Genomic DNA, 57671 nt, shown 5'->3' with positions numbered 1-57671 from the left:
TCGAGGACTTGCTCCGCCGCAGCAGCTTCCGCGAGTTGGACCGTCTCTGGGCAGACCCCCTGTGCGAGTGGGTACTGCTCGTGGACGGGCTGGATGAGCTTGACGGGTATTCGCAACAGGAGGTCCTCCAGGCCCTCTCGGCCCTGCGTGACACCAATAACGTCAGGGCTGTCGCCGTGAGCTGCCGGGCTTCGCATGACAGGCCCGGGTTGCTGCCCGAGGCCGTGCGAGTAGAGCTGCCGCCCTGGAGCGGTGACGAAGCAGAGGCGTTCTTACTCAGGTGGGAGCAAACCTCGCAGGGCGGCAAACTCCATGAGGACGTGCGAGCCCTCCTGGCCTCGGACGTGTCGCTGCGGGCCAACGCCCTGTGCACCACCCTCCTCCTTCTGCGTGCGCCCAAGGACGAGGCGCCGCCGGAAGGTCGCGCCTGGCTCTTCCAGCCGCTTGTGGATGACCTGTTCCGCAAATGGGCAGAGGCCCGAACAACCCGCGACGGCAACGCCAGCGGCAAGGACACCAGCGGCTGGGTGGAACTACAGCACGCCTTCGAGCAGGTGGCGCTGGAGGGGCTCGAGCAGGGAGGTTTCCCCCTATCGCGCCGGGTGCTGGAGAGCGCCCTGGCGCGAGCCCAGGGCGACGACATGGGAGTGGAGAGGGCGCTCGAGTCTGCGTACCAGATCGGCCTCGTCCGGCTCACGGAGGGCGGCAAATGGAACATGCCCCTGCGGGCCATTGCGGAGTACCTGGCCGCCGGCGCCCTCCGGCATGTGAGCGACGAGGACTTCACCCGCGCCTGTGGTCAGCCCTGGGCAGGGGAGGTGGCGCGACTGGCCTTGGATCGCCGTCGGCACCGCCCCTCAGCACAGAATCGATCGCTGCGCCCCCTGCTGCAGAGGCTGTTGAAACCTCACGAGGGAGACAGCGACGAGCACCTACTAAGGCGGACCCTGGTGGTGCTCCACTCCGCGAGAGACCTGGGGCTCACTGCTGCGGACGTCCCGGACCTGCCCGGACACCTGCGGCGCTTGTTGCGCGACGAGACCTCGGCCTGGAGACGTCGCCGCCTCGGTGCGGCCGTGAGAGAGCTCGCACGCAAGGGGGGCCCTCTCTGGGGAGCCGTGTGGCAGGAGCTGGAGCCATTGCTCCTCTCGCAGGAAAAGCGGGCCGTGTGGCTGGCGCGGCACGAGTGTGACGATGTGAATGAGTGGATGGCGCGGCTCCTGGAGCAGGACGTGGAGGTGCGCGTGGTAGCCATCAAGAAGCTGGCTCGGTGGAGGCTCCTGCCCGACGTCCAGGAAGCCTTGCTGTCGCAGCTCCTGGACACGAGTCGCGGGCTGACGCCCAACACTCACGGAGAGCCGGCCCTGGCTGCCGCGGAGGTGCTGCGCACCGCGCCACGTACCGAGGCGCTGCTCGCCAAGCTTCGAGCGCACCTGGAGGGAAACGACGCGCATTTGGCAGAGGCCGCCGCCGTGGCCCTACTTCCGGGTGAGGCGGAGACGGACAAGCTGCTGAGCGCGCTGAAGAGTCTCTATCGTCACTTGTGCAGGTTGCCACTGGTGCTCCCGCTGGCGCGAGCGGCCGCTGAATCCCACCGTAACAATCCCGAGGGTAGAGGCTGGCTTGAGCAGCACTGGCCTCAGGTGCTGACTGGCGATCTCGAGGACTGGTCGAAAGAATTCACCTCGTCGGAGCAGCCGTGTGACGCACCGACTCCTCCTCCATCGCAGTACGTGCAGAGGGACGTGCTCTGGAGCATTATCCCCGCGCTCCGGGATAGGGCCCTCCTGGAGCAAGTGCAGGCGAGACCCTTCGTCCAGCAGAACATTGCCGAGGTGTACTCCGCCATCGCCGAGATGGCTCCCGAAGCCGTCGTGGACTTGCTGAGACGGGATGCACACTACTTCCCGTGGGAGGAGCAGGAGTCCCTCGGACGAGCCACGCTGCAATCGCCCGAGCTCGGCAGGGCGCTGGTAGAGCGCTGGGACAAGAAATCCGATGCCCTGCCCGCCAACTTCCCCGGGGTGGCTCTCGAGCCACTTGCCGCGCGAGGCGACGCGGAAGCAGTGAGGGTCTACTCGCAGTGGCTCTGCGAGGCTGTGAACATGCACAGGCCTTTCCCTCATAGGGACTCGAACAGGCCCTTCCCTCATAGGGACTCGACAGCAGCACTGCGGCAGCCCGCCGTCCATGAGGCGGCTCGCGCCGTGGCCCTCTCTGCATGGCGCGAGGCCATCCACGGCAAGCTGGGGATTGCTCCGCTGGGGGCGATACTGCTGTGCCTGTGGCCGTCCTGGAGGGAGGAGCAGGAAGTGACGGCGGGGTTGGTGGAGTGGGCCACGGGGGAGGACCTGGAGAAGGTTGATGCTGCGCTGCTCTCCTGGATGGAGGGAGAGCTCCCTCCCGAGGTAATTCGTTCCCTGTACGAGCGCCTCAGGCACACGGAGTCATGGCCCACGCAGGCGCCTTTCTTCTGGCGCTTCAAACTGCCCCGCTGGTTGGCGGCGGCTGCTCGCGCAGGAATGCTCAAAGAGCTCGAGTCCGTGCTCCGCTTCCTGGCGGAGGAGTTGGAGCCAAAATGGGAGAACCTCTGGGTGCGCTACCAGGCCTGTGCCTACCTGCTTCGACTACACCCAGAAGAGGCGCAGGACTTGGCGAAGTGTGCCGCCTCGACGTGGCCCTGGTGCTGGGGTGACAACGAGGAGCTGTCTTTCGAGGATGTACAGCGCCTGGTCTCCGCGGCGCCAGCCGTCTGGGCCGAGGCCTGCCTCGCGGCCCTCGCGCAGTGGCCGCATCAGGTGGCTTGGCCCTTCCTGGTCATGGCAGGCCACCTTTGCCAGTGGCTTCCCCTGCGCTCCACATGGCGCGAGAAGCTGATTGCGTCGACACGTGAGCTGGCGGCCATGTGCTGGCACTGGGCGTCTGTGGGCTTTCTGGGGCCTTACGTGCGCATTGATGATGAGGCGAAGCGCCTGCTCTTCTTGCTGGGAGAGCCGGTGCAACTCGCACCACCTGAGCCCCAGTAACCCCGGGGCCTCTCTCTTCGAGTGGGACGAGCAAATCCGCAGGGAGGCAACGCCGGTGCGCCCGCGGGCGACGACAGCCGCCACCACGCCGTTGCTATGCCGACTCGCGTTGTATGACGAGGCGATCCTCGTCGGCGACTTGCTCGGGCGGAGCCCCCGCAGCAAGGCTTCGACGTGCCACGGGGGGGCGGGAGGTGACACCGGGGAGCGCGGGCTTGGCCTCCTTGAGGTCCTCCGCCGGCCGGAGGACGAGTCGGTTGCCGTCCAGGGTGAGGTGGTTGGGACAGCCGCTCCAGACGCCCTCCACGAGCTTCTGGTTCCTGCGGAGAAGTTGCCGCGCCTTCGCTTCGTCCAGGACCTGGGAGCCGAGCTGTGCGAGGAGCCCCTCGGGCCCGAAGACGGGCACGCCCACGGACTTGGTGCCCTTCTGGTGGAGCTCCCAGCTTCTGTGCGCCTGCCACACGTACAGGTCGAGTGCCATGGGGTTGTTCTTCAACGCGCGAACGGTGGCCAGGTCCACCGGCATCACCTTCGCGCGTAGCGACTCGGCGAAGTCAGAGGAGAGGGTGATGAAGTTCTGCCAGAGGGTGTACTGGTTGACCTGCGTGTCGTTCTTCTTGAACCAGAGGTCCACCTTCTTGATGAGGTTGTAGCGGCGGATTTCAATCCGCTCCCCTCGCTTCTTCTCGTCCTTGTTGCCGGGGCGCTCGTCGTAGACGAAGAGAGTGGCGTGGGTGAGGCGCAGGAGGCTGTCCCTCAGGGCGAGGTGCTTGGAGCCGCCAGTGGAAAGGCCGAAGGCGAGGAGGATGTCCCGCACTGACCTGAACTGAATGACGCCGTCCTCGGGCTGGCCGCATAGCAAGTACGCGGTGGCGAGCCAGATGGGCAGGAGGCGGTCCTGGCCGAAGGGGACTCCGTACGCGGCCAGGGAGTTGATGACGTAGCGCATGCCGCCGTTGCGACGCTCGTACTCGGTGCCATCGACTCGCTTGTAGGGCAGGCCGAAGCGAATGAAGTCCTCGGGACTGAACGCGAGGATCTGCTTGTCGTCGCGGCGGGCCTCGATGGCGTCGGCGAAGCGCAGAACCTTGTTTCGCGTAATGGAAGAGACGGGTGGCCTGGCCGCTGGAGTGGAGGGGAGGGGCCCAAGAGGGAGGGACGCCTCCTCGGGGAGGACTCCCAGCGAGAGCTGCACGCGAGGTGGCTCCGCCGGCACTACCGGCTCCGCACGAGGCTCCGGACTCGCTGGAGCTTCCGCAGTAATGGTCGCGGGTGTTGTGGGCGCGTCCGGCTCGTTGGGCATAGGCAGATCATGCAGATTCCAAGCGAACCTGCAAGCCCATGGCGCGTACTTTAAACACTAGCATGTTACAACATGCTCTCAAGGAAAGCGAGTGGAACACCATGCGAGCATTGCATGTTATAGCATGAGTATGACGCATGGCTCGCCATGCGCCACGTGCGGGAGGTAGGAACGCTTCGCGCCACCTGGGGGGTGGTTAAGGTGGTGAAATCGTTGAAGAAGCCGTGTGCACCACCCTGTACCACCAGCGCTGAGGGAGATCGAGAAAGCAGCCGAGCCTCGTGCTGTGGCGAGCACATCACTGAGCGCTGCTTCTCTCCCCGAAGCCTCTTCCCGCACAGGGTGCTACAGCTCGGTTGCAAGGGGCTGCACGCGCTACGTCCATGTGGCCTGTCCACTGGCAGGGCCTCCCGGCCCTGGCGATTGCGGAGTACGCGGGGCTGCCCTCCAGCAACGCCGCCACCTGACGGCGGACGGCCCGGAGTGCATGCAGGGTGGAGCGAGCCCTGAGCCCTCAAGGCGGGTGGAGAATGGTGCAGGAGGACAGAGGCTCGTAGTCCTGCGTGCCGGCCTCGTACCCAATGCCCATGCGGTAGCCGAGAGCCATCACCCCGTGGCGCGCGAGCAGCCGGGCCACGGCTGGCGCCTCCCGCATGAGGCGCTGGCAGCGCTCGTCCGAGTCGGGGGTGGCACAGAAGAGGCCGGAGCGGTGCAGCGCGAGGGGCACCACGAAGGAGAAGTCCGCGCCGAGGTGGGGCAGGTGCGCGTCCACCAACTCTCGCACCTTGCGCCAGAGGGCCTCGGTGCTCAGTACCCGCCCGTGGGCGAGGAAGTGGCGCACCCGGGAGCCGTGCGCGGCCTCCTCGGCGGAGGCGGGCGGAAAGCTCTCGTCAAAGCACCTGTCGCACAGGAGGTTCTCCACCACGGTGCCGCACTGGAGGCAAGAGGGCATGTCCGCCTCGGGTGAGCCGAATGGGCGCTCGGCATTCTGCAGCCCAAGGCTTCCATCCTCCCGCAGGAGGAGGCCCATTTCCGGAGCCGCTGCGCGCGTTCGCGGTGCGCTACCTGGCATATGTCCTGGAGAGGGGTGACATGCTGAAGGCGGTGGTGGAGAGGCTGGTGGTGTCGGAGCCGACGTTGCAGGCATGGCGGCGGGGGCAGACGCCCGACAGCAAGAAGACGCAGAGGAGTGACCCGAAGGCGGAGGCGCTGCTGCCGGTGGTGGTACACCCGTCGAAGGTGCACGCGCCGTCGCCCGTGGCGACTACCTTCGCGGTAGTGTCTCCGCAGGGCTGGCGCGTGGAGGGGCTGGGAGTGCAGGACGCGGCGCAGTTGCTGAGGAAGCTGGCGTGCTGACGCTCACGCGCGCGGTGCGCGTGTTCGCCTGCGCGGCACCTGTGGACATGCGCAAGGGCTTCGACGGACTGAGCGCCCTGGTGGAGCCTACCGCTTCTGGCATGAGGGTGAATGCTCTCCCTGCGCGAAGCGCTCCACACGGGAGCCGGAGTTCAGATGCGGAGGCCTTCTGGTCGCATCCGCGCGAACTTGTCCGACAGTCGGACAGGTCGGCGAAGACCGCGCCCGGGATGTCCTCGCATCAAGGCTCTTCGAACCCGTGCTCGTGCCAGAACCGCATCTTCATCTGATTTCCTGAAGCCCCGGAGGGGTCCCGGCTCGGCCTTCGCTTGAGGGCCTCGGACTCGCATCCCACCGCGGATTCAGTTCGACTTCCGACCTTTGGGCGCGAGGATTCCGAGCGCTCGAAGCGTCGGCCCGTCCCAGAGCTCCGCCGGGTGCTGGGAGCGGAACCACTCCCATTTCGCGAGTGAATCACCCATCCAGCGCCCCTTGATCTCGACGTAGATTCCGCGGCCCGGCAGGAACAGGTCGGGCCGGTAGGTCGTCACTCCATGGGCTGGCGTTGAGAACAACGGAAACGGCAATGCGAACGGCCCGGGTTGCCATTGGAAGTCCATCTTGTTGGCGTTCAACCAGCGGACGGTCTTCTCCTCGTACGAGCCCATGCACACGATGGCCTCACCCGTCCGCCAGTGCTCGAGCGTGTAGACGCGGTTCGCGGAGCGAACAACCTTCAATGCGAGATCGGCACGTTGCATGTTGTGCGCAACCCCAAACCTTTGAAGCGAGGTCGCGCGGCTCTTTTCCGTACGTCTCTTCCAGTGGCCATGGCCACGGAGGACGGACGCGGGAAGTGCCCACCATTCACCAAACTCAATATCGATGAACCGCGCGTGGGTCAGTTGGTTGATGAACGTTGTTTCATCGATGCTCACGAGGCCTCGATGCGCCTTGTTCAGCCGGTGCTGCAACTCCGAAATCGGGGTCCGGCGCTTTGCCGCCTGGGACGTGCGGGCTCTCTGCGGATGGAGGTGCCCGGCGAGCAAGGTCGTGGGTGCGGTTTCCCAAGGGCCATATTGCTGGTCGATGAAGACCGCTGGGGCGGATATCCGCGAGTAGGTCTCTGGTACCAGTCGTACCTGGTCGCCGTACTTCCGGGACACGCGATGAAGAACCTCCGCGAGCGGAATGATCTTGGTCCTGTTGTCGGATTTGCGGCCATTGATTCGGGCCTGTTCGGCTTTCTTGCAGCCACAGCCCTTGTTGTGGAGACGCAGCGTGGTGAGGGTTCGCAACACGCGGGTGCCACAATGAAGGCATTCACACCCATAGACACGAACCGAAATGCCCCGTGCATTGCGGGTAGAGTGCGGACCGTCAATCACTCGGAGCGCGCCCTCGACACGCCCGAGAATTGATTTCGCGGCCTCAGTCGCCGCGAGCCGCTTCCGCACTTTCGGGTGGCGCGAGGGGTTGCGGAGGAATGAGTTCGGACGCAGCCGATAACGCCCCGCTTCGCGGTCGATCAAATATGCGGGCTCATCGAGGCCACGATAGGAACTTTCGAGGAGCGTGACGTAGCCTCCACTCAAGGCCTCGATCTTCTCCTTGATGACGGCTGCTGGAATCCGCCTCGCTTGACCCTTTCGCGCATTGCCGTACGCAGGGTGGCGGCGACGTGTGAAGAGAATCTGGGAAGGAACGCCGCGAAACCGGCCATGGTCGGCGTCGATGAAGTCACACTCCGTGGTCCCATCCACGAACGTCGCCTCATCGAGAGTCACGACGTCCCCATGAATCTCTTGAAGCCGTCTCATCGCCTCCGCGAGCGACATCCGCTTGGGGCGCAACAGGCACGAGCACGAGCGGCATTGCCTCAGCGGAGTGTCGCGTCTCACCAACTCCCCCGTGACGACCAGGCCGGTCTTGCCGCAGTCACAGCGATACTCCCACAGCACCTTTTCGTTCCGGTTCGGTGCACGTGCGAGGATCATCAGCTTGCCAAAGCGTTTCCCGGCGAGGTCGTATTTCCTCAAGGCCCTGTGTTGCATGGAAGATGGACGATAGCGTGGCCAAAGCGGCAAGCACGTATGCCTGCTTCCGTCGTCGCTGAACCAGAGCCGGTCGTGGCCGCGCTAACCCCCGGACATGGTTTCTGACCACGCCGAATGATGCTCAGGTGGAGGTACTGCGGCACGCGGACTTCCGACCCGTGGGTAGGCATTCGGTGCATCCAGGGCGCAACGAACCACGAGATGGATGCGCTGCCCTTCTGGCTCTTTGTTCTCCCGCGGCCTGCCCCTGGGGCCAGGCTGCCAGCGCACTCTACGGCCTGGACGCGGTGTCGGCGGCGCTGCAGCCCGAGGACATCGTGGCCATGGGCGAGTCCATGCGCGTGCTCGGCCTGGACATAGGCCCGCTTGGCCCGGGTGTAGCGGTGGAGCTTCATGGAAGGCCCTCATGGTGCAGCGGCGCCGACACTCGGCGGAGCTCTCGATGGTACTTCACACAGACCTGCTCGCGCGCCGCTCCTCACCCGCCAGCACACGTCGCCATTGGGGGAGTCCCGGCCGCACACGAGACACTGCCCCCTGGGCGTCTCGCGCTGCAAGGCCAGCAGCGAGGAGAAGTCCACTGCACGGGTTGCCACCTTCGGCTTCCAGGCGGGAGGCCTGACCTGCGGCCCGGGGCCAGCTCGAGGAGTGCGGTCAGCCCCGGGCCGTAAGCACCAACAGCCCCTCATTCCGGGCCTGCGCGGTCCGTAGGGCGCTGGGAATAAAGGCGAACACCTCCTCTGGGCTGATGCTCTGATTGTTACCACGATTCAGCCAGCGCCGCGTCCGGACGAGCATCGCCGGCGAGGGCCCTTCGAGCACTGCCTCCAGTGCTGAGAGGAGCTGGCCAACATCACTGGGAGCCGCGAAGAGGGCGCCGAAGTGTCCTGGCATCCGTGCCGCTCTTTTCGCTCCCAACCCGAAGTACAAGGCAGCAGCGGCTGGGATGCGGTCGCTGATGACAAGGCTCGTATTCTCTGCGGTGGGCTCGATGCCCCAGAGGTTCGCCTTCTCGCCCGTCTGGATGAATTCTTGCCCAAAGGTGCTTAGTGCTTCCGGGCGGAAGAGTTCCTCGAACTCTTCGGTCCCTTCGGGGTACGTCAAAAAGCCAGGACGGGCAGGATCGGGAATAGCCTCGGGAGAAAGAGAACCTGGAGCCTCGCGCCAGCGTGCGAGCACTCTGTGCGCGGTTGGAGGCACTGCCGAGGCGGTGACGGCCTGGGCAAACTGTGCGGCGACGCTGGAGGCATGTTTCGGGGGGATGCGCAGAGCCAGCCAGAAGAAGGTCACGCCCATGGTGCGACCATAGCCGTCTCTCAGGAGGGCACGTGGACGTTTCTCAGCTCGCTGGGGGGCGCAGCTCCGCGAGAAAGAAGAACCCCGGTCTGAGGAGACCTCGGAGCCGGGGCTGTCGTCAGCGGTGCGCTTAGGCGGTGGAGCCCCGGAGAGCGTGGCGGTAGTGCAGCTGCTCCAAGGCGTCAGCCTGTGCTTCGGTGGGCCCGCGTGAGCGGGGAAGACAACGCGGCCTCGGGTGCTTCGGTGTAGCCCCGGCAAGCGGGGAGGAGGCGGCCTGTCGGGTTACGACCGGCCTGAGAGGTTGTTCAGGGCTCCCCGCGAGCCGCGCGAGCAGCGGCCCATTCGGCTGTGCCGCGAAGGGACATGATGGAGGTCTCAAGATGGGGCGCACCGCGCAGGAGGTCGCGCAGCTCGTGCTCGTGCCAGAGCAGGTCCATCATTTTCAGCACCGCATCCACGGCCGCCCAGGCAACAGCATCCGTCACGGCTGTGCGCAGGGCCTCGGTGGAGGCTCCGGTTGCGAGGTGTCGGGCCATTTCTGCGAATGGGGGCACAGCAAGGCTGAGGCTGGTCAGCCGCCGCACCAGCTTCTCAGAGCCCTGGGAGCGGGCGCGAAGCGCAGCCCCGAGCATGACGGCCTCAAGAATGTCGGCCCGGCCGTTGGCTTCATTGGCAGCCTCGACCGACCCGTAGCCCACGGGGTCGAAGTGGGGCAGGGGTTGGCGACGCACAGACGAGGAGGCGAAGCTCCCGGCCTTGTGGGCGGCTGGAACGGTTGGGGCGGTGAGCGTTCTCGACATGATGGACCTCGGCCTAGTAGCAGGCGCAGCCTGCGGGCTTCTTGCAGGTGTAGCTGGAGCTGATGCAGCTGTCGCCGCAGGGCTGACTGCCGCTTCCGCAGTGCTTGCAGCAGGAGCTGGAGGGCGTGCTGGTGGTGGAGGACGCGCGCACGGTGAGGGGCAGAGTGAAGCTGGAGCTCAGCCCCTGAGAGTCAACTACGGTGCAGTCCACGGAGTAGTCGGCGCCGGTGGAGGGAGCCGTCCAGGTGACGGCACCGCCGGAGGGGGTGCCGAAGGCTCCGCCGGTGGCCCTCCACTCCAGCTGTAGCGTGTCGTTCGGGTTCCTGTCGCGGACGGTGGCGCGCAGGGCCACGGTGCCGCCGGCGCTGACTTCTGCTGGGTGGGCGGTGAAGGAGGTGAGGTAGGGCGCCTCGCTCTGTGTGGCGCTCGTGGCGGAGAGGTCATCGAGGGTGATGAAGACGAGCGTCTTCTTCCCGTCGGCGAGCGTGACGCTGGTGGCCTGTCCTGCGTAGAGCTGCGTCCCAGCAGAGTCGAGGGCCCGCGCGGTGAAGGTTCTGTCGGTGCCGCCGGCGAGCGCGTACATGCTGTCGGTCCAGAGGCTCGTCGTGCCGGAGAGCGTCGTCTTCTCCGGGTCCTCTCCGGCCGCGGACACCTCTACCTCCACCTTCGCGATGTTGGCGGAGGGTGCCCCGGGGCGAAGCCGGACAGTCACCTCTGCGGTGCCTGAGGAGCAGCTCGTCAGCAGCAGGGCCAGCGCGACAACCAGGCTCGAACGCGATTTCTCCATCTTCATCGTGGCTTCTTCCCCTGGGGTAGCGGTGTTGGGCCCGGGTTTACAGGTGGGTGCAGTAGGCTCAAGCCTGGCCTGCTTCGCCGGAAACCGTTGAGAGCAGCAGAGACGTGTCTCTGCCGCTCTCTGGTCGCCAGCACATGCTCCGGCCATCAACGCGTAAGCGCCTTGTAGTCCACCCTGTTTCCCATCACTGCCCAGTCACTGATTACGCCACAGAGGATGGACGTCAGGTTCAGGCCGGCATTCCTGAACTCAAATTTGACTGCCTCCCTGAGCCTCTCCGCCGTCCAGTCGTCAGGGATGGTTCCCAGGACGGTGGTGTTCGGGAGGAAGACTTCCAGGTCCGGCGTCGTGACGGTGAAGCCCGCATTCCCCAGGATGCTGTAGGCGATCCTGTAGTCCTCGCTGCCTTGGGGCTTCAAATCGAACGAGATGACTGCTCCCTTGGGCATGGTGTTGCGCCTTTCGTATTGGCGATGCACTCCGCACCGCCTATGAGCTGATTCGACAGCGCCCCTTCAGCACCGTCAGCGCTCGATCTAGTGAGGCACGTCACCTGCGTCAACCGCGAACTCTGTACGCCCGTTCAGTCCTTTCGCTCCTTTGCGACTGATCGCGGTAACCGGGCCAGCGGCCTTCGCGACGGGAGGCGCGTCCAGGGGCGCCGCGTGGCGGGGCTGTTTTCCTGGGCTGGGCAGGAGAGGGCGGCTTACTCGGGCCACTGCTGGGAGCACTCAGGGCGACCCGATCCCCGCCGCTATTGCTGAATCGAAACGGCGTGGTTTACCATGCGCGAGTGGTGTGCCATGCTGTGTTGGTGGTGTCAACGCAGGTTTAGGGGGCGTGGGTGCCACTCCTGCTTCGTGCGCCACTGAAAGTGGCGATCACTCTGCCGTGCACCCATCGTTGTTGCCTTGAGGAGCGCCGAATGACGGTGAAGCGAAATCCCATGGCCTTTACCGGAGAAGAAGGTGCCAGCCTCGCCAACCAGGTGGGCTTCTTCCTCGTATTTCTACCTGCGGGGGTGATGGTTCGTATCGTGGGCGATCCGGGGGAGCATTGGCTGCTTGCCGGAGTCCTCGTCGCCCTCAGTGGACTGCTGGGCGGGTGGCTCTTTGGTCTCGGACGAGCTCCAGTCCGCGCGGGCTTGATGGGCGGCCCTATCGCCAGCGTAGGTGGTGCGCTGCTCGCCTACTTTTGGCTCGCTCGACGGGAGCAATACTTCATTGGCGAGTTCGTCCTGATGTGGGCGTTCGGTAGCGCGCCGGGAGTTCTCGTCTACAAAGAAGCGTGCGAGGTGGACTCGCAATTCGAGCCTCCTCAGGACTGAGGTCGGAGGTCCCGCCCAGGTTCAATTAATCTCGGTGGGAGAAAGCCCCCCCGGAGTTGTTGGCCCGCACCGCGTTCGAGCCCGAGGTCAAGAACCGAATCGCCTCCCTTGTGCGCTGGATTCAGGACTCCGGCGTCACGCGGGACGTTACAACGCACGCGCTGCGCTTCGTGGAGACGCTGGATGGGTGGGGGGCCGCTACCAACTCGCAGAGCGCGCGGGGCCTCGGGCCCAGCGCTGAGCTCGGCGCTCGCTTCGCATAGGTGGTTTCAGGAGGTGGCGCGTGGGTGAAGCTGAGAGGGAGTCAGGAGGACATGCCCCGGGAGAAGCCGTTTCTTCCGAGGAGCTGCTGCGCGAGTTGGAAGCACGGGGACAGTTGCCGGGCTTCTTCGAGAATTGGAGCCTGGAGGACTGCCGCTGGCTGCTGCTTCATGCATTGCTCATCGGGTGGAGTTCGCGCTTGATTCTGCTCCTCGAGGGTCGCGTCCTCTCCAGTGGGGCGGCTCTTCTCGTCGCATGTCTCGCATATGGAGGCATCCTTCTGTCGGTGGCGCGCTGCCTCTGGTCCGACTGGCACGCCAGGAAAGTGCGTTTCGCCCTCGGCGTCGAGAAGCGTAGGAAGGCACTCCGCGCAGCGCGGGGGGACGCCTCCCGGCGCATGGAAGATTGAATGTGCGAAGCGTCCGTGATAACTCTTGAGACTTTGTAAGTTACCGAAATTACAGGTGTCGGATAATGGGGATTATGTAAACTGGACTCGTGAGGTCGGCCCTCTCAGGTGATGCTGGGAGTCGTGCTTCTGGGCTTGGCACACGACGCTGAGCAGCAACAGCGGTAAGCCCTGGTTCCCGGCCCCGTCTCCGCAGCTCCGCCGCTCGCGGGGCCTCCCCACCCCTCCCACGCGCCTCAACGCGCGCGGGCCCCTCCCCGAGTGGGCTGTAACAGCAAGCCCCGAGCGGCCGTTGGCCGCAGTAGGCTGACCGCTGCGGAGGTGGCGTCGATGGAGCAGCCCCTACAGCTCACCGAGCAGCGCGCGGAAGTCCTCGCCACCCTTGGGGAGAGCCGCCTGAGCTGGCGCGAGCTCTCGAATCGGCTTCCGGGCCGTCCCATGCTGTGGCGCACTGTCCTCTGGCTCGTGGACAGGCGCCTCGTCCTCCGCGACACCACGGTGTTTGGCGAGTTCCTCGAGCGCACCTCCGCAGGGGCCGAGCTGCTAGCCGCCCACCGCTCGCAACCGCAGCGGCACGCGCGAGGTACGCGCCAGGGCCCAGGCCGCCGGCCTCGGGCTGCAGGCCGCCGGTAGGCACCGGCTCGAGCCGGTGTGTCGGCGCTCCTCGAGCACCGCCTGCAGCAACTCCCCGTCCGACTGGCCACACCCGTCAACGGCCCTTCTCTGCTCCTACTGCACCAGGCCGCCCCCTCAACAGGGCCCCATATTGAAATCTCTATGGGTCCAAGCGAAGAGTGCCGAATGTCGGCGAATCAGGACATTGGCGGCCGAGCGGTGTACCAGGGCTTCGCGTATCAGGAGGCCGTAACCGTATGGGTCGCGCTCGAGCTGATGTTCGCTCGGAACGCGGGCATCGAGCGTGTCGAGTTCGAGCCGGAATCCCAGGAAGATCTCGCGGTCTTGCTTCCGGCTCTCGGTGAGAGACGTCACCTCAGCATCCAGGTGAAGTACCGAAGCAAGCACTGGGGCAAGGCGGAGTTCGTCGAGATCGTAGGCATCCCGCAGCGGCCTCCAGGCACGCGAGGTCCCGAGCGGCGGATGTCTCCCGTGGCGCGGTTGGCCGCGAATCCCGGCGAGCACTACCTGCTCATCACCAACACCACGCTCGATACCTCCCTTCAATCGCTGCACGTCAGTGGCATCCTGGACCTGGCGCCCACACCCCGGTTGCCAGACTCCCTCAAGGGGCGCATTCCCCCGGGTATACGCCTTGAAGAGTTGGCACCTCGTATCACGGTGCTCCAGCCGAAGGAGAAGGAGCACTTCCAACTGCTCTCGGAGGAACTGCTGAAGCGGCACCTGCACGTTCCCGGGCTCACCGTGCGGCAGTGCCGTGAGGCCCTGGCCGAAGCGGTGCGCGCCAGGATGCTCCAAGGTGCGGCCTCCCGGTTCTGGACGAAGCAGGACATCGTCGCGACAGCCAGCCAGTACAAGGGTGCACTCTCGCCCACCGAGGAACTGGATGACTTCGTGGCACCACGGAACTTCCAGGCCATGAAGGCGCAGCTCGACAGCAGACACCTGCTCGTGCTGCTCGGTCCACCAGGGGTGGGCAAGACGCTGGTCGCGCGCAGGCTGGCGTATGAGTACCAGACCGCCGAAGAGCCCTTCGCGTTCGTGCGCATTCAGGATCCCACCGAGCTTCAAGACAGGCTTGAGGCCACGAGGGAGCCGACCGTCTTCTTCGTTGAGGACCCCTTTGGGCCCGTCCGTCCGGGTGACAAGGCGGAACGTTGGCTCCATGCCCTCCCCGGCCTGCTGGACGAGGCTCGGTCCGACAAGAAGATCATCGTCATGTCCCGGATGGCGGTTCTTCGCGCCTCCAGCGAGCAGAAGCAGTTCCAGCAACTACGGGCCGAGGCGATGCATCTGGACAGCACGGACTATGACGCCTCCGCGCGCTGGCGGATTCTCCAGAACAAGCTCAAGAGGGCCGAGGGGTGGCAGCGCGCTCTGGTGGATGACCATCGTGACGAAGTCCTGGAGCGCCTCCACGCCCCGCTTTCCATCAAGACCTTCGCGGCGAAGGTGCGGCGGCTGGAGCCTCAAAACGTGCTCCGCCTTCGTGCGCTGCTGCGGGAATCGGCCGTCGACCAGATCGCCAGCATCGTGGCGCAAGAGGTTCGAGGGCTGCCCTGGAACACGATTCCATCAGCCCTCGTCCTCTGGAGCCTGCTGACGCGGGGGGCGGTGTTCCCCTTGGAGGCAGCCCTTACGCGGTCAGAAGTCCTCCATGGGGTGGACCGGAGTCTTCACGTGGACATCCGGAAGCTGCTGGACTGGATGCTCGCGGCCAGCTGGTTGACCGAGGAGCCTGAAGGGTACCGAGCCCACCCGCAGGTCACCGCGGGGCTCGAGCTTTTGCTGGGTGAAGAGCCCGCCCAGGCCGCCAACGTCTTCTCCGCGTTGTTCAAGGGCTTGCTGGCGGAAGAGGACTTCAGGGACGTACTCGACCTCGCGGGAGCTCTGCCATCCAACCCCCAGCTTCTCTCTCGCGAGGTCCATGGCTCATTCGACGCGTGGCTCCGTTCAGCGCTGCTGACGGCGGAGGGAGCCTCCCTGCCAGAGCTCTACGTCACCGCCGCCCGGTGGCTGCGGGGAGTAGATCCCGTAGCAGCCCTGGTTCGGGCTCTTTTCCCCCCGCCCATCATCGAAGACGGCTCCCGGCAGGTGACGCCGTGGCAACTTCCCAACTGGCCCGGCTCGCTCCTGGAGGCCATCCGCTCCAGCCCCGACGCGCGGCAGGTCATGGAGCGGTTCATCCAGTACGTGCTGCCCGGCATCAACAACGTGTTCTATGCGCAGTTCGTATGGGACCTGGACCTCCTGGGATGGCACTTTCCCGAGGCATTTGCCGCAGCGGCCCCTGTTGCTATCCGGGAGGCGACGACTGCCCTCAGCGCCATCATGTTGGGGGCCGTGCTCTGCGCGTCGCCGCCTTTCGATGAGCTGATCGAGTTGCTCGATTCCGAACAGGAGCGGCGCTGGAACAAGGTCCACGCGATTCCCGAGCGCAGGGAGGCCGAGCAGGGGCACCTCGATATGCTCGAAGCCGCGGCCATCGACGAGCAAGACCTCGATGATCGCGTGATTCTGGCGAATGCGCTTGAGCGGCTGGTCGCGCGGCGTAGGGCTCGCGAGGGGTATGCGTGGTTGCCCGGGCACCCGCGACGTCGCGAGCTGCTCTTCTCCTGGTGCAAGGCCATCCAACCAAAGAATGCGTCGCTGGATGAGTTCCGCGCGCTCAGAGACGCATGTGAGCCCGGGCAGCGCTGGCAGGTCTACGAGGTTATCGGCCGCACGAGGCACACGGGGAGCGCCTCGTTGCTGTTCGATGCACTGGTCACTGCCGAGGGACATGAGGCACGCGCGGCTCTGCAAGCGCTCTTCACGTTGTGGCCACCGGAGGCGCTCAATGCCGAGCTGAGTCCCTTGCTGGCGCAACCCGAAGAGCGAAGGGCCGCGCTGGTCGCGATTGTCGGGAGCGCTCTTCCCTGCGACGAGCGCGACGAGACGGAGCCTGGAGTCCAGAAGACCCTGGCGCGCATTCTGTTCCCCGAGGGGTGCACGGCGCTACGCGCCTGCATCAAGGCGCAGGCCCGGAGCCCCTGGCCTCCCGACCTGGACGAACTGTCCGTCGATGACCGCAAGCGCCTCTGGAAGTGGGTGCGCAGTCCATCTCCAGAGCTTCACGGTGCGGCCATTCGCGTGCTGGCCGCGGCGGGTGAACCCGTCGCGTCGGCCGCCGCGGCGATGCTGGAATCCTCGGTCGCGCCCTTCCGCGAGAAGGTGATTCAGGCGCTCGCTTCGGACGTGTCGCGCGAGGCCACTGCCCTACTCGAGCGCGCGCTTCAGGACCCTGACTGGAAATGCCGGGCCGCCGCCATTCTCGCGCTCGCACCTCGGGCGGATGCGTCCGGAAGACGAGCCGTGCTGGCCTCCGCGAAGGACCCGAGCTGGCTAGTGCGAGACGCCTGTATCGCGGCCATCCGAAACCACCGGTGGAATGAGGGACTCGACACCCTCTTCGCGTTACTTTCCGACGCACAGGACCTCGGCATCGGCTACACGGAGGAGTCGCGCGAGCATGGAGTGGCCTATGCTGCGGCCCAGGCCCTCGTCGAGCTGGCGCCACTTCCGGAGTCGCTCGCGCGCAGGCTCCTCGATTTCCTCCGCGCGGGGACGCAGAGCAACCGGGATGCCATGGTGCACCAGCAGCTCATGGTGCTCTTCATGGTTCAGAAAGTGGACGAGGCGTTTTCGCTGCTCGCCGAGCTCCTTCAGAGCCCCATGCGCCGTGTCGTGCGCCTCCAGGTTCACTATCCCGTTCGTAAGGGGGCTGTCTGGGCGCTGTTGCAGCAAATCACCTGGCGTCCGGAGCTGGCGCAGAGGCTCGAACTCCCACCTCTGGTAGAGGCCGCCCTTCATCCCGACCCGGTCCTCTCGGGCGGTGCGTGTCTGGTGCTCGGACGCATGGGGCCTTCGGTCTGGCCCGGAGCCGCGGCTGCGCTTGGTGAGGCAGGGCATTGGGAACGGGGGTTCCTGCTCGGGGCGGAGTGGCTCCGGGCGCATCACGTTCTGCCTCCCGAAGAGGTGCGTGCGCAGCTTCCCATCAAGGCGGTGCAGTGCCTGGAGTGGCTGATGGCGCTCGCACCTGACTCAACGGAGTCCTGGCTGCCTCATCCCGGAGCCCTGGACTGGCTGGCGGAGCTCGCGGCAGGGGGGGCCTGGCGAATGTTCCTCCGGTACTACCTTCAGCTCTACTTTCACGCGCCGCCCCCTCCGGGCCCGCCCGTTGGCTCGGTGCCCTATTTCTTGAAAACGCTTCCCTACGCTTTCTTCGTCGCCCCTCGTGGTGACTGGGTGGAAGTGCCGCCTGATGGTGATAAATGGCCGGCGATCTCCACCTCACGCTGAACAGACGCGCGGATGCGCGCGAAGGAGCGGGACCCGATTCCTTGGGCTACCTGCCCCAGCGGGACCGGCTGGATCTTTCGAGGAGGGCCACTGAGGCGGCTCCAACGCTGCCGGGCCGACATGGCCATACTCCGTTGTTCCGCGCCGAGCTGCCCAGAGCGACGTGGGCGCCATCGCGGGGTACATGCCCCAGGACCGCTCCGTCATTTCACGTCACTTCAAGTTCTGGAGGACGCCGGCATCGTGCGTGCGCGGCGCGAGGGGCGGCACCGCATCTACGAAGTGGATGGACAGGCGTTCATCACGTCCTTCGAGCGCCTGCTCACCCGCGCGAAGGAGTTGGTGGTGGTGTGCTGGGCACGCAGTTCGCGCAGAAGCAGATGGAGCAGCTCGCGGGCGTGCTGCGGCTCGCCGGGTACGAGGTGCCTGAGCTGTAGGCCGTCCCGAGGGCCACGTCAGCTCGACGCTGCTCACCTTGCTGGTGTTCCCCACCATCTACACGTGGTTCGACAGAGGTGGGCCCATTGCCGCACCGGAGACTCCGGAAGAGGCCCCGCCCCCTGCGGGTGGCACCTTAACCGCCGATGGAGGGGCGGTGTAACACAAGTGCGTCGACCAGCCCGGGCGTTGATTACAGCGGGGCGCGCTTTCGCACCTGGCTTAACCGGCGGCGAGAACCCCGCCTGCGGCCACTTCGAGCACTCTCCTGTCCACGCGGAGTGCTAGTCTGAACGAAGGTTCAGACCTCCTCGGGAAGGAAAATGGCTGCTACGTCAAAGATCGAGTGGACGGACGCGACGTGGAACCCCGTTCGCGGCTGCACGAAGATCTCGCCCGGATGCAAGCACTGCTACGCCGAGACATTCGCCGAGCGATTCCGAGGCGTGCCCGGGCACCCATATGAGCAGGGCTTCGACCTTCGGCTCGTTCCCGAGAAGCTCGCCGAGCCCCTGCGCTGGTCCGTGCCTAAGCGGGTCTTCGTCAATTCGATGAGCGACCTGTTCCACAAGGATGTGCCGGACGAGTACATCGTCTCGGTCGTTCGCGTGATGTTGATGGCCGACTGGCACACCTACCAGGTGCTCACCAAGCGTTCGGAGCGGATGCGCGACTTACTCAAGACGAAACTGCGCTTCGCCTCGAAGCGGTCGCACATTTGGTGGGGCGTGAGTGTCGAGGATCGCCGGTACGGTCTGCCGCGCATTGAGCACCTGCGAAAAGCCCCGGCCCGCGTCCGCTTCTTGTCGGTTGAGCCGCTGCTCGAAGGGCTGGGAACCATCAATCTCGACGGCATCCACTGGGTCATCGTTGGAGGCGAGAGCGGCCCAGGAGCGCGTCCGCTTCGCCCTGAGTGGGTGACCTCGCTCAGGGACCAGTGCCTACGTGCGCGCGTGCCCTTCTTCTTCAAGCAGTGGGGCGGAGTGCAGAAGAGCCGGATGGGCCGAGAGCTGGAGGGCCGCACCCATGATGAGTTGCCCGCAGTGCCAAATCTGCCCATCGCAAGCTTGGAGGACCGGCGAGCTGCTATAGAAGAGGTACAAACCCACCTCGCGAGGTGCTCGTGATCGACTTTTCTCTGTACAAAGGGCGAGAGCAGACAGGTGTTAAGCATCTCTTCCTGTCGGAGTACCTCCAGCGGTTCGCACCTATCATCCGCTCCTGGTGCAAGACCATTACGTACGTCGACTGCTTCTCCGGTCCCTGGCAGGAGCAGTCGGAGGACCTCAAGGACACTTCCTTTTCTATCGCCCTAGAGGAGCTTGAGAAGGCGCGCGAGGCGGCAGGTGGCGCGCTCAACCTCCGAGCGTTCTTCGTGGAGAGGGACGCCGACGCCTACAGGCGGCTCAAAGACTTCGCCGACAGGCGGGGAACGGAGGCTCGCGTCGAGGTCGAGACCCGTCACGACGAACTGGAAAACCGCATTGAGGACATCGTCCGCTTCGTCAAGGCCGGTCCTCCGAAGAACTTCCCCTTCCTGTTCATCGACCCTACCGGTTGGACCGGCTTCGGCTTGGAGGCGATCAAGCCGCTTCTGCAGCTCAACCCTGGTGAGGTGCTCATCAACTTCATGACGGGCCACATCCGCCGCCTCGTCGAGCACCCCGAGGAAGGGCAGAGGGAGGGATTCGAGGCGCTTTACGGGTCTACTCGGTGCGCGCGAGTGCTCGATCGGGTCGAAGGGAAGACCGGCCTGGAGCGTGAGGACATCCTGGTCTCGGAGTACCTGCGCGCCATTCGCGAGACGGGCGGGTACGAACACGTCTCTGCGGCTGTCGTGCTCAACCCGTCGATGGACCGCACGCACTTCCACCTGATCTTTGGGACGCGTAACCCCAAGGGGTTGGAGGTCTTCAAGGGCGCCGAGAAGAAGGCGATGGAGGCGATGTGCCAGCAGCGCGCTGTCGTTCAGGACCGCAAGGGTGACCAACGCCAGACTGGCTTGTTCGACATGGTGAACGAGATCCCGCGGCACGACAGGCACTACCAGAGCCTGCGCGAGCACTACGGCAAGCTAGCGCAGCGTAGGATGCGGCGGGACCTCGAGAGCAAGAGGCGAGTCCGCTACGGCGAGCTCTATTCGAGCGTGCTCACCGTTCCACTCACGTTCGAGTCCGACCTCAAGCAGTGGCTGAAAGAGTGGTCGGAACAGGGGCTGCTGAAGATTGATGGGCTGCAGGGGCGGGAGCGCGTGCCAAAGCTCGACGGCGATCATCATGTCGTCTGGACTGGCCCTGCTGTCACAGCGACCATCGCGAGCTGAACATGAAGCGCTTCGACGAGGCGGTTCGCGGTGGGCATCCGCGCTCCGGACGGGGGACTCAGGCCGCCCTGCGGTTGCGGTGGACCCCTTCCCTTCGGATGCTGCCTCTACGTCCTTGAGCACACATCGCGCGGTGACGCGCTTGTCCTGCAGTGCGGCGGGTGGAGATACTGCTGGCGCCGCGCTGGGCCACGCATGTGCGCACGCACCGGTGGCACCGCTCGCAGAACGCCACCTTCTCCGACCACGAGGTGCGCGTCACCGCGACGTCCACCTCTGCCCGGAGGTGGAGGCGTGGGTTCTGGGGTTCGGAGATGAGGCCGAGGTCATCGGGCCCCCCGAGCTGCGGGAACGGGTAGCCAGGAAGGCCCGCGCCATGGCGCAGCGCTACGAGGGCGTGCCGGTGGACTCCGCGAGCCCCTCGTCTTCGACAGGGACACGCGCTGCCAGCGAGGCGCCGCCGAGGGTCGGCAAGCGCACGTGAGTGACGGGGGGAGCGAGCTTCGACACCGGGCCATCGCTGCGGATTTCAGGTGCTGGACACGTGCGCCCCCTTTGCGGTGCGGACCGCGAAGCCTGCGGCCCGGAGCAAACGTGAGAGGCCCTCCACCGCACGGCAACGGAGTGTTACGCCATGTCACTGCCCTCGCGCGCCTGCTAGGTGAGGCCTTGGCCATTGGGGCAATGGAACCTTCGGGCACAAGACCCATGGGCAGCAATGGCCGCTACCCACGGTCCGGAGCGGCGTCGGCCTGAGAAGGCTTCGCGGTCCAGCGCCACGCCTGGCCCGTGCGAGCCGCGTCCGGCTCCGCTGCCGTGAGGCGGGGGGGGGCTGCAGTGAACCGTCGCCATGGGGGAGAGTTCCTCTCCATCCAGGGGTCATTCCGTTCACGAGCAGGCACTGCGGTCGGCTGCGTAGCTGGTGGCCCCGGGTCACGAGGGCACGCCGCCGTGGCTTCGCTTGCAAGCCACGGTGGCGTCGGCGCAGGCTAGTACCTGTTGGGGTGGTGCACGCCGCGCGACGTGGGGGATTGCTTGCGACTAGCGGGAGACGCCTCACTTTTCGATGCACTCGACCGGCATGCTCGGCGACGGGCAGAAGGCCATGCCCTGCTGAGCGTCCTCGTGGGAGAGCAGGAGCGCGCATTGGAGGTGTGGACGGAGTGGGTCCATCGCCGGCGGTTGCGCGTCGCCGCCACGGAATCAGAGGACGCACGCGAGATGGTCTCCGCGTGGGCCACGGTGCTCGCACGGGGACGGGATTTGACTGCGGACGCGGAGGCCTTCGTCAGCCGTTGCCAGCCTGCGGGCTCGCAGCACGAACTGAACTTCCGGCGTAAGACGGCCCACGAGCGACGCGTCCTCTTGAACGGGCTAACCCCTCCTCCGCCCCCTGCCCTGCCGACGTGGGAGCTCTGCCGCCGTCTATTGGAGGGGCCTGTCCCGTCTCCGCCCGGAGTCCTCCCGAACGCGGTGCGCGAAACCATCGCGCGCGGGCCCGTCGCGGCGCTCCAGATGCTCCTGGCGCTCGTTCCCACCACGGACGTGCCAGCCTTACGCTTCCGGGCAGGCCGTGACGCCTTCCTGGGCCTGCGCACCGTCACGTCACTCTGTGCGGCAGCCCCATCGCTCACCGCCGCGTGTGTGCTCTCTCCTGAGTCCTTCGCCGAGCACTTACGCCGGGGCAACTCACGGGTGCCCGCCATGATGATGGAGGGCCGGCTGGACATTGAGGAGCCTCCCTCCCCTTTCACCAGGATTGGCGCGGGGAGGCTCACGGCAACACGGCTCCGCCAGGAAGGTATCCCCGAGTCGATCATCTCACTCCTTACCGAGTTGGAGCAGGACCTCACCTCTCCCCAGGGGGAGAAAGGCCGGGACCGCGCACGCAGCAGGCCCGAGCGCGTCCTCTTTGAGATCCTCCAATACCATCGCTCCACGAGGGGCCTCTTCGTGCAGAACGAGTCGCTGGAAGTAGAGGATGGCGAGCGCCCGTGGCAGGTGGATCTGCTCTGCCGCGAGCTGCGGCTGGCGGTGGAGATCGACGGGTACTACCACTTCCGGGACGAGGAGGCCTTCCGCCGCGACCGCCGCAAGGACGTGGATCTCCAGCGCGCCGGCTACCTCGTCTACCGCGTCCTGGCCGACGACGTGCTGCGTCGCCTGGAAGAGATCCTCACCAACCTCGACAAGCTGATTGCCGCCCGGAGGCAGGAACTCGCCGGGCAGGAGACACCCCATGGACACCGTTGACACCCGGCTGACAGGGCTCGCCCTGTCGTGGCTCACCACGCGCCCGCAGCGGCGCGGTACACGCAAGGCGCTCGAGGACGCGCTGCGCCCCTTCGTCGAGAACCGTTTCAGCCGTGCGGAGTGGAAGGAGCGCTCCGAGGCGTTGGTGGCCGAGCTTCTGCGGGGCAGTCAGGTGGCGGAGCGCGGACGGGACGGCCTGGAGTTGACTGCGGAGGGCCGCAAGCAGGTGTTGCGCTTCCTGAGCCAGGACGCACTGCCGCGGGGGATGACGTGGAAGAAGTTGAAGGCCACGCACCTGCAGGCGCGCAGCCTGAGCCTGCCCCCCTCGCGCGCGACGCTGACCTGGCTGGCGAAGGCGAGTGGCCTTCGCGCCGCCGTGCTGAAGCGTCGGTACGGGGTGGAGGGTAAGGAGGACCCCACGCTGGAGCAGGTACGTGACCGGCTGCTGTGGCGCCAGCTCGGCGTCGAGACAGACCGGCCGTTCACGTTGTCCGCGGTCCAAGCGCACCTGCTCAGCAAGATTTTGGAGATGGAAGTCAGCAACCCACGCCGGGGCGTGGAGCAACTCGCCGCACGTGCTGTCGGGGCCACGCGCGTGGATGCCGAGGTCGTGCGAATCGCCGCCTTGCGCGGGTGGCTGATGCCGTCGACCGAGTCCACGTCCGTCGCCAACGCCGGACGGGACACGGTGCCCTCGTCTGCCGCGGCTCCGGCGGCCACAACCCTTTCGCCCACGAGCACCACCGAGGCCTTCGCGAAGCACGTACTCGAGGTGGCCCGCACCGTGCCCGCAGGAGGCCGCTTCGGGCCCAACAAGGTGTTCATCGCCCACGTATGGCGGGCGCTTCAGCCAGAGTGGAGCAGCCGCGAGGCATTCAATGCGGCGCTGCTGGAGGCCAACCGTGCCCGTCACCTGTCGCTGAGCCGCGCGGACCTCGTTTCAGTCATGAACCCCTCGGACGTGGCCGAGTCAGAGGTCCGCTCTCATGGAGCCAGTTTCCACTTCGTCGTCCTCTAACCCGCTTCCTCTGGAGCGCCCGTGAGCACCGACCCACGACTCGAGGCCTTCCTCTCTGATGGCTGCGAGGTGTTCGGCAGTGTCCAGCAAGGCGAGGACCTTTGGACGCGAGACCCGTTTGACGAGGAGTCCGTCAACGCTCCGGCCCGACATGAGTTCAAACGCCTGCTGGAGCGTGCGGTGGGGATGCGCTCGCCCGGGACCGGGAAGCTGTTGCTGTTGCTCGGAGAGGCAGGCAGCGGCAAGACGCACCTCGTGCGCTTCTTCCGCAGCCTCGTTCACGGCCAGGGGAAGGGTTACGTCGGCTACATGCCGATGACGGTCGACACGCCCAACTACGAACGTTACGTCCTCACCGAGCTGATTGGCTCCCTCAACGACCACCCCTACGACGAGCTCGCCGGCGAGACATCAGGTCTGAAGCGACTTTCCGACGCGGTGATGAAGTGCTGCACCGGCGATTACGTGCCGCTCATAGCGTCGGAGCGCCCCCTCGAAAACGAGAAGCTGCACGGGATGGTCACATCCGTCGCCTTCGACCTGCAGGAGGCGGATCCCCGCTTCCGTACGGTGGACGTGGACCTGCTGCGCGCCCTGCTCTACTTGCAGAACCGAGATCGCCGCCTGCACCGCGCGGTGCATCAGTGGTTGTGCTGCAGGGAGCTATCGTCGGTGGACAGCAAGGTGATTGCGAGCCTCGTCCCACGGAGTGGCGAGGAGGCTCCGAGGTGGATGCTGGAGCAACTCGGCCGGCTGATGAGCGCGCTGGGACAGGCCTTCGTCATCTGCGTGGACCAGGTGGAGGACATCAGCGACTTCAAACAGCGCCCGGACATGGAACCTGCCTTCCGCCGAGCGATGAACATTCTTGCCCACCTCGCTGGAAAGATTCCCAGGGCAGTGGTCGTCGTCTGCTGCCTCTCGGACTTCTGGTTCGATGTGCGGGAGAAGCTCCTGCGCTCCATGCTGGACCGCATCGAGCATGACCCCGAGCCATTGGAGCTCGAGAAGCTGGTGTCAGCGGAAACAGCGCAGGCCATCGCGGCACGGCGCTTGAGGCACCTCTACATGGACCGCGGCGCCACGGTCGACCCAGCGGATCCGACATGGCCGTTTCCCGCCAGCGGCTTCAGGGAGCTGGGTGGAACGCCAACCCGAAACGTGCTGGACGCGCTCCGTCGCTTCCGCGAGCGGGCCATCCAGGAGCGCCGTCTGCCCACCCAGTTTCCCCTCCCGGCATCCGAGGAGCGGCGAGGCGGAGGAGGCGCGCAGCCCACCACATCGGCTTCGGGTTCCGTGGACATGGAGCAGGCATGGACCCGTTTTCGCGCGACGTTCCAGGCCCAGGTTCCAAGCAAGGACGGGGAGATCGCGGCGCTCCTGGCGTGGGCCATCGAGGTGGGTAGCAGCGAACTGGATGGTGCGGCGCGATTCTCCGTCCAGCAGCGGGACGAACAGTTGCTGGACGTCACCCTGCAGCCCGAGGGAAGCCAGCTTCTTGTGGCGCTCTGCAACAAGCGGCCACAAGGCGGGCAACTCGCGAAGCAGATGGCCGAGGCGCTCAAGGCCGCCACGGGAAAGGTTCCCGTCTTCGTCCGCACCACCGAGTACCCCTCGTCGATCGGTACCGTCGTGGCCAATCAGATCAGCACCCTGCAGAAAAAGGGCGGACGCCGGACGGTACTCAGCGACAACGACCTCAGGCAGTTGGTAGCGCTCCAGACGTTCTGGCTGGCCCACCACACCGAGCCAGCGTTGCTGGAGTGGGGCCGCACGACCCGGCCGATTACCCGAGTGAAGCCGGTCAGCGACATCCTGGGCTTCAAGCTCATGGACACCACGCCGCCACCCGCGTCGCCGCCCCCCACGTCTCGGAATGGGGGTTCGCCTTCCAGTGGGAGCACGGGTCTCTTGTCCCAAGCTGGGACCGGCGCGGCCGCGATGTCAGGCCCCCAGGCTCTTGCTCCATCAGCTGATGCTGCACCGGGGGTGCTGCCTCGACCCGAGATGACCGTGCCCACGATGACCTCCGCTCCGCCACCCGCAGATTCAGTCTCGCCACCAGCGCGCGACGGACATCGGGGCACAGAAACGACGGTCTCTCCATGCCCCGCGCCGCGTAGCCCCGCCGCCCCGTCGCAACCGGCCTCCTCTCACGAGACGCTTACCGGGCCTCTGAAGGTGGGTACCCAGGAAGGCCTCTTCACCCAGCCCATCGCTTTGGAGCCGGGCGAGCTGACGAGGCACAGTGCCTTCCTCGGCGGTTCGGGAAGCGGCAAGACGACAGCGGCGCTCAATGTGCTGGAGCAACTGCTGCTGCGCGGCGTTCCCGCCATCCTCGTGGACCGCAAGGGAGACCTGGCCGCGTATGCACGGGAGGCGGCGTGGCAGGAGAAGCTGGAGGACGGGCCACTTGCTGAGCGCCGCCGCCTGCTGCGTGAGCGCGTGGACGTGGCGCTCTACACGCCCGGCCGCTCGGACGGACGGCCACTGGCCATTCCCGTGATACCGCGGGGCCTGGAGATGCTGCCCCAAGACGAGCGTGAGCAGGGCGTGCAGCAGGCAGCGGACGCCATCGCCGGCATGCTCGAGTACAAGAGTAGCTCTCGGGACAAGGCGGCGCGTGCTCTGCTCGGGCAGGCACTCCAACTCCTGGTGCAGCGCCCGCTGGGGCGGGACGCGACACTGGAGATGGTGCAGCAGTTCGTCCAATCCGGGGACCCGGTACTCGTCGAGGAGGCCCATGGGTTGGATCCGAAGGTGTTCGCCAAGCTGGGCCAGGATCTGGCGATGCTTCGCCTCAATACACGCGTCCTGCTCTCCGCCAGCGGCGAGCGGCTTGATATCGAGGAGTTGCTCGGGCGCGGGCCCACGGGCGTGCCGGGACGAACCCGGCTGAGCATCATCAGCACCAAGTTCCTGGGGGGAACACCGAGCGTCCTCTTCTGGGTGTCGCAGCTTCTGGCGGAGATGAACCGCTGGGCCAGCCAGCACCCCTCGCCCGAGCTCCAGGCGGTGCTGCTCTTCGACGAGGCGGACCTGTACCTGCCCGCGCAGAGCCGGCCCGCTACGAAGCAGCCGATGGAGAACCTGCTCAAGCGCGCGCGCTCTGCGGGCGTGGGGGTGATGCTGGCGACGCAGAGCCCGGGGGACCTGGACTACAGGTGTCGCGAGAACGTGCGCACCTGGTTCGTCGGCCGCGTGAAGGAGGACACGGCCCTCAAGAAGCTCAAGCCGATGTTCACCGATGCTCGTGGCGGAGATGCCACCGCGAAGCTCGCGGCCCAGAAGACCGGCCAGTTCCACCTCCAGCGAGATGGACAAGTGCAGCAGCTCAAGGCGGACCGGAACGTCATCCTCACGGAGCAACTCGGCGAGGATGAAATCCTCCGGCTCGCACGCCGCACGCTGGATTTGAGCACGGCCGCCCGCGTCTCCCGCTGAAATGTGCTTCCCGGCTCCAGGGGCGACAGCCTTCGCCCTGCCTCATTGGTGTCGGTGGAGAGCGTGGTGTGGAGCTGGCTCTTCTTGGCCCTCCCCTTCTCCCAGTTACCCGCCGGGCGCGACCTTCGCCCGCCTTGATTCCAGGTGGCTACCGGGCGGCGTGCCACCGGTTCTGGTGCGCGATGTCGGTGCGCGACAGCGGACCCAGGTGCTGGGCCTCCAGCGTTGAATGCTACGCGCCCGCTGGCCAGCCAATGGTGCCGTACACGAGGCGGCGCACGAGGGAGAATTCGGTGCCGCTGCCCTGATGCTCGAGCAACTCGTCCGCCTTGCCCGGCAGCACTGCGGCGACAGCGCCCAGGCCCCGCGCGAGCCAGCCGGGAGTCTCCACATGCGTCGCGTGGGCCTCGCGCACGAGATGCACGAGGCGAGCCGCCACACGCGCCGCATGGTGAGGCGGCCGCGCCCTCGCCGCGCTGTCCGCGCCCTCGGTGAGGAGCTGGTACACGAGGTCCGCCTCGCAGGAGCCCGGGCGCTGCTCCACCAGGGCCTCCGCCCCTCCAGGTAGCTCCGCGGCCACTTGGCGCAGCGCGGCCCCTACCCAGGTCCCCACCTCGGCTCCCTCGGCCTGTGCCGCGCGACCGAGTGCGACGAGCTGGCCCTCGTACCGAGCCACGTCAGCGGGGGTAGCGCGCGGGAGCGTTGGCTCACGCACTAGGCACCGACGAAGCCGCCCCGGAGGCACCACCTCGACGCCGAGCTCACGGGCCTGACGCAGAACCTCCTCGGAGGGTTGGCTGTTGGCTTCAGGCCCGGCGGAAGGCGCAGTTGGGGGCTTGCGGGCGTCCGTCATCGCTCATCTCCATAGGGAACCTGGAAGCCATGCCTTCCAGCTCGTCCTCGAGCGTTGGCCCGAGCAGGCCTCACGCTCTACGCGGGAGGCCTCTGGCCGGCAACCCGCCATCACCCGAGGTGCCCGCTACGGCCCCTTCCGTGCCTCGACGCCTGCCGCTCAGCCGGCTGGGCTCCCCTCCGTCCGACAGGTGGCGCATGCGGGTAGGGTCTCCGCATCCTTCCTGTGAGGTTGGTCCCGCCGAGGCGGGTTTGAGCATGTTGTACCATGCCGTCTTTTTGCACGGTTCCCACAGTGTGCCACTCTGCAGCACAGGAAAAAGTGCGTGCTATAGCACGACAAAAAGCGCGGGAAAAAGTGCGTGCTATAGCACGACAGATCCTGAGGGGGGAAGGCGGCGCATGGTGTGCCATGCGCTGGCCCGCGCTGCGTCGTTGTGGGGGGGCGGAGCCCTACCCGAATAGTTACGGCATGTTACAACATGCTCTCTAAAGCGCATGGTGTGCCATTCTCAAAGCTCCTGGGGAAAAGCTGTGGGGCTCGATGTCGCGCTCACGTGTTTTCGCGGGGTTACCTGGGCGAGCAGCCGACAAGAGGTACGTCACTCTGGGTATCTCGTCGTCCCTCGGGAGCTGCGTCACTCTGGGTATCTGAGGTGCGTCAGTCTGGGTATCGAGGTACGTCAGTCTGGGTATCCGGATCGCCGTTTTCCTGAACGATCACCGCCGCTTGCGTGATCCTCCTAGACGATCCTTCCTAGACCCACCTTCCCTCCACTTTTTTCCCGACGTGGGCCCTGTGGATAACTCGGCCAAAGTGCCCGCAAACCGCCGGATTCCAAGCGGTGGGCGCCTAACGGCGCCGTCATGCGGGCCCTCTCGGGCCCTCAAGCCTCAGGGCGGCTGGCCGCGCCGGAACGAGGCTTCCGCGCTCCGCCCCCCGGGAGCACGGCGCCAAACACCCTTCCGCTCCGAACGACCACCATGCCGCTGGGGCACCCGGCGGGGGCGAGTGGCTGGCGACCCATGCGTCCGCCCAGCTCCCGCGCCAGTGCTCCGGCCGCCATCATTAGGGGTGCTACTTCCGCTCGCACTCTGTGTCCGGGCCGGAAAATCGGGTGAACGACAGCGGTACGCCGAGTTGTTCCAGGTGCTGCTGGACGCACTGGGGTGTTGCACGCGGAGGCTCACAGGCCTCGTGCAGGTACGGCCTGGGATTGTGATGCGGGCATAGCGCATGGTATGCCATGCGCGTGGAGGAGCCCCACCGTGCGCCAGCTTCCCGAGTTGCCCCCTGACGAGACTCTGCTCCGTGTTGTGCTGCTCGTTCCGGTGGGCACGACCTGGCCCGTTGGCGCCTGTGGAGCCGGCGGCGCCCCCTTCTCTCCTGCCGAGGCGCGCCTCCTGGCCGCCCATGTCGCGGCCTCGGCGATTCGCCGGGCCACACTCGAAGGCTCGCCCCTCCTGGACCTCTGTACCGAGCAGCAACGCCAGCAGGTCACCACGGTCATGCGGGAGCTCGCTCGGGTCCTCTCTTTGACGAGCCTCTCTATAGAGGAGCCGTCCCGTGGGTAGTCGTCGGGGCGAAGTGTGTCGGCATTGCGGCCAGCGTACCCGGTGCGAATGGCAGATCGCGGGTGATCTTCGCCGCCTCGTCCGCGATCAGCGCCACATCTTCCGCGAGCTCATCGTCGATCAGACCTTCCCCACCGAAGAGGCCCGCTCCACCGCCATTGACGCCCTCGCCCTTGGCAACGCCGAGTCCCGACTTCTTCGCATCGCCTACGAGCTGCGCGGCCTGTGCCCGCAGTGCGCCTGCATTCTCGAATCCCGCGCCCTCAACCGACGCCTCGCCCTCAACGAGTTGCCCGTCTCCCCATGCTGACTCCGCTACACTACCTCTACGGTACTCTGGGCGTTCTCCTCGTCCTCTCGGGCGACGTCCCCCTCGGCGTTCTCACGCTAATGGCGCTCACCATCGGCATCGCCGTGGACCGCTGGTGGCGTCGCCCTCCCTTCCACGTCACGGCCGTCCTCTCCGCGCCAGTAGGCGCGCACGCACGCCTCGCCGTGGAGCGCATCGTGGACGAACTGGCCTTCCGCTATTCCCTCTCATACGAGCAGCTCGGCCACCTCCTGGAACAGATGGGGCGGGAGCTGCGCTCCCTGGGGGAAAGGAGATGATGCTGCCGCTCTCCGCCCTCCCCTGCGTGCTCGGCTACCTGGAGGCGCTTGGCTCTCTCATTGAGGCCGCTCATAGCGAGAGGCTGTGCCGCGAGGAGTGGCTCACCGCGGCGTGGTGCGATGGCCTCAACAGCCTGCCGGAGCGCGCCGCGCGTGACGACTGGCAGGAAGGCTACCGCGAGCGGGCCCTCACTGCGGCCAGGGAGGCTGCGCGCGCGCTGCCCGCGCCTCGGCTCTTCTGCCCGAGGGCAGCCGCGTGATGCCACCGCCACCGCTCTCCGCGTACCTCGGACCTCTCTTCCTCCAGTTCTCCGAAACCCTGGAGTCCTTCACGCGCGCAACCCTCTGGGAGTTTCTGTCCATCACCGCTTGGCTCGACGCCATGGAGGCTGACGGCTACCAGTCCCCGGCCGAGGAGGCCGCACGGGCCCAGTGGCTCGCCGCCTACACCGCGAGGGACGCCGCCGGAAGGCGGCTGCTCTCGGACACGCGTGTCCTCGTTGCCCTTACCAACCTCAACCCCCGTCCTGCGCTCGCCTGAGCCCACCCCATGCCGCGTCTCTCCAACACCTACCCTCCCAAACGCCTTGCTACCAACATCGGTGAAGCCTGCCGCGCCGCTCGCGTGGAGGCCGGGCTCACTCAAGAGGACGTCGCCGATAGAGTCGGCATTGCCACCGAGGTGTACGGCCGCCTCGAGCGCGGCAACATGACTCCGAGCGTCCCCACCCTCCGCAAGGTCTGTCTCGTCCTGAATCTCTCGGCCGACGCGGCCCTCGCCATCGACAAGGAGGCCAGGCTCCCTCCCCGCCCACCGGCCACCGATGCTGGCGGCGACGAGGGGGCTTCGCCGGAGCACCGGCGTCTCATTCGCCGAACCAAACGTCTGCCGCGCAGGGAACTGCGTATCCTGGGCGTCCTCGCCACCATCCTTGGAGAGAAAGGGGGCACCCCTTCCAAGGAAACCACCAGCGAGGAAGAGGCGCGAAGCTGAATCCGAGAGGGTGGGCGCGCTCCAGTCGTCTCTACCGCAGGCGCGTCGGCCAGCAGGACACCGTCGAGCGCCGAGCCGCTCCGCGTCCGCCTCCAGGCACTCCGCCTTCACGGAGCAACTCCGCTGCGACCCCTCTGCGGGGCATGTGGGCAGCCCCGAGAAGCAGCAAGCGAGGTTCCGGGCCACGTGTTCAAGGAGCTGCCGCCGTGTTGGCCTGCTCGTTTTCTCCCGCCCGCCGGCCATCCACGCCAGGGGGCCTCCGAGCGCTTCGCAGCGGACCTGCGTAGGGGAACCGTCCATGCCGTCGCCCTGCCCCCCTGCGCGTGCGGAGAGGCCCTCCCGGACCTTCTGGGGCCATGCTCGCGCACGAGCTGCATGCGGAGCCGACGTTGCTCGACGCGAAAAGGCTCCCGAGGTGGCTGAATGTCCTACATTGGAGCCGACCACCCACACGGCCAGCCAATGTGTGTGCGAGCTTGGTGCAACGCTCGAAACCTGCCGTTATCGTGCGTCCCGCTCCCGGGCAGGCATGGCCCTCCTTCTCTCCTCGTGGTATCGCGTCTCCATGACGCACGATAACGGCGCAAGCTTGTTATCCGCTGACGAGGTGGTGGAGGAGTACCGGCGGGAGCTGGATCGCCAGCGAAAGCCCCTGCATACCGTGCGGGCCTACGTCGGCGACGTGCGCTCCTTCCGCGCTCACTTCGAGCGCGAGGGGGGCTCGCTCTTCCCTGGGGGCGTTCGGAGCGATGACGTCCGCGGTTATCTCTCCGCCCTCAACGCCAAGCCCGCCACGCTCCACCGCCGCCGTGCTGGCCTCGCCTCCTTCTTCCGTTGGGCTGTCTCCGCCAAGCTCTGCCGCGAGTCACCCGTGGGGGGGCTCGCCGCTATCCGGGTGGCGCCGCTGAGACCGACTCAACGCCGGGCCCTGGGGGCGAAGGAGAAGAAGCGCTTCCTGGCCACCGTGAAGGAGCACGGCACCCTCCGGGACCAGGCCGTGTGTGAGCTGCTCCTCGCCACGGCAATTCGTGAGGACGAGCTCGTGCACGTGCGGCTCGAGGACGTGGAGCTGGATGAGCACTGCGGCAGCGTCCGAGTGCAGGGGAAGGGTTCGCGCAAACGCACCATCCCCCTCCACCGCGGCGTGCGCCGCGCCCTCTCCTCCTGGCTCGCCGCCCGTCCCCTCCTTGGGCCCTACCTCTTCCCGGGGCGGTACGGAGGCGCGCTCGCCACAAGCTCAATACGGCGGCTCGTTGACAAGTACGAGCGCCTCTCGGGTGTCACCGGCGTCACCCCTCATGTGCTCCGCCACACCACGCTTACGGAGCTGGCTCGCCGCAAGGGACACGACATCGCCCTGGTCGCCGCCTACGCGGGCCATGCAAAGCCCGCCACCACTGCCCTCTACCTGCAACCCACCCAGCAGGACCTGGAGGCCGCCGTGGATTCCCTCATGGAGGACTGAACGCCTCGGGCGCGCCCGTCCTCCCCTGGCTTGGGTGCAGGCTATGGCATGCGCTCTCCCCTGAGCCTGGAGGTCCTCGCCGTGCGCTCCCGAACTGCGCAGCGATTCACCACCGACGAGGGCTGCGCCGGCGAGCTCGCGCGTTTGTGCATGCTCGTCCTCGACGAGGCCCGCAGGCTCCCCGAGCCCCTCGGCATCCCCCGCTCTCTTTCAGCGCACCGTGGCCGACAACTAGGTGCTCAACCTCCATCGGAATGCCGCCAGCTTCTGCTCGCGCTTCGTCTTCTTCTTCGCCCATGTGCTCCGGACGCTCCCAATGCCAGTGCGCAGCAGTTCGTCGCCGCACAACCCCACGTCGTGGAGAGCTCTACCGCCTGTTGGATAAGCCTTTCTCCTCTCTCGAGGAAGCTCGCTCGTGGGTGGCGTCCTTCGTCGGCTGGTACAACTCCCAGCACCGCCACAGCGCCATCCGCTTCGTCACTCCAGACGACAGGCACTTCGGCCGCGAGGCTCAACTGCTGGCTCGCCGCCACCAGGTGTACCTGCGAGCGCACCACCGTCACCCCGAGCGCTGGCGCGGCAACACCCGCGACTGGACTCCCACTGGCCCCGTCCGCCTCAACCCCTCCCCGCACCCCACCCCTGCCGCGCCTTCTCTCCGGCCGACCGCATGAGTCAGCTTCTCGCGACAACTACGTTGACACCCACCGCACCCCAAGTACCTGACGCGGTTGGAAGGGGGAGGAGTCAACCCCACGGTGACAACCCAGGTAGCTGCTTCCGTGGCCTACAAGGTTCCCCTACGTGACCTGTCCCCCGAGGAAAAACCGGGGACTTGATCCAGCGGGATGCCTTGAAGAACCCGAGGGAACCTCAGAGGGGCAACGAGGCAGGCGGGCAGGCCGGGTGGGAGATGTAGGACCCAATTATCCCTTCAGTAGAGGGGAGATAGACGTAAGTCTCTATAGGTATCTATAAGAGTTCTTAAGGTGCGCCTCCGGTGCTCACCAAGAGAACCCCAGGAAGCAGTGCCCTTAGCGGCTAGTTCCTCACCCTCTCTGCCCAGAGAACCCCAGGAAAACCCCCGGGGCATTCGTAGCTAGTAGCTCCTCACCGGCCTTACCAGTCCTGTCCCCTTGTGGGTGACTCCTGGTAGGGCCGGTTTTTTCCTCCCCAGGGGGAGCCTTGAAGGGAGCCCCGGGGGCATCGGAGAGGGTCAAGCACTTCCCGAAGAGTACCCCTCTATTAGTGCTTTGGCCGCGTAAGCCCTGATGCCGCTCACCCCAAGGTCTCGGATGTACTCGCACCGACGAAAGAGATTGTCATCACCCGTGATGAACATGGTGCAGGCAGCAGCGGTAGCCGCAGTGAGGTAGTCGTACCAATCGCCGCGCCCGCCTTTTCTGGCCGACTTCGTCCGAAAGAGGCCGATCACACTGTTCTGGGTCGTAGTGAGTTGCTCCGCTGGTGGCGCCGCGTTGGCCAAGTTGGCCCGCCATACGAGATGTGCGGCGCAGTTGAGGACCGGGCACTGAGAAAGCCGCTCCTCTACCTGCTTTGGCGTCATTCGGCCCTCAAGCAGTCGCTCCGCAGCCGTATCGATCATCAAATCACCGACTCCGAGTCTTCGACGACCTTTGATCTCGCTGACAGCATACTCCGCCGATATTTCCCGCTCGTCTTCCGGGAATTCCTGCCTGAGCCGTCGGACGTGATCCCGTAGGTTACGATCCATCTCGAACAGGGTGTCCTTCTTACGGGCTACGTAATTAGCAATGAAGGATGCCCGGGCGAATACCGTGGGGAATTGACGGTCATCGAAGCCCGTCATCCATTCGAATAAGCTAGGGCCTGGAGGAACCTCCACAGGGCCGGGCCGACGCTGCTGCAACTGCGCACGAACTGTGTCATCAAATGAAGCCGCCCCACGAAGCCTCCCTCCGGCCTGCTTCCGTAGGGCACGAAGTCCATTGAGCCGTTCGGCAACTCCCTGTTCGTTCTTCCCGGCTACTTCCACCAACGAGGTCTCCGCGAGGTAGCAGGTGAGATCTTGGGCCTCAAGCCACTGAGCAAACCACTCGCGCAACTCACTTTGCGTGGACACCGTCTGTAACGTGCAGGTGTCAAGCATGACGGTGCGCGGAAGACGAGAAGGGATGACGGGCACTGTAGGAGTCCGAGGTCGGGACATAGTGGCTTAGACCTATTACGAGAGCCGACAAGGTCTCTCGTGTGCGCTCCGCAGGGCAACCGCAGAGCTTTCAGTAGGAGCAGCAGCAAGGCCCCCAGCAACCCCCAGGAGCCCCGGACGGGCCTACCCGCTACGGGGCCGGGACCCCCGAGGCCCCGAAAGAGGCCCAGCGGGGCGCCTGGAGAGGCAGCCCGAAGGAGAACCCAAGAAGGATTAGGGAACGCGGTCCATACCAACGAAGTCGTGAATAGCACCTTCGACCGCTCGTTTCACTTGCTCCCTGAGAACATCCGGAGTGGACGCAGGAACGGACACGGATTTGGGGACCGGCCCCCCAATCAAAGTACATTCGTGGTAGACACGCACATCCCACTTCAATTCGCGACCGTCGTGTTCAAACGACCCCTCGTAGTTGTACATCTGTCCATTCGGATGTTCGTACTTATCGCTAACCGTGCCGCTGACTTTCTGGTTCATTCGTTTCCCACTTGTGCAGTCCCGTGTTTCAGGACGTCAGGCCTCACGGGCCACACACGGAGGTAAACGAGGCGGGGCGGTGCATCCATTTTTCAGACCGGGTGTCGTGTCCGGAGCCGGAAACTAGGCTCCGCGTCGCACAGCAGCCCCCACCGCGTCCCGCTCGGCTTCCGCATGTTCCCCCATGCCCCAGCAAGGTCCCAGGATCCCGGGAGACCCTGGAGGGCCTCGGTGGGGGAGGGGGGCTACTACTGAAGCATGCTCCGAGTCCTCAACATCGGCTCGGGGGAGAGTAGCTTTCGCTCCCAGGTGCGCAGGATCACCTTCAGGATTGCGCCCCAGGTGAGCAGGAGCACCTTCAGCCCCGTGAGATACGACGCCACCACAAGGAACGTGTTTACCGTCGATGCGTCCTTGAGTTCCTTGACAACGGACAAAGCGATACCAGCGACCTCAGAGCCGCCCATGAAGACACCTCGTTGTTTTACAGCGGGTTGATAGCGGGTAGTTGTACCACTCGGCCTGCTACAGGCCTGTTCGCCGGTAGCCGGGAGACCAACTACCCGTAGAGCCCATGCCGATTTGGTCGGTCAGTGCTCCGGTGAACATTTGAAGCGGGGCATCCCCATTCGCAAACTGTCCAAGCGAAAAAGCACGCTGACCTGTATAGAGAGCGACAGGTGCCGCGCGTTCGGGTGGCGGATCTCCGACGGATCCCCCCGTCACCCGAAGCAACTACGCCGACATTGGGCAGCAAACCGACTCGGCATGGGTGAGTAGCACCCCCACTGCATCGCGATGATGGCGGGGACGCGCGCCTCGATCAACCGAGGGCCGACTCCGGAGAGCGCCCTACGCTCGTCTGCCCGGGCGGACTCGCACGCAGTGAGGATTGCCCACGTTGTGGTGACGGACACGAAGCTGGACGGGAACGCCTACGTCTTCTCCTACGAGACAATCGGCCGCGCCCGGCCTTGGAGGGCTGGCACCCTCAAGGCCCTCCGCTACGCAGGCCTTCGGCTCCGCTCCAATGCCAAGACCCTGGGCATGCGATGGCTCTCGGATAGGGCCGGGGACGTAGTGCTACGCACGACGTTCGGCCGGCGCCTGAAGCGGTAGCACCTGGGATGCGGCACTCGCCTGCGAACCGGTCCAGGGATTTTCACCTGAGCCGCAGTGGACTCCTGGATGTCTGAATACCTGCGGGACGTAGAGAAGCTTGCACCAGCAGTGTGCTCGTCCGCCTGCTCGCTTCGCGTCCCGCCCTGAGAGGCGCCCCGCTCCCCAGAAGCTCATAGCCCCAAGAGCCGTCGTCCTCGTGGCGCTCTTCGGCGGGCGGATGGGGGGCAGCGCAGGCGGCTGGCGGCGCCTGTCGCCGTGGAGTGCCGAGCTGGGCCTCTACGTCTCTCGTGTTTTGTGGCGTACCCTCCTGGTGCTTGCCCCGGTGCACCTGTGCTGAGCGAGGGTGCGAACCTTGAGCGCACGGCGGCCAGGGGAGCCTCCCGCCCCTCTTGCTGAGTGCTGCCGGGGCCTCTACTGTCCGCTGCGCCGTCTCCCCCGTAGTGCGGGGGTCCGCCCGAGGGTGTTGGTGCTCGTGTCCTTCCCCGGCTAACGGGGGTCCACCGCTTAAGCGCACCGCAGAATCACCCTCCCCGCGCGAGCGGGGGTCCACCTCTGGGCCTCACTGCCGTCGTGGCTTGGCGCAATTCTCCCCGTGAGAGCGGGGCCTCCTTCAGTACCTGGTTGCCCACGCGGCCCGCTGGCACTCCCGGCGGGCCTCAGGTGCTTTCTCGGCGGTGGGGCGCAGCCCCCCGCCGTGCAGTCGCTAGTACCCCGCAGCGTACTCGGCCACGGTGGTGCCCTTCGTCATCTTCACCCGGAGGAACTTGTCCTTGCGGCGCTCGAAGGCCTCTTTCAGGCCTCGGTGGATGCTCTGCGCCACCTCCTCGGGGTTGTAGTCACCCTCGGACTTCCCCCTCACGGTGAGGACGTGGTTGGCGTACTCCACCGCCCCCTCGGGGAACTTCCGCTTGATGACCTCGCGCGTGAGAGCCTCCTCCTTCTCGAAAGTCTCCTGCGAGCGGATGCCGTACTTGAGGGCCAGTTCGTCGTCCGGGACGATGGGCCGCGCGAAGCGATTCTTCGTGTCCACCTCGAAGTACATGCCCATGTCCCCGCCGCCCGAGGGGTTGGACCACTCGAAGCTGACTAGGTGGAGGCCACCTTCCACCTCCTTCGCGCTCCACCCCTTCACCGTGAGCGCCCCCCGGAGCTCGCCCAGGCGCGACTGCACGAGGCTGTCCAGCCTGTCCGACTCGGCGACGTTCATGTAGCGCTTCACCATGCCGGCGAAGTCCTCCACACCCGTTTGCATGCTCTGCTTCGCCAGGGCGATGGCGAGCTCGCCGCCCGTTGCAGGAACTGGACGGAGCGACTTGTAGCCGATGGACAAGGCGCCCAGGGCCACCCCGGCGATCAGCACGGCGTTGATGAAGGTTTTGGCTGCAGACAGGACAACGGACTTGAGTCCCTCTGACATGGTGTTCTCCCCCCGGTACATGCCGCGTGGATGACGACGGCGCGCACGATAACACGTCTCGTCCGGGCGGCAGGTTTTCGGTGACTATGAAGGGCCCGCTCCTTTCCGGAGCCTCTGTCCTGTCCGGCTTGCTTCCCGCGCGCTGTGTTGCGCCCGAGGGGATATGGTCTTGACAAGCCCTTGGTGCGAGGGAACGGCCCGCGGGCGTGGTTCGTGCGCTGCTTCAAGCGGGGCTGTCTGGCCTGGCGGGGTCCTCCATCCGCTGGAGCGGCACCGCGGCCTGCCCGCTCGGAATCACATGGACACTGACCAACCACTTGCCCGCCGGGTCCCCTCCCACGATGAGCAGGATGGGCTCGGGGCAGCGGTACTCTGCAGTGCGAGCAATGCGCCCGAGTTGCTGGAGATCCGTGCTGCTCGGCACCGGCGCGACATGGGGATGGAAATGCCACTCGCCCAGGTAATGGTCGCCACGTGTGGCCCACCGGCGCTTAAGCCACTTCTGGAGGTCCTTTGTTCCACGCTGGAACGAGCTGGGCCCACGAACCGAGTCTCTGGGAGGTCCGGAGGCGGCACCCACCCGGGCACAGTCGAGCGTGGCGGAGTACCCGCCCACGAGGATGCCTCCTGTCTCTAGCCGGCCAGACGTGCGGCACAGATGGAGGAGCCTCTGGATGGTGGCTCCTGGTACGTGCACCCGGAAGCGTGTATTTGCGGAGCGGAATTCAAGGGCTGGCATGCGCTTCCACAGGGGACACATGGGTGACTCCACGAAAGTTGTCTTCGTGTTCCTCTCGCTCGTAGACATCGAGCCGCACGTCGGGGCGCATGGCCGTGGCTCGCACCAGCGCCTTCACCGAGATCGCCGCGGCCAACGCCACATCATCCGCTCGAGCAGGAAAGACGGGATGCCAGCAACCGAGTCCCTCTCTGGGCAGCGCGGTGCGCCGGAGTTCCTCGTGCTCCTGGTGGACCCACGAGTCGGCCTGCTTCCAGAACTCACCTGACGGGAACGACGTGCCTGTTGCGCTGAAGCACAGCAGGCGCTGCGCCCCCACACCAAAGGAGGCGGAGAAGAACAGGCGGGGCCCGCCCCAAGTGTGCCGGCCCAGTACCTCAATGACCTCGTCCGAGGCGGTACAGTCCAGGATGGTGTCGCATTGGGAAACGAGCCAGTGACTCCGAACCGTCTGCTCGTCCAAGGACTTGGGAATGGAGTGGACCTGCAGGTCCGGATTGATGTGACACAGGCGACCCGCGAGCGCATGCGCCTTGGAATACCGCACGCCCGTCACATCCAACGTGTGGCGGACGAGGTTGCCCGCCTCGAGGACTTCCCCGTCCATGATGACCAAGCGGGAGACCCCACCGCGAACGAGCAACTCCGCCATGGCGGAGCCCAGTGCCCCCGCTCCGAGCAGCAACACCCTGGAACTCCGCAGAGGCTCCGGCAGCGCCCCCCGGCTGCGGAGGTCCTCGGGCGCCCAGTTGTCGGTGCGAAGCCAGCTGAGGGGAAGGGAGCGCTTGAACAGTTGGGTCTGGTCATGATGCCAGTACGCCTGCTCGTTGCGGCGATAGCCGCGCCTCGCCTCGTTGCCATGGGCGAAGACGGGCAACCGAAGCGCCCACCAGTGGATGCGCACGTTCGGCTCGCCCACCCTCTCTGGAATGGGAAAGCCAATGAGACACAGGTGGCGCTCGCCGTCACGCAGCCGCAAGGCGAAGGAGTGAAGCTCTTTCCGCAGGTCCAGTCCCTTGGAGCGCAGGGCCTCCTCCAACTCGGGCCAAGTGGTGGGGGGCGCGTAGGGAGGTAGGAGCGGAAGCGAGTCGCATCGCATCCACGGCACACGAATACGATTGCGACGATGCCCCGCGCTGAGCAGGTCTCCCCATTCGGGAGAGAACACGCGGTGGCCGTCGAGCGATGAGAACGCCTTCACGGCGAGCAGCCGCGGGTTGCCGGGGACGGGCCTCAATTCCACCCATCCCCGGCGCTCCGGGCTCGCCGTCCAGGTGCCGAGCGACCCGGCCGTCTCGCGGAAAACCACCTGCTCGCTTCCACCGGTGGGCAGGTCGGGGAGCTCGAAAGCATGGCCCGGAGCGAGAAGCTGACCCCGAGCCGCGGTTTCGAGCCACTCCCGCGCGCTCGCGACGTGCCAGGAAAGCCGCGCCTCCGCGCTCCGTGGCTCCTCCGCCCGCGCTCTCAATCCGAGCGACGCCAGTCCCGTCTGCAGACACAGCCGCCCTGCCCGCCACGGTCGAGCCGCCGGCCCTGGCCGGTTCAAGCGCTGGTGCGGATAAGTGTCCTCGACGCTCCCCTTCTTCGAAGGTTGAATGGCGATCCGCCCCCAGGGGTAGTGCTCGTCGATGAGCACGTACCACTCTGTCCACGCGGGAATGCTGCTCCCCGAGGTGTCCGCACGCAGGCGCAGGGGGAGGACCCAGCACTCCTCCTCCGGCTCCCAGGATACCTCGGCGAGCAGCTCCACCCCGGGCACTCCATCGAGTGCCCGGCGGCCCACGCGGAGCTCGTCAGTCATCGCGGGTGCCTCTCTCACGCGAACCTACCGGGTTTTACGACTCCAGGCCCGCCCTGGTGGGACGTGAAGCCATCCTTCTTCGAGGAGGGACCGCCATCGGGAGCCTGGGGGAACTTGTCGCCGAAGAGCTCGCGCCACAGTGGTGCCGCGGTCTGCACATCCGGCGCCTCGAAGGCCTCGCGGGCCGTCTTCGAGGCGGCCACCACCTGCGCGTGGAACTTCGTGAAGTCCTCACCGTCGATGCGCGCCATGACGTTCTGGTCCACCCCCCGGTCGGGTGAGTAGGGGACCTGTTTGCAGGCGGCATGGAAGGCGTAGCGCTGGCTGAACTGCTCCAGGGTCCGCACCACGCCCTCGGCCACGGAGGAGATGCCGTCCGGGCAGCAGTCGCCGATGAGGTGCTCCAGCGGGTAGCTCTTGGGCCGGTCCGGCAGCTCACTGGCGTGGACGAGTCGCCACCACTTGAGGGCCTTCACCACGTTGACGTAGTGCCCCGCGCACCGGGCGTTCTTCTGGCTCGTCCAACTCAGCTGCACCAGCGGGTGGGTGTCCTGCCACCTGCCAAGGTCCCGGTCCGGAATCCGCAACGGCTCCGTCTTCCACTGCGGGGTTCCGTCCAAGGCCGCCTTCACGAGCGGCTGCGTCTCGTCCTCGTCGAGATGGATGTCGTCCTCGCTCTCGGAGAGGGAGCTGTAGACACCCGCCTCGGCTTCCGACGGCGCGGCGGTGATGACGAGGTCCATCTCCACGCTGGACATCTCGATGCCGAAGGAGCGGCCCTGCTGGCGGTACTTGCCCTTGTAGTGCCGCTCTAGAAAGGGTTTGAAGCAGGCCATTGCCTCGGCTGGTGTGAATTCGGACTCCTTCATGCGGGTGACGACGATGAGGTCGACATCCGCCCGCTTGCCGTCCTTGGGCCGGACCGCCGTGTGACGCCTGTAGCTGCCCTGCAGGAACATGCTGACGAACCCTGTCTTGAGCTGCGTGTCCGACTCCAGGCGTTCCCGGAGTCTGGTGTGCCCGTCGATCATGTCAGCTCGTTGGGCGGGCGTCGGGCGGATGTCATTGAGGAAGTCAGTGAAATACGAGGGGAGTGGAAGTGTCATGGTACATTGATCACGAATGGCGCGGCGTTTATTACGTGCACCGCCCTTCCCTTCCCTTCCCGCGGCTCAGCGGCCGGCCCGATCCACGAGCCTCACTGCCGGATCTCCCAACAGCGTGTAGTGGGTGACGTCGTGACGCTCCATCCACAGGTAGGCGCGCTCCGTCATGTTGGAAGCCAGGGGCTGAGCGGAGGACTGGGCCACCGCGTCCGCCTGGTAATGCTTGCGCAACTCCCGGTCTGCCTTTGAGGCGTAACGTGACAGGGAATGGAGCGCCGGCCCCGCCCGGTGGCCTTCCACCAGACTTGTGAGCACCTCCTCCAGCCGGTTGGTATGTGTCTGCCCGGTGCGGGGATCGTGAAAGGCGCAGATCCACGCCTGGTCCAGGTGACCGATGACGGCGAGCGGCCCCTCGGGGTTGGCCAGCGCCGCCTGGGGCAACGCCGAGATGAACGGCCGGGTCCCCACGGGGCGGGAGCGCTCGACGCCCTCCAGTACCCGTTTGTGCATCTTGCGTGCGCGCACGAGGTGCTCCATCCACGGCTGGTACACGCTGCGCACCGGCGTCCCCGCGCCGAAGCAGGCGAAGTAGAACCAGATACCTCCGGGAAGGAACGGCCCCTGGTGGACATCCTCGGCGGTCAGCTGGGTCCAGTCGCCGAGCCACATGTTGCCCTGCGTCTGCCGCTGTTCTTCCGCGCTCCGCCAGCCCGACAGCGGCCCTCCGACGCCATGGCTCAACGTGAAGAACAGGCTCGGCTCCTTCACACCGGCCAGCTCCAACAGCCGCCCCTTGGCTCCTGCCGGCAATTCCTCCGTCACCAGACTGCTCGTCGGGAAGTAGCCCTGCGCACGCGCCTCCGCACACCGCCGGGCCGCCGGGCCGGTGATGAAGTCGTGGCCACTCCGCACCTGGGACGACCCGTCTTGCGCGGTCAGGAAGACGGCCCGGGCCTTCCTGGAGCGTGCCGCTTCCCGCTCTCGGTCCACCACCTTCTCCACGTAGGCCGCGAAGTCATCCTCCCGCTCGAAGGGTAGGCGTCCCACGAAGCAGGAACCATCGCCCGTCATCTCTTCCTGCAGTTCCATCGAGAGCTCTTCCGGCGTCCCGGCGAGCAGGACGTATCGGGCGTGCTCCCGCGAGGACTGGGACGTCGGATACATCTCCTCGTCCACGAATTCGCGAGCCTTGGCCGCGTTCATTCCTGGCTCTGCACGGTAGACAGCCACCGTGCGGCCCTGCTCCTCCGCACGGCGCTCGCACAGCGGCGAGAGGATGGCCTCGAGTGTCCGGCCTCGTGTGTTGTTGGGAACCACGAGCGCCCAACGCTGTTCCCGCAGCGAGTCGGGCTCGGCGGACATGTTGTACAGATGGGTGGGGCTCGGCAGGGGCGCTGGAAGCGGCGCTTCCAGCAGCGACTCCGCCGGCAGGGGAGTCTCGATGACGGGGCGCCCGTCCCCGGCCTGAGCGAGCAACAGTTGCAGTGTCACTTCTTGCCTCCGCGCTTTCTCTTGCCGCCGGTTTTCTTGGTCTCGGTGGCCGTGTCTCCCTCAGTGGGAACGGATGGGCCGGTGCCGCCCGTCTTGTTGTCCGTCATGAGACCGGGCCGGCTGGTGGTTTCGGCCTTGTCTCCCCCCGTGTTGGTGTCGAAGGGCGGCAGGCCGTACGTCACCTGGGCCCCCTCCTTCTCCACCTGCGCCACGAACGCGTCGAGCTGCGCGAGCGTCCCTTGGACCACGAAGATGGCCTGATCCTGGTCATCCAGTGCCCCGTAAGCGGTGAAATTCCCCTGAGCGCGCGATTTGACGATGTAGACGTGCCTTCCCTCCTCGGGATACCCCTCGAAGAACGGCGTGCCATCCCACGTCGAGAAGTCCTGCGGCTCCAACGACTCATCCTGCATGGGCCCTCCCCTTCTCCATTGAGGCTGCGCGTGATTCGGCAGCCGTTCCTCACTCAAAGACGAGGACGCCGTTGACCCACTCGGCGTCCTTCTTACCGTTCAACCACTTCATGCGTTCGTCGCGCGCGGCCACGCTGGCGGGGACGCCTCCACGGCTGCGCTCGCGCACGGCCGCGAAGAAGGCCGACGCGTCGTCGTTCGGAATGGACAGCGTCGCCGCGAGCACCGTGCGCGCTCCCGCGGCGAGGAAGGCATTCGGCAGGCTGCCCTGCTCGTGCAGGGACGAGGTTCCCCGCGCGGCCTCGCACGCCGCCAGAACGACGAGCGGCGCGCCCGAGAGCCGCTGCCCCCGGATGCGGTTCTCGTACAGCGCATCGTTGCCGTCCGGACCCGGGGCAAGCAGCAGGTAGGCCGTGTTCGAGCCCGGGTCGATCTTCCCGTGGGTGGCGAGGTCGATGTCCGTCGCCTCCGACATGGCTGCCAGCACGCGGTTCGGGGTGGCATCCAGCTCCCGGAGGGTCCGGAGCTCCGCTCCCGGCGCGATGGAGGGCGACCACGTCAGGACAGGGTCATTGTGCTGTTCGTTGTACCGCACCTCCCTCACCACGACGTGCAGGCCTCGTCCATCTGGAGGTCGGGGCGCGGTGGGCCGTGTCAGGTAGCGCCAGGCGAACTCTGACGGAAGCAGCCCCGAGCGCCCCTGCAAGGGAGGCCGGGCCAGGACATCCACCGAGGCACAGGGCCGAAGGGCGTCCACCATGTCCGGGGGCACCACGCCCGCGAGGCTCGCCGGGTCGAACCGCGTGCTCCGCTGGGGGATGTACCGGCTGACCAGTTGCCCCTCCGCGCCCCGCGCCACCAGCAGGCTGCGCTCCGTGTCCTCGGTGAGCGCGAGGACGCACCGGCCCGTGGAGGCCAGGCCCAGCTCCGTGCCGAAGCGCTCCAGGGCCGCGGCGAAGTCACTCCTCGCGGCGTCGGCGAAGATGAGAGAGGTGTAGCTGTACGCACGCGCATGTCTCGCCGTGATGTCCTCCGGGGCCGCGGACTCTGCCTCGTGGATGGCCTCCTCCAGCAGCGCACGCCCCTTGATGGGGTCCACCTCCACGAGGAATCGCCCTTGGAGGAGCTTCGTGTAGGCGCGTTGTCCCGGTGTGTTGCCGGGCTCCCGCGCGAGCGCCTGCTCCACGATTTGAGCGTCCCGGGGGGAGCGGCGGATGCGTGCCACATCCACGAGCGCCTCGATGCCGTGCTGTGTGAGCGGCAGTCCGACGTCCACGGCCCGGTCCAGCTCGGCCCGCGCCTCATCCAGCTCCAGGGCCTGAATGGCCAGGTGGGCGAGGTTCTGATGGATGTTCCGCAGGCTCGTCCGGTCGCCCCCGGACATGAGGAGGGCCTCACCGAAGTAGGCGCGGCCCAGCGTGACGTCCGCCGCCATGCGCATGGCGTTCCCCAGCGTCTGCAACAGCGTCCGTTCCTGGTCCCATTGGGCCCGCCGCGCCATGGCGAGCCCGGCGCGTGCGTGCCGCTCGGCCTCGCTCACGTGGAAGAGCCAGCCGGATACATGGGACAGGTCGTTCTCGACCTCGACGCACCGGTAGACCAACTGCTCCCGCTTGCATAGGTCGAGCGCCTCCTCGAGCAACTTCCGCGCCCGGTCGTAGCGCTCCTGCTTCTGCTCCTGGGTGGCCTCCACCTGGAGACCCAGCACCCGGAACCAGGGGTCCGGGCTGGTACGGGTCCGCTCCAGGAGTTGACGGGTGTATTGCGGAAGGTGCGGGACCGCATACGTGAGCGCGCCCAGGGCGATGTCGTCCTCACCCGAGGCAAGGAAGGTTCGGAGCAGGGCCTCCTCATCACCCGAGGCCACCTGCCCCGTCATCAGCCGGGCATATTGCGCCGCCAGGGAAGCGCGGACGGAGAAGTTCCGTGCGGCGATGCGCTGGACGTACTCCTGGAGCACCGTGCCGCCTCCTGCGAGCCCATCCAGCGTGCTCGCGAGGGGAAGGAACGCGCGCACCTCCGCGGCGGACGTCCGGGCACGCACGGCGTGATAGAAGTCACGGCGCATCAACGGGACGTCGGCATAGCGGAGGGCCTCCGTCAGCGCGGGGACACCTCGGGAGATAAGCTCGAATCCTGCTGTGTCCGCGGCCTCCCAATTGGCCTTCCGCTGCAGCACGCCCTCGAGCCGCTTCCGCTTCTCCCGGGCCTCGTTGCGCCATTGCGCATCTGTCTCGGTGCGCTCCAGCGCCGCGAAGTCCTCCATGGCCAACAGCGGCAGCCCCAAATCCCGGTACACCAGGGCGCGATTCCACCGGGCCTGGACATGTGTGGGCGCCCCTCTGAGCACCTCATTGAACAGGCGCAAGGCCTCGCGCAGTTCCCCTGTCCTGAGTGCGTCCTGCTGCGCCTGGGCGTCCACATAGTGGGCCACCCCCAGGTCGCAGAGCACGTTCGCGTCCCACGTGCGCTCGCGCCGCATCCGCTCCAGGAGTTGCTTCGCTCGTGGGGTGTCGGGCGTGCCGCCAGCGAGGTAGGCCGCGACGAGCTGCGGCAGGTCTCCCCACTTCTCCAACTGGCCCATGACGGCATGGGAGACCTCGGCCCCGCTCGGCGCGTTCGCCGCGCCCATGAGGGATTGGACCATCGGGTGGTACGTGTCCGCTGCGGGGTAGGTGACGCGCGCTTCCAGTGTTCGCTGCTGCCGGGCCCACAGCTCGGGCACCGCTCGCGACGTCGGCCCGCCCGTGAAGCGCGGGATGATGAGCAGCAGCAGGACGGCCACGGCGGAAAGCACCGCCGCACCGGCCGCCAGCCAGCGGTTCCGGGGAATGGCGTGCCAGGGCACCTCGACCGGGCCGTGCCGCTCGAGGTAGCGCCGGCCGAGTTGTTCCAGTTGCAGCAGCCGGGTCAGCTCCGTCTGGCACCGCTCACACTCAGCCAGGTGCATGCCGAAGGCCTGGGCGTCCGTGGGCGGGAGCTCTCCATCCGCGAAGGCCTGGAGTGAGTCGCAGGGCGTGGACATCAGTGGGTTCCCTCATCGAGGTAGGGCTTGAGCAGCTCGTCGAGCCTCTGGCGGGCGTCGAACATGCGTTTGGCCACGGCGTTGGGAGACACGCCCAGCTTGCGGGCGATCTCCTTGTTACCGAGTCCCTGGGCGCGGAGCAGGAAGGTGAGCCGCTGCTGCTGGGGCAGCTTGTCGACGGCCCAATCGAAGCGCTCCTGGGTGATGCGCTCGTACGTGTCCGGGTCCGCTCCCTGCGCCAGGGTCCAGCGGGTGATGGTCGGATCGTCTTCCGCCTTCTTGCGTCCCATGGCGCCTCGGAGCAGGTCACAGAAAAGATTGTTCATGACGCGGATGAGCCAGCCGCCTGCCCGTGCGTCGTCGAGCTCGCTCAACGCACCGCCAAAGCGCTCGATGAAGCGCAAGAAGGTCTCCTGCACGAGGTCCTGGGGCTCGATGCCCGGGGCGCCACGGCAGAGTCGTTTGGCAATAGGCAACAGCAGCTTGTCGCACTTCGCGTGCCACTCGTCGAACTTGCTGGCCACAATCTCCCCGGCGCTCGTCATGATCGCGTCTTTGCTCCGTCCCCACAGGGGATACGGAGGGCGCGCCGGATATTACGTCCCGCCCTGCGAGCGGCCGGGCGAGATCATGAGCGGCGCTTGGGCTTGGGGGTGACGCCTCCAGTCCAGGGGACCTCCACATAGCCTTCGGACTTCCGGAAGTTGAAAAGCTTGAAGGTCGCCTGGGTCTTGGGGTTGTAGGCCCTGCCCAGCGCCGCCGCCAGACTGGCCGGGCACGCCATCGCGAGCCACACCTCGCGGACGCCGGGCCATTCCGCGTGGATGCGGTCCAGGTAGGCGCGGAACTCGTCCACGGCCCGAGCCGTGTCCATCGGTCCCCTCACCACTGTGGGAGAGGGACCCCGGGCCGCCACCAAGCGTACCAACGCGGGGGGGTTCTTCGTTCCCAGCCACTTCGCCAGTTCGTCGGGGTGGATGGACAGGTTCACCTCGAGGGTCATGGCCAGACGGCCCTGTGCCGCTTGGCAGGCCTCGGAATCCGGCCAGGCTTCCTCCCGGAAGAACTTCTCCTCGGGGGAAGGCTCCAGCATGGAGTCGTAGCCGCAGGCCCACCTGCCGGTGCGTCCCCGATCTTCCTGGTACACGCGAAGCTTCCACCGGCTCAGCCGCCACCCCAGGTGGAACATGAGCGGCAACGGGGCTCGCCCGAACAGGTGCACCATCGAGACCCGGGTCCCCAGCGCGTCCACGAGTTGATCGGCTTGCTCGAGCGCGCGCCGCCACTGCCGGTCGGTCCTGGGAACATCATCCGCGACCTCGCCGAGGGGTTGCAGCACGACGATGTCCGGGTCTCCCCCCGCGCGTCCCTCCAGTGACTCGATGATGGCGGGGGGCGGCACGGTGAAGTTCACCTCGTAGGACACCACGAGTTCCTCCGGGAACTCGGGGAGGGGCTCGGCGGGCGAGAAGACGATGCGCCGCCCTCCGGAACGGGCCTCTGCGGAGGGTGACTGCGGGAAGAATTGGAGCGAAACCCAGTCGAGCGACGAGGGACTCAGCGCCTCATGGGCTTTCTGGAAGGCTTCGTCGATGGGGAGCTTCTTCTGGCAGAGGGCGTCGTAGAGCGCCGCGGTCATCTTGATGGAGCCGTTCACCGTCAGGGGCATCTGCGAGGCGATGACCGCCGGGATGCCGAGGCGGTGCAGGTCGTGGGCCACGCCTCCGAACATGCTGCCCACCTGTCCGGGGTTGCTTCCATGACAGGCGCTCAGCACGACCGCCTGCAGATCGCCTTGAAAGGGACCGAGCACGTTGCAAACGCTGTCCCCATCCACGCGGATGGGCCTCCCGGGCGGGCGGGGCTCCGTCCAGACGAGTCCGAAGTTTCCTCCAGGAGTGGGCCCCCCATGACACAGGATGTGGAGGAGGCGAAACGGCCTGCCCTCCTGGCGCGCCCTGTCCAGCGTGTCGCGAAGGGAGTCCAGCGTCAGGTGCGCGAGTTCGTCCTGCTCCCGGTTGAAGTCCGGGCACGCCCTCTGAATGGCCTCGCGGTGGAGGTCCTCCGAGACGTCCTCCTCCGCGTTGGACCACGCGAACAGCACGCGGCCATGGCCAGCCGAGGCCTGGGGAACCTGGATGTCGGTGGCCCATTCGAATTGCAGGGGATGGGGCTTGATGGAGCCAAGGCTCCGGTTCTTACGGAGCGTGGTCAGTGCCCAGGGCAGGCTGAACAACTCCACCGCGCTGAAGCGAAAGCGCAATCGGATGGGCGTTTTCTTCGCCTCGGCGTCGAGTAAAGCGTTTTCGTAATGACCCCAGCCTTCCAACTCTTGCAGTACGTCCTCGAGGAACCGGCGCAGCAGATGACCCAGTTGCTTCCGCGCGGCTGACGTTGGAGTCGCGTGCACGAACTCCGCACGCAACTCCTCCACCTTATCCCACCGGAGCTCGGCCACCCCCTGCTTCCCCTGCTTGTGTCGCGCGGAGTACTGCTGCGGCCTTCCGTCGAACGCAAAGGGCTCATTGGGCCTCTTCACGCGGCCCAGCTCGATGGTCAATATGCGTGGTCCAGGCATGGCTTCCTACCGTCCCGGGTAGTCCGTTCCGAGCAGCTCCCGCCAGAGCGCGTTCGCTCCGGCCATGTTGCCCACCCGCTCCAACTCCAGGGCCTGGGCGGCCCTGCGGGCGGCTCCCGATATCCGCTGTTGTCCTTGCAGGAGGTTCGTCTGCCCCACCCCGGAATTGACGGGAGGCCCGAGTCCCGCCGGCTCCGGCCACTGGTCCAGGATGTGCCCGCTCATGAATTGGAACAGGTGGGCCAGGCCTTGCGCGTAGACGGACAGTCGCTCATCGGATTGGAACGAGTCGATGCCCTTGTAGGCCATCACCTCCAGGAGGAATGACGGCACGGGTTTGCCCTGGAGTTGGTTCCAGCGCTTGAGGGCCTTGATGAGCGGCTTGAGCCGGTGCGTGACCCTGGCGTTCGCCGCGTCACAGGCCTCGAGGTGCTTGCGCGGGTTGCTCTGGATCCAATCGCCCTTGCGCACGTCGGGAATCCAGTAGATGCCCTGCCGCCGCGGATCCTCCAGCGCGGGGACGACATCGAAGCCGATGCCCGTCCCGCTGAACTCGATGTTGACCGAGCGGTTCTGCAATCTCGCCTGCTTGCCGGGGAACTCCTGCTCGAGCGCCTGCTTCACGCGCTTCAGGAACGCCTCGGGACCCACGGCCTCGCCCGTGCCGCTCGCGGCCGCCGTGAAGATGAGGAAGAGGTCGATGTCGTGCAGCGGCCGGATGGCCGTACTCCGGCCGTAGGAGCCACTGAGGATGGACTCGCGGGGCCCCAGGTGGCGGCGCACCGCATCGAAGACATTCCGCTCCTGACGCTTCGCCTCGCGGTCCTCGCCCGCATGGAGCTCCAGGTTCTGCATGAACTGCTCGAACGCCTGCGCCACCGTCAGCATCGTGTGGGTCTCCTCTCCTGACAGGGATACGGAGGAGACCTCGGGTATTACATGGGCGGGAACGCCAGACCCGTACCCTTCTTTCTGCCGACTCCCCCATGCGTCTTCCATGCTTACACAGGCACACACCTGTCACGAAGTCGCGAAGGAGAGGCGGCCAGCTCCACTCCGGTGGTGCTCCAGGCAGGGGACGCTCTCCTCCTGCCCTCCCCCGCGCTGTGTACCCTCCAGATCCTGTGGCCCTGAGGGCCCGCCTGTGACAACGGCCAGCAGAAGCAGGTGGAGGCCCGGGCAGCTTCTGCCACCTCGAGACAGCTTGAGCCCCCCGTACGAGCCGCCACCGCCAGCTCCTCGAGCCCGGCCCGGTGGGCCGAGCCGGCGACGGCGGCCGCCGTCGAAGGTGGAGAGGCGTGCCTACTCTCTCCTCCTGGCCACGCTACCCGCGTGGCCTCGCAAGCGACACGACGCGCAGCAATATGCGCTTGGCCGCGTAAAGGCGCTCCCGTTGGTCGGCCTTGACCCGGCTTGGGCTATGCGTGTGACCCGCGCACAGCGCCCACCCCCGCTGCTGCGGGGATGGTGTGGGACCATCCGCCGCAGACGGTCGGTGCTTCTGCGGGGGCGCCACGCCTCCTCGCCCTGGGCTCCCGGGGGAGTCGCCGCCGGCCTCTCCCCCCGGCCTGCTCGTCTCGTCGATTCCGCTACGGGACTGGGCGGTTGACGGGCGGCGGTGCCGAGTGCTCCGTCAAGGGCGAGCCTCTCCTGGAATCGCTTGTCCCGGCTCGCAGAGCGCCCTCCCAGCGGCGCATGGTGTGCCACGTTGGCGCATGGTTTGCCACGCTCACGTCTGCTACGCTGGGCCTATGAGGCGATTTCGTGCGCTGTGGGTTTGGCTCTTCGTTGTGCTCACCTTTGTGACGCTCGGCTGCTACTTCTCCTTCTGGCGGCCGAAGAGTACGGAGGTGCGGTGGTGGGAGGTGGGGGGCGTCCTGGGCCTCTTTGGCGCCGCCCTCACCTACAACCGCTGGCGCTTGAACGAATGGTTTCGGCACCTCGGTGAAGGCGACGCTCTAGCCGAGGAAGGGAGGTACGAGGAGGCGGCGGAGCGCTACGCTGAGGCCCAGCGCTTCGTCATCCGTCCGAGGGAACGGGCCATCTCCCGCTTCAACCAGGGCGTGAGCCTCATGCAGGGTGGAGACTTCGAGGGCGCACTCGCCATTCTGGGGCCTCTGTCTCGGAGTTTTGGCGTCAGAGAGGTGCCAAGCGTGGCCGGAGGCGCCCCCCTCTACATGGCGCTCCTACATGCGCTGCGGGGAAACGGGCCGGGCGCGAGGGCGTGGCTCCTGGAGGCCCAGCAGCGAGAGCAACCCCCTGGCGCGCTTCTCCTGCCAGAGCTGTTGGTGCTGCTTCGCGAGGAGGACCTCCGGGGGGCGGAGGCGCTGCTGGCGCGGAACGCGTCTGCAGTACGGGCGTCGTCGCAGGGAGTCCGCAAAGCCCTTCTCGTCGCTCGCGGCTACGTGCAGGCGAATCTCAGCCTTGGCGTCCACTCGGAGGATGGGGCGGTGGAGCAGCTTGCGCTCCTCCCGGGGGACGTGTCCTTCCTGGGCGCGCGCTGGCCGAGGATGCGCGACTTCCTTCAGGCGCATGGCCTTCTGCGCCGTCCAGCGCGGCCGCCCAGGCCGCCTGTCGTCGAGAGACGCCTCTGGGGGAGCTGGCGGGTGATGTTGGTGGACTACTACCCACTCCTTGTCGCCTGCGCCTTCCTGGCCATCTTCATCGGCCTCGGGGCCCTGGCCAGGGCGGTGGGGCCCGACGCCCGCCCGGACGGTGAAGCTGGGCTCGAGTCGGATTCCCTGTGGCTCTACGCACGCATGCAGGAAAGCGTCGACACTGAGGGCCACCACGCTGACGCCGACAAGGCGGAGCCGAAACCCACCCAACCAGCGGAGGTGCTGGAAGCTGCGGACGTCCACCGCGAGGCACCGGTGGATGCTCGAGGTGTTGCGGCGAAGGTGGTGGGCAAGCCCCACCAGGCCAAGCCAGTTGCCCGTGCGGACCTCATCCGCCGCCTGGAGACGTGTACGCGAGAGCTGCCGAAGGATGAATGGGAGACGGTGAGCTGCTTGAATGAGCTCGCGGCGCTGGACAGGCCCAGGGCGGTGGAGATTGCACGAGAGTGGAGCCGCGCTGCCCTGCCTCCTGATGCCCAGAGTGCCGCCTCGGCGTTGGTTCGGTTTCCCACCGCTGGTGCGCTCGAGGCACACCTCGATTCGCTCGGATTGACGGACAGGGCCCTCTACTCGCTCGGCGACGTGAAGGTGGGGCCGGTGAGCGCCGAAGAGGTGCTCCTCTACAGAGGCCGGGCCATGGCCTTCGATGTGGAGACGGGCGTCTTCCCCAACAGGCATGACGAGTTGCTGCACGAACTCGCCGCTCTCTCTCCAGGAGTGCTGGACGGCTTCCGCTTCGAGGAATACCCACCCTTGGAAGCGGAGGACGAGGCGGGGGGCGGAAGCTACCAGCTCGTCGCCCTGGGGGGAGGCGTGCGCTACGAGGTGACGGCCGCGAACTACGGCGACTGGTACGACCTGGCGAGCGTCCTCGGCTTCCTCAACTCTCTTGCCCGCGCCAGGGGGAGTGACGCGCGGTGGGTGGCCCTGAAAGAAGAGGGCCAGGTGGCCACTGTCGTGACAGGCCCGAGCGCGGCCCTCTCCTCGCTTGTCGCCGATGGGCTGCTTCTGGTGGGGGATGTAGAAGAGTCGCGGAGCGTCGGGCGTGCCTACGACGAACAGATTCTGCGCCACGAGCTCTCGAAGTAGGCGGAGGCTTTGGTGCTCGCGGTATACGCGATTCCTCCCTCCTGCGCGGCAACCGAGCTGCGGCAGCCGGACTCGCCAATGACCATGAGAGCGAGGGAACTCCAAGGACCTGTCCCTCGTGCGAGGTGCCCTCAACGGCTTCTCGCGTGTCGTGCCGGTGTTGGAGGAGGGCTCGTTCGCGAGAGCCTACGGGGGCGGCGCGAGGCCCAGGCGATCGCCACGGTCATCGGCCCGCGTGCGCTCCGCGCCTGCTCAGTCAACCTCCCGGGTGCTCGCCGCTGAGGGGGCGTTCTGCGGCCCTCTCGTCGCCGAGCGGAGCTGCCGCTGTGCGTGGAGGCACTCTGGGTGCGTACCCTCTGGCGGCTCGCCACGTGAGGGGCGTGTGTACATCATGGGGCGGCAGCCGGGCCTAGGAGACTCCTAGGTCGACTGCCGCCCCGGGCGGCGTTTGCGCGCCACCGGTGGCCGCCGAACCGTGTTGCAACGGGTAGGCCGAATTCGGCCTGGTGCCATTTGTCCAGTCCGCGCTGGACAGAACGCGCGCTACCTGTCTGGTGCGTCGTTCGCGTGGGAAAAAAAGTTCCCCCTGTGGGTAACTGGCGTGTGCTCGTGAGGAGCCGCCTTCCCTCCCTGGGGCCGCTAGCAAATGAAGTCCACAGCACCAACGCGCTGCTCGGTGGCACCTGCCCTGCAATTCACCTGACTCCGTGGAGGGCGGCGAGCGCGTCACCGGTGGCCCGGCTATCGCGCACGCTACGTCCTCCACATGGGAGGATGATTATGAGGACGAAGAAGGCCCCGGTGAGAAGCCGGAAGGCTCGGAGGGTAGTTGCGGTGGCTGGGGGCGTGGTGGCGGCACTCGGGCTGTCTCTTCAGCTCGCCTCCGGGGGCGTGGATCTCGCTGAGCGCGTCCTCACGCTGGTGGTGAAGGCCAGGCAGGTGCTGGCGGGAGACGCCAGTGCAGCCGCGTCCGGAACCTGTGAGCAGCCCAAGAAGTAGCGGCAACCGGGGAGAAGGGGCTGGCCGTCCGTGCCGCCCCTTCTGCCGACTTGGCAAAGGGCGCCGTCAACGTCCAGGTGGGCTTCCGGGCTGAAGCGGCTGCAGCTTCACCCGGAAAAGGTGCTGCGGGCCCGGGTATCTGGCCGGGCCCGCTCTGCCCTGCCGGGAGGCGGGGGCTCTGGACAAGGCTGTCCCGGCGCCCCGTCTCTCATTCCGAACCCACTTCGCTAGAGCTCAACCCGGTGCCCCCGTGCCGCTACGCCTCTGGCGCGCTGGCGACGGCGAGGGCCTCGGTGCCTGGGATAGCCTCCCGCCCTGGGGCTGCTCGTCCCTCTCAACAGTGAGGGGGGAGAGCGGTCGCCGGATAGAGGCGCACCGCGCGAGAATGACCTTCCAGCCGTTTCGGGCCGCGGCAGCATCACGGACGATTTCCGCCACCTCTCCCGCATCCACGCGCTCGTCGGAGATTCGCACCGTCGCAGTGAAGTCGGCGGCGAGCTCCCGCCGCTCGGACGCGGTTGACGCTCGCTCGAGCACTCGCGAGTACGCCTCGCACGAGTACGCGAACGTCTCACGCTTGCGGAACTCGATGTCGAGCAGCCACTCCCGCCAGCGGGTCTCGGGGAGGCCCATCGTGCGGCGCTTGCAGTTGTGGAAGGTGTGCGCGGCCTCGTGGACGATGAAGTCAGCGAAGGGCTCGTTCCCGGCGAAGTATTCCGGGGACACGTAACAGGTCGTCGCCTCACTGAGCCCTACGAGGAGCGGCGCATCCTCCCCGAGTAGCTCCGCGCCGACGCTCGCGAGATAGAGATTCGCCAGGTCCCAGGCCGAGCTGTCGTAGGCGTGCTCGCGCAGCAGTCGCTCGATGTTATCGCTCGTCAGGAACACGACGGACTTCTCGAGCATGGCCAGCACGGCGTCCTGCTCCACCCGTGAGAAGAGTCCTCGGACCATCGGCTCCACCTTCCGGCGCGTGAGCGCGATGGTGTCGGTCTCCGGTAGTGGGCGCGGAGTGCGGCCAGCCGCGAGGCGCTTCACTTCCCTGGCGAGCGCGCTTCGCAGGTCGTCGTGCGCTCGCTGGGCACTCTCGAGGAATCCTCCAGGCCACGCTGCGTGATGTGGATCGGTGTCGCCGGTACGGAGGTACCGCTCGAGCTCCTCCGCGATGGTGCGCTGCGTGTCAGTCACGTCGCGATGGTACTCCGAGCCATCGAGGACGGAGTGAACGACGTGGGAGTCCGAAGCCTAGACGGCGACTCCAGGCGTCAACTCCCCCTGTCGCTGGGGCCTACTCATGCTTGTCGCCTCTGACTTGCGGCGGGTGCGTCTTCCGGCCAAGGTGAGCACTCATTCCGGGCGAAGTGGAACACCCGTTCCGGGAATGCCGAGCACCTCCTTTACGGGGGCGTGGGGCTCGCTGAGCGCGTCCTCGCGCTGGTGGTGACGGCCGAGCAGGTGCTGGCGGGAGACGCCAGCGCCGCTGCGGCCGGCACCTGTGAGTAGCCCAAGAAGTAGCGGCAACGGTGGAGAAGGGGCTGGCCCGCCGTGCCGCCCCTTCTGCCTGACTTGGCGAAGGGCACCGTCAACGTCCAGGTTGGATTCCGGGGCTGAAGCGGTCCGCAGCTTCGACTGGACGAGGTGCTGCGGGCCCGTTGAACTGGCGGGGCCTGCTCGGCTCTGCGGGGAGATGGGGCCTTGTGCGCGGCTGCCCCCGCCCCCATCACTCGTTCCTGAATCACTCTGGTGGGACGCCCAGTGCGGAGGGAATTCGCGCGGGCGAACTCTCGCCCCGGAACTCGTGATGGCCACAGCAGCCGCAGGTGAGCGGCGAGGCCATGTGTCTCACTCGGGTCTCGCGGTTCGCTCCATGAACCTGCGCGCTGGCTGGCCGAGGCGAGCTCACCCCGCCCGATGCCCTATGCCTCCTCCAGACCGTTGGCCCGGGGCCAGGAGGAGTGAGCCGCAGCATCGTCGGACAGGGCGCCTCCTGAAAAACGAGAGCGTGTTGTCAAGAGGGGGGGACTTCGGAAAGTACAACCGCCCGAGAAGATAGAGCGTGGCGCTGACTACCCGGAAAGAAGGCAGGGATTTCCTCGTATGATGGGGGCCTGTCTGAGTGGGCAGGTACTTGAGCGCCACCGCATGGGAGCGCATCCAGAGGGCGCGCACGATGAGGACTCACCCGTGGGCCGTGCTGCTGCTGTGCCTCTGGCCGACGCTGGGAGGGGCAATGGAGCCCCTAGCGCCCAACAGCGAGTCTCCCTTGCCGGCCTCACTTTCCACGTGGCGCTACCTGACGCGCCTGGAGGCCACCGGGCTGGCGCTGCTGCCGAGCAGCGGGGGCGGCGGCGTGGAGCGCTACGCCCAGCTGACGCCCATGCTGGTGGTGGACGGCGGCGAGGCCTTCGGCCTCAACCTTGGCGCCCCGGTGCGGCTGCGGCTGGGAGGCGGAGAAGGGGGGGCCGGACTGGTACGCCGGGAGGACTGGGACAGCCTCTCGGACTGGGGGCAACTGGTGCACGCCCTCCGGCTCGGCTCGGACACCTCCCCCGTGGGCCTATGGATGGGGACCCTGGATGGCTACAGCCTCCTCTCCGGGCACCTGGTGCGCCGCTACTCCAACCGGGCCAACCCCGACTACCACCCTGCGGGCGCCTCCCTCACCGGCACGCTGGGCCCCCTCTACGTGGAGGCCTTCGCCTCGGACGTGCTGGGCGCGCGCCTCGCGGGCGCGCAGGCCGAGGTGGACTTGCTGCACCTCTTCAACGGCCCGCCGAGGCAGAAGGGCCGCTACACGCTGGGCCTGTCGGCGGTGCATGACTGGGGCCGTGCCGGCGGCTTTTCTCCGCCGGTGACGCTGGCCCACCTGGACGGGACGGCTGTGGTGGTGGTGCGCCCGGGCTTCGAGCTGCACGTGCTGGGCGGCTGGGGAGGCCGCCCGGGTGTGGGCGGCGCACGGGGCGCGGTGGCCGGAGTGGGGGCGGACGCCCTCTCCCCCACCCTGGACATGAAGCTGCGCCTGGAGGTGCGGCGGCAGCACGGGGGCTTCCGCCAGGGGTACTTCGGCCCCGACTACGAGCTGGGGCGCCTGAGCGCGGTGGGCTCCCCCGCGCTGCCCCAGGCACAGGCGCCCTTCCCGGACGGCTTCTCCGCGTACGGAGAGGCAGTGGTGGCCTGGGATGGAGTACGGCTGGGCGGGCTGCTGCAACGTCATCTGTACCTGTCGCTGGGCGCGGAGGTGTTTGGCTGGGGCCGGGTGGACGTGGACGGACGCCTCGCGGCGCAGCTGGCCCACCGCAACCTGGAAGTGGCACTGAGTGGGCTGGCGCTGGGGCTTGGCCAGCCAGGGGCACGCCACCTGTACTCGGGCCAGGTGCGCTGGCGCTTCGGCCACACGCTGTACGCACTGGCCGAGGGCGGCACCCTACTGTACCCGCAGGCGGACGGGGCGTTGCGGCCGGGCGCCTATGCCTCCCTGGGCCTGGGGGTGGACAATGCGCGCTGAGCCCCTGTCGCTGAGGTGGGCGGCGGTGCTGCTGGGGGCCGTGTTGCTCTCCACCGGCTGTGTCACGCTGGCGCCGCGACAGGGTAGCAGCCCTGCGGAGAGCTCCCACTCCCTCTCCACGTTGCGAGACACGGCGGCCACTGCGGCCCCGCTCGAGGCGCCCTCCCCTCTTGCGTCTACCGAGCTGGGCGAGCACGCCCTCTCAGCTGAGCCAGACGAGCAGGAGCGGCTGCACCGCCGCCGCAGCGCCCGCGGACTGGGCCCGGACGCTGCCCTGGCGAGCTCAGGCGAGGTGCCCGCGTACGAGGTGGCCAGCGCCGGGCCTACTCCCCAGGAGCCGCCCTCGTGCGGAGGGCAGGCCGTGCCTCCGGGCTGGCCCGACTTCTCCTCCTGGGACAAGGAGGCACTGCTCGCCCCCTTCCTCTCGTGCACCTCTCCTGGGGAAGTCCTCGCCCTGCAGGAGCGCGTGGACATGCCCCGGCTGGTGGAGGCCTTGGACGACTGGCGCGCCGTGCGACTCG

The 57671-nt window shown here is 66.8% G+C and carries 43 protein-coding genes and 1 pseudogene (1 of these 44 running past the window's edge); 23 read left to right on the top strand and 21 right to left on the bottom strand.

All coding sequences use genetic code 11. The features are described from left to right. A protein-coding gene (locus tag DAT35_RS54945) for an NACHT domain-containing NTPase (protein ID WP_108077489.1) crosses the window boundary here: on the top strand, nt 1-3026 show its 3' portion. 919 nt of this gene lie to the left of the window's left edge; 3026 of the gene's 3945 nt are visible here — the last part of the coding sequence; its start codon lies off the left edge, out of view; it ends in the stop codon at nt 3024-3026. A gap of 94 nt (nt 3027-3120) precedes the next feature. On the opposite strand, the gene DAT35_RS54940 is transcribed toward DAT35_RS54945, so the two are convergent. Beyond that, nucleotides 3121-4221, bottom strand: a complete 1101-nt coding sequence (locus DAT35_RS54940; RefSeq protein WP_158502344.1) for a replication protein RepA — start codon at nt 4219-4221, stop codon at nt 3121-3123. Between the two features lie 622 nt (nt 4222-4843). After that, nucleotides 4844-5281 (bottom strand): hypothetical protein, encoded by a 438-nt coding sequence (locus DAT35_RS54935; RefSeq protein ID WP_146210278.1) that lies wholly within the window; start codon nt 5279-5281, stop codon nt 4844-4846. 140 nt (nt 5282-5421) lie between these two features. Between DAT35_RS54935 and DAT35_RS54930 the strand changes: the two genes are divergently transcribed. Further along, nucleotides 5422-5685 (top strand): hypothetical protein, encoded by a 264-nt coding sequence (locus DAT35_RS54930; RefSeq protein WP_146210277.1) that lies wholly within the window; start codon nt 5422-5424, stop codon nt 5683-5685. A gap of 362 nt (nt 5686-6047) precedes the next feature. Here DAT35_RS54930 and DAT35_RS54925 read toward each other — a convergent pair whose 3' ends face one another. The 5 genes from DAT35_RS54925 to DAT35_RS54905 all read right to left on the bottom strand — a co-directional run bounded on the left by DAT35_RS54925 (nt 6048) and on the right by DAT35_RS54905 (nt 11083). After that, complete coding sequence (locus DAT35_RS54925; protein ID WP_146210276.1) at nt 6048-7724, bottom strand: hypothetical protein; 1677 nt, start codon at nt 7722-7724, stop codon at nt 6048-6050. A gap of 672 nt (nt 7725-8396) precedes the next feature. Beyond that, entirely contained in the window at nt 8397-9038 is a 642-nt protein-coding gene (locus tag DAT35_RS54920) for a hypothetical protein (protein WP_146210275.1), read from the bottom strand. A 305-nt stretch (nt 9039-9343) separates the two neighbouring features. Further along, nucleotides 9344-9838, bottom strand: coding sequence for a hypothetical protein (locus tag DAT35_RS54915; RefSeq protein WP_108077483.1), 495 nt, complete (start codon nt 9836-9838; stop codon nt 9344-9346). Between the two features lie 13 nt (nt 9839-9851). Then, on the bottom strand, nt 9852-10631 hold the full coding sequence (locus DAT35_RS54910) for a hypothetical protein (protein WP_108077482.1): 780 nt from the start codon (nt 10629-10631) through the stop codon (nt 9852-9854). A 149-nt stretch (nt 10632-10780) separates the two neighbouring features. Continuing rightward, nucleotides 10781-11083 carry a hypothetical protein gene (locus DAT35_RS54905; protein WP_108077481.1) on the bottom strand — a complete coding sequence of 101 codons (303 nt, stop codon included), beginning with the start codon at nt 11081-11083 and terminating at the stop codon, nt 10781-10783. Nucleotides 11084-11559: 476 nt separating this feature from the next. Between DAT35_RS54905 and DAT35_RS54900 the strand changes: the two genes are divergently transcribed. From DAT35_RS54900 to DAT35_RS54850, 9 genes are all read left to right on the top strand, one after another. Beyond that, the gene (locus tag DAT35_RS54900) at nt 11560-11961 is read left to right on the top strand and encodes a hypothetical protein (protein ID WP_108077480.1); all 402 of its coding nucleotides are present in this window, start codon (nt 11560-11562) and stop codon (nt 11959-11961) included. Between the two features lie 1000 nt (nt 11962-12961). After that, nucleotides 12962-13264, top strand: a complete 303-nt coding sequence (locus DAT35_RS54885; RefSeq protein ID WP_108077477.1) for a hypothetical protein — start codon at nt 12962-12964, stop codon at nt 13262-13264. Nucleotides 13265-13432: 168 nt separating this feature from the next. Continuing rightward, nucleotides 13433-17608, top strand: coding sequence for a HEAT repeat domain-containing protein (locus tag DAT35_RS54880; RefSeq protein ID WP_108077476.1), 4176 nt, complete (start codon nt 13433-13435; stop codon nt 17606-17608). Between the two features lie 761 nt (nt 17609-18369). Further along, complete coding sequence (locus DAT35_RS54875) at nt 18370-19173, top strand: DUF5131 family protein (RefSeq protein ID WP_108077475.1); 804 nt, start codon at nt 18370-18372, stop codon at nt 19171-19173. Then, on the top strand, nt 19170-20369 hold the full coding sequence (gene tcmP / locus DAT35_RS54870; RefSeq protein WP_158502342.1) for a three-Cys-motif partner protein TcmP: 1200 nt from the start codon (nt 19170-19172) through the stop codon (nt 20367-20369). The genes DAT35_RS54875 and tcmP overlap by 4 nt, the downstream gene beginning before the upstream one ends. Then, on the top strand, nt 20275-20853 hold the full coding sequence (locus DAT35_RS62615; RefSeq protein WP_108077473.1) for a WYL domain-containing protein: 579 nt from the start codon (nt 20275-20277) through the stop codon (nt 20851-20853). The genes tcmP and DAT35_RS62615 overlap by 95 nt, the downstream gene beginning before the upstream one ends. A gap of 989 nt (nt 20854-21842) precedes the next feature. Next, on the top strand, nt 21843-22622 hold the full coding sequence (locus DAT35_RS61650; protein WP_233262273.1) for an endonuclease domain-containing protein: 780 nt from the start codon (nt 21843-21845) through the stop codon (nt 22620-22622). Further along, the gene (locus DAT35_RS54855) at nt 22609-23640 is read left to right on the top strand and encodes a hypothetical protein (RefSeq protein ID WP_108077471.1); all 1032 of its coding nucleotides are present in this window, start codon (nt 22609-22611) and stop codon (nt 23638-23640) included. Before DAT35_RS61650 ends, DAT35_RS54855 begins: the two co-directional genes overlap by 14 nt. Nucleotides 23641-23661: 21 nt before the next feature. Beyond that, a complete protein-coding gene (locus DAT35_RS54850; protein ID WP_199243296.1) occupies nt 23662-27084 on the top strand; it encodes a helicase HerA domain-containing protein in 3423 nt (1140 codons plus the stop codon). 232 nt (nt 27085-27316) lie between these two features. On the opposite strand, the gene DAT35_RS54845 is transcribed toward DAT35_RS54850, so the two are convergent. After that, nucleotides 27317-27937: a hypothetical protein gene (locus DAT35_RS54845; RefSeq protein WP_158502340.1), complete on the bottom strand. Its 621-nt coding sequence runs from the start codon at nt 27935-27937 to the stop codon at nt 27317-27319. Between the two features lie 1566 nt (nt 27938-29503). Between DAT35_RS54845 and DAT35_RS54835 the strand changes: the two genes are divergently transcribed. The 7 genes from DAT35_RS54835 to DAT35_RS59625 all read left to right on the top strand — a co-directional run bounded on the left by DAT35_RS54835 (nt 29504) and on the right by DAT35_RS59625 (nt 33253). Continuing rightward, entirely contained in the window at nt 29504-29821 is a 318-nt protein-coding gene (locus DAT35_RS54835) for a hypothetical protein (protein ID WP_146210273.1), read from the top strand. Beyond that, complete coding sequence (locus tag DAT35_RS54830) at nt 29815-30120, top strand: hypothetical protein (RefSeq protein ID WP_108077467.1); 306 nt, start codon at nt 29815-29817, stop codon at nt 30118-30120. The genes DAT35_RS54835 and DAT35_RS54830 overlap by 7 nt, the downstream gene beginning before the upstream one ends. Then, nucleotides 30117-30380 carry a hypothetical protein gene (locus DAT35_RS54825; RefSeq protein WP_146210272.1) on the top strand — a complete coding sequence of 88 codons (264 nt, stop codon included), beginning with the start codon at nt 30117-30119 and terminating at the stop codon, nt 30378-30380. The genes DAT35_RS54830 and DAT35_RS54825 overlap by 4 nt, the downstream gene beginning before the upstream one ends. After that, nucleotides 30377-30661, top strand: coding sequence for a hypothetical protein (locus DAT35_RS54820; RefSeq protein WP_146210271.1), 285 nt, complete (start codon nt 30377-30379; stop codon nt 30659-30661). The genes DAT35_RS54825 and DAT35_RS54820 overlap by 4 nt, the downstream gene beginning before the upstream one ends. Nucleotides 30662-30670: 9 nt before the next feature. Beyond that, a complete protein-coding gene (locus DAT35_RS54815) occupies nt 30671-31114 on the top strand; it encodes a helix-turn-helix domain-containing protein (protein ID WP_108077464.1) in 444 nt (147 codons plus the stop codon). Nucleotides 31115-31703: 589 nt separating this feature from the next. After that, on the top strand, nt 31704-32579 hold the full coding sequence (locus DAT35_RS59630) for a tyrosine-type recombinase/integrase (protein ID WP_158502338.1): 876 nt from the start codon (nt 31704-31706) through the stop codon (nt 32577-32579). Between the two features lie 419 nt (nt 32580-32998). Next, nucleotides 32999-33253, top strand: coding sequence for a hypothetical protein (locus DAT35_RS59625; RefSeq protein ID WP_158502336.1), 255 nt, complete (start codon nt 32999-33001; stop codon nt 33251-33253). A 542-nt stretch (nt 33254-33795) separates the two neighbouring features. Here DAT35_RS59625 and DAT35_RS54800 read toward each other — a convergent pair. Both DAT35_RS54800 and DAT35_RS54795 read right to left on the bottom strand, forming a co-directional pair. Then, nucleotides 33796-34410, bottom strand: a complete 615-nt coding sequence (locus DAT35_RS54800) for a hypothetical protein (protein WP_108077461.1) — start codon at nt 34408-34410, stop codon at nt 33796-33798. Between the two features lie 1085 nt (nt 34411-35495). Next, complete coding sequence (locus DAT35_RS54795; RefSeq protein ID WP_108077460.1) at nt 35496-35714, bottom strand: hypothetical protein; 219 nt, start codon at nt 35712-35714, stop codon at nt 35496-35498. 439 nt (nt 35715-36153) lie between these two features. Between DAT35_RS54795 and DAT35_RS54790 the strand changes: the two genes are divergently transcribed. After that, a complete protein-coding gene (locus DAT35_RS54790; RefSeq protein WP_146210270.1) occupies nt 36154-36366 on the top strand; it encodes a hypothetical protein in 213 nt (70 codons plus the stop codon). Nucleotides 36367-37072: 706 nt separating this feature from the next. Here the strand turns inward: DAT35_RS54790 and DAT35_RS54785 are convergent. From DAT35_RS54785 to DAT35_RS54740, 10 genes are all read right to left on the bottom strand, one after another. Next, nucleotides 37073-37786, bottom strand: coding sequence for a hypothetical protein (locus tag DAT35_RS54785; RefSeq protein ID WP_108077458.1), 714 nt, complete (start codon nt 37784-37786; stop codon nt 37073-37075). Nucleotides 37787-38009: 223 nt separating this feature from the next. Then, nucleotides 38010-38525, bottom strand: a complete 516-nt coding sequence (locus DAT35_RS54780) for a Mov34/MPN/PAD-1 family protein (RefSeq protein ID WP_158502334.1) — start codon at nt 38523-38525, stop codon at nt 38010-38012. Then, nucleotides 38512-40326, bottom strand: coding sequence for a ThiF family adenylyltransferase (locus DAT35_RS54775; protein WP_108077456.1), 1815 nt, complete (start codon nt 40324-40326; stop codon nt 38512-38514). The genes DAT35_RS54780 and DAT35_RS54775 overlap by 14 nt, the downstream gene beginning before the upstream one ends. A gap of 14 nt (nt 40327-40340) precedes the next feature. Next, complete coding sequence (locus DAT35_RS54770) at nt 40341-41432, bottom strand: nucleotidyltransferase (RefSeq protein WP_108077455.1); 1092 nt, start codon at nt 41430-41432, stop codon at nt 40341-40343. A 66-nt stretch (nt 41433-41498) separates the two neighbouring features. After that, on the bottom strand, nt 41499-42923 hold the full coding sequence (locus DAT35_RS54765; protein ID WP_108077454.1) for a hypothetical protein: 1425 nt from the start codon (nt 42921-42923) through the stop codon (nt 41499-41501). After that, nucleotides 42920-43336 (bottom strand): hypothetical protein, encoded by a 417-nt coding sequence (locus DAT35_RS54760; RefSeq protein ID WP_199243295.1) that lies wholly within the window; start codon nt 43334-43336, stop codon nt 42920-42922. Before DAT35_RS54760 ends, DAT35_RS54765 begins: the two co-directional genes overlap by 4 nt. Before the next feature lie 49 nt (nt 43337-43385). Continuing rightward, complete coding sequence (locus tag DAT35_RS54755; protein WP_233262272.1) at nt 43386-46361, bottom strand: CHAT domain-containing protein; 2976 nt, start codon at nt 46359-46361, stop codon at nt 43386-43388. Continuing rightward, nucleotides 46361-46906 (bottom strand): RNA polymerase sigma factor, encoded by a 546-nt coding sequence (locus DAT35_RS54750; RefSeq protein WP_108077452.1) that lies wholly within the window; start codon nt 46904-46906, stop codon nt 46361-46363. Before DAT35_RS54750 ends, DAT35_RS54755 begins: the two co-directional genes overlap by 1 nt. A gap of 83 nt (nt 46907-46989) precedes the next feature. Continuing rightward, the gene (locus tag DAT35_RS54745; protein ID WP_108077451.1) at nt 46990-48939 is read right to left on the bottom strand and encodes an SAVED domain-containing protein; all 1950 of its coding nucleotides are present in this window, start codon (nt 48937-48939) and stop codon (nt 46990-46992) included. A 6-nt stretch (nt 48940-48945) separates the two neighbouring features. Further along, entirely contained in the window at nt 48946-49827 is an 882-nt protein-coding gene (locus DAT35_RS54740) for a nucleotidyltransferase (RefSeq protein ID WP_108077450.1), read from the bottom strand. Between the two features lie 863 nt (nt 49828-50690). On the opposite strand from DAT35_RS54740, the gene DAT35_RS54735 reads away from it, so the two are divergent. Further along, complete coding sequence (locus tag DAT35_RS54735) at nt 50691-52646, top strand: hypothetical protein (RefSeq protein ID WP_146210269.1); 1956 nt, start codon at nt 50691-50693, stop codon at nt 52644-52646. 780 nt (nt 52647-53426) lie between these two features. Then, on the top strand, nt 53427-53645 hold the full coding sequence (locus DAT35_RS58600; RefSeq protein WP_146210268.1) for a hypothetical protein: 219 nt from the start codon (nt 53427-53429) through the stop codon (nt 53643-53645). 234 nt (nt 53646-53879) lie between these two features. On the opposite strand, the gene DAT35_RS54730 is transcribed toward DAT35_RS58600, so the two are convergent. Further along, nucleotides 53880-54833: a hypothetical protein gene (locus tag DAT35_RS54730; RefSeq protein ID WP_108077448.1), complete on the bottom strand. Its 954-nt coding sequence runs from the start codon at nt 54831-54833 to the stop codon at nt 53880-53882. Between the two features lie 982 nt (nt 54834-55815). Here DAT35_RS54730 and DAT35_RS54725 point away from each other — a divergent pair. Beyond that, complete coding sequence (locus DAT35_RS54725) at nt 55816-57150, top strand: hypothetical protein (RefSeq protein ID WP_108077517.1); 1335 nt, start codon at nt 55816-55818, stop codon at nt 57148-57150. Continuing rightward, a pseudogene (locus tag DAT35_RS54720) lies at nt 57140-57671 on the top strand (hypothetical protein); the annotation flags it as partial. The gene DAT35_RS54725 and the pseudogene DAT35_RS54720, both read left to right, overlap by 11 nt.

This window comes from Vitiosangium sp. GDMCC 1.1324 (assembly GCF_003044305.1).
Taxonomy (GTDB): domain Bacteria; phylum Myxococcota; class Myxococcia; order Myxococcales; family Myxococcaceae; genus Archangium.
The sequence above is the reverse complement of the archived record's forward strand: the minus strand, read 5'-3'. Positions and strand labels throughout refer to the sequence as shown.

Coding starts and splice junctions, on each gene's coding strand:
- DAT35_RS54930 (WP_146210277.1), top strand. CDS start 5,422: ATGCTGAAGGCGGTGGTGGAGAGGCTGGTGGTGTCGGAGCCGACGTTG.
- DAT35_RS54740 (WP_108077450.1), bottom strand. CDS start 49,827: ATGCTGACGGTGGCGCAGGCGTTCGAGCAGTTCATGCAGAACCTGGAG.
- DAT35_RS54770 (WP_108077455.1), bottom strand. CDS start 41,432: ATGACACTTCCACTCCCCTCGTATTTCACTGACTTCCTCAATGACATC.
- DAT35_RS54880 (WP_108077476.1), top strand. CDS start 13,433: ATGTCGGCGAATCAGGACATTGGCGGCCGAGCGGTGTACCAGGGCTTC.
- DAT35_RS54760 (WP_199243295.1), bottom strand. CDS start 43,336: ATGCAGGATGAGTCGTTGGAGCCGCAGGACTTCTCGACGTGGGATGGC.
- DAT35_RS54795 (WP_108077460.1), bottom strand. CDS start 35,714: ATGGGCGGCTCTGAGGTCGCTGGTATCGCTTTGTCCGTTGTCAAGGAA.
- DAT35_RS54815 (WP_108077464.1), top strand. CDS start 30,671: ATGCCGCGTCTCTCCAACACCTACCCTCCCAAACGCCTTGCTACCAAC.
- DAT35_RS54775 (WP_108077456.1), bottom strand. CDS start 40,326: ATGACTGACGAGCTCCGCGTGGGCCGCCGGGCACTCGATGGAGTGCCC.
- DAT35_RS54725 (WP_108077517.1), top strand. CDS start 55,816: ATGAGGACTCACCCGTGGGCCGTGCTGCTGCTGTGCCTCTGGCCGACG.
- DAT35_RS54905 (WP_108077481.1), bottom strand. CDS start 11,083: ATGCCCAAGGGAGCAGTCATCTCGTTCGATTTGAAGCCCCAAGGCAGC.
- DAT35_RS54785 (WP_108077458.1), bottom strand. CDS start 37,786: ATGTCAGAGGGACTCAAGTCCGTTGTCCTGTCTGCAGCCAAAACCTTC.
- DAT35_RS54910 (WP_108077482.1), bottom strand. CDS start 10,631: ATGAAGATGGAGAAATCGCGTTCGAGCCTGGTTGTCGCGCTGGCCCTG.
- DAT35_RS54800 (WP_108077461.1), bottom strand. CDS start 34,410: ATGACGGGCTTCGATGACCGTCAATTCCCCACGGTATTCGCCCGGGCA.
- DAT35_RS54755 (WP_233262272.1), bottom strand. CDS start 46,361: ATGTCCACGCCCTGCGACTCACTCCAGGCCTTCGCGGATGGAGAGCTC.
- DAT35_RS54745 (WP_108077451.1), bottom strand. CDS start 48,939: ATGCCTGGACCACGCATATTGACCATCGAGCTGGGCCGCGTGAAGAGG.
- DAT35_RS58600 (WP_146210268.1), top strand. CDS start 53,427: ATGAGGACGAAGAAGGCCCCGGTGAGAAGCCGGAAGGCTCGGAGGGTA.
- DAT35_RS54750 (WP_108077452.1), bottom strand. CDS start 46,906: ATGACGAGCGCCGGGGAGATTGTGGCCAGCAAGTTCGACGAGTGGCAC.
- DAT35_RS54845 (WP_158502340.1), bottom strand. CDS start 27,937: ATGACGGACGCCCGCAAGCCCCCAACTGCGCCTTCCGCCGGGCCTGAA.
- DAT35_RS54900 (WP_108077480.1), top strand. CDS start 11,560: ATGACGGTGAAGCGAAATCCCATGGCCTTTACCGGAGAAGAAGGTGCC.
- DAT35_RS54885 (WP_108077477.1), top strand. CDS start 12,962: ATGGAGCAGCCCCTACAGCTCACCGAGCAGCGCGCGGAAGTCCTCGCC.
- DAT35_RS54935 (WP_146210278.1), bottom strand. CDS start 5,281: ATGCCCTCTTGCCTCCAGTGCGGCACCGTGGTGGAGAACCTCCTGTGC.
- DAT35_RS54735 (WP_146210269.1), top strand. CDS start 50,691: ATGAGGCGATTTCGTGCGCTGTGGGTTTGGCTCTTCGTTGTGCTCACC.
- DAT35_RS54780 (WP_158502334.1), bottom strand. CDS start 38,525: ATGCCAGCCCTTGAATTCCGCTCCGCAAATACACGCTTCCGGGTGCAC.
- DAT35_RS54915 (WP_108077483.1), bottom strand. CDS start 9,838: ATGTCGAGAACGCTCACCGCCCCAACCGTTCCAGCCGCCCACAAGGCC.
- DAT35_RS62615 (WP_108077473.1), top strand. CDS start 20,275: ATGGGCTGCAGGGGCGGGAGCGCGTGCCAAAGCTCGACGGCGATCATC.
- DAT35_RS54855 (WP_108077471.1), top strand. CDS start 22,609: ATGGACACCGTTGACACCCGGCTGACAGGGCTCGCCCTGTCGTGGCTC.
- DAT35_RS54920 (WP_146210275.1), bottom strand. CDS start 9,038: ATGGGCGTGACCTTCTTCTGGCTGGCTCTGCGCATCCCCCCGAAACAT.
- DAT35_RS54875 (WP_108077475.1), top strand. CDS start 18,370: ATGGCTGCTACGTCAAAGATCGAGTGGACGGACGCGACGTGGAACCCC.
- DAT35_RS54830 (WP_108077467.1), top strand. CDS start 29,815: ATGCTGACTCCGCTACACTACCTCTACGGTACTCTGGGCGTTCTCCTC.
- DAT35_RS54825 (WP_146210272.1), top strand. CDS start 30,117: ATGATGCTGCCGCTCTCCGCCCTCCCCTGCGTGCTCGGCTACCTGGAG.